The sequence below is a fragment of the Candidatus Clostridium helianthi genome (assembly GCF_045310795.1).
Taxonomy (GTDB): Bacteria; Bacillota; Clostridia; order Clostridiales; family Clostridiaceae; genus Clostridium; species Clostridium helianthi.
On the sequence record NZ_JBJIAB010000003.1, the window covers coordinates 115,343 to 173,013 of the forward strand.

Sequence of the window (57,671 nt, forward strand, 5' to 3'; positions counted from 1 at the left end):
AATCAATCGCTCCTACACTTTGTATTTCATTACACATCCTAACACAGTCTCCACATAAAATGCATTTATTAGGATCTCTAATAATTGCTTTAGATGATGTATCTAAAGCTTTTTTTCCTTGAATGCTTTTGAATCTAATATCTGTCAAACCAAAGCGTGATGCTAATTTTTGCAACTTACACTTTCCATTCTTTTCACATATAGTGCAATCTCTACAATGTGTTGCAAGCAACAATTCTAAAATTACCTTACGATACTTTTGAAGCTTTGGTGTATTAGTTCTAATTGACATCGCATCTTTTGGTGGCGTAGAACAAGATGTTAAAATGCTGCCTCTTTCATCCTCAACTACACACATTCTGCACGCCCCATAAACTGATAAATCCGTATAGTAACAAAGAGTAGGTAAATCAATTCCCGCTTTTCTAACTAAGTCCAAGATATTTTTTTCTTTATCAAATTCTATCCTATTGCCATCAATGACCATATATTTTGACATAGTTTCTTACCATCCTTTCTGTAATTCATAAATTTCATATAATAAATAATGAAAAGAAAATAATATTATCGAAGAAATATTCAAATTACTCTAATCGCCTTGAATACACAGCTTTCAATGCAATTACCACATTTAATACATTTTGATTTATCAATGACATAAGTTTTCCTTATTTCTCCTGTAATAGCTTCTACGGGACATCCCTTAGAACACTTTGAGCAACCTCTGCATTTCTCTTTATCAATCTCGTATGAAATTAATGACTTGCATACGCCTCCTGAACACTTTTTATCTACAACATGTTCTATATACTCATCTCTAAAATATCTTAACGTGCTTCTAACCGGGAATGCTGCACTCTTTCCAAGTCCACAAAGCGCCGTATCAGAAATAGTCTCTGCTAATTCTTCTAATGTATCAATATCCTCCAATGTCCCTTTACCCTCTACTATGTCATTAAGTATTTCTAACATTCTTCTAGTACCTTCTCTACATGGTATACATTTACCGCAGGATTCATTTTGAGTGAAATTCATAAAGAAACGTGCCATTTCAACCATACAATTTTTATCATTCATAACTACTAGGCCTCCACTCCCAATCATGGCACCTACTTTCTTTAATGAATCAAAATCCAAAGTTAAATCAAGATGATTTTCACGAAGGCATAGACAACCACCAGACGGTCCACCAATTTGGACTGCCTTAAATTCTCCACCTTTTACTCCTCCTCCAATGTCAAATATGATCTTTCTCAATGTTGTCCCCATAGGAACTTCTATTAATCCTGTATTATTGACATTTCCCGTAAGAGCAAATGCTTTAGTTCCATAATTATTTTCGGTTCCCATAGTTTTATACCAATGTACCCCTTTGTTAATTATTGGAGATACATTACAAAATGTTTCTACATTATTTAGTACTGTTGGTTTACCAAACAAGCCTTGTTCTACAGTTCTTGGAGGCTTAACTCTAGGCATACCACGATTTCCCTCAATTGAAGCTGTTAGAGCACTGCCTTCTCCACATACAAATGCTCCTGCTCCCTGATTAATCTGAATATGAAAATCAAAACCTGAATTTAATATATTATCACCCAAGAGTCCTTTTTCCATAGCTTGTTCAATAGCTATGCGCAATCTTTTTACTGCAAGAGGATATTCTGCACGAACATATATATATCCATTGTGTGCTTTTGTAGCAATTCCTGCAATAACCATACCCTCAATAACACCGTGAGGATTTCCTTCCATCATGCTTCTATCCATAAATGCTCCCGGATCACCTTCATCACCATTACATACAATGTATTTTTCTGATTCTGTCTGCTTTAATACCTGAGCCCATTTCTTTCCTGTGGGAAATCCTCCACCTCCACGCCCTCTTAAATGTGCCTCAGACATTTCATTTATAATTTCTTCAGAAGTCATGTCAAAAAGAGCTTTCGCAGTAGCACTATAGCCACCTTCTGCTAAATATTCTTCAATAGACTCCGCATTAATATGACCACAATTATTTAAGGCTACACGGGTTTGCTTTTTATAAAACGGAATATCGTCTTGCTTACTATAAAGCTTATCTCCATCCTTATAACTTAAACCAGTAACTACTTCATTCCCAATAATACTTTTTTCAATAATTTCTTCGCAATCATCTATACTTACCTTTATATATAGCCATCCCTCTGGTTCAATTCGTATTAAAGGTCCCATTTCACAAAATCCATGACATCCACTCTTTTTCAAACCTATAGTATTATCATGTGGTTCTTCCTTTAATTCTAATGTAACCTCTAATCCCTTTTCTTTTATTATCTCCTTAAATCTTCTATAAATGTTTAGGGATCCACCTGCTACACATCCAGTACCTGCACATACTAATATTTGCTTACGTTGTCTAACTAAAGCAGCCTTATATTTTGAGCTTATGTCTTTTAGCTCTTCTCTTGTATTAATTCTCATTTGACAACTCCTCCTTTAACTGCTTCACTAGCTTTCTTGCTTTCTCTGGTGTCATTGACGGATGCACTACATCGTTTACAGTGCAGACCGGAGCTAATCCACATGCTCCTAGACACGATACTGTTTCTACTGTAAAATGCATATCATCGGTTGTAAGTTTTTTACCCGAAAGCCCTAATTCACTCCTAAACTCACTAAGAATAGGATCTGATTTCCTTACGTGACAAGCAGTTCCATCACAAATTCTAATCACGTATTTTCCTTTCGGTTCTAAAGAGAAATTTTCATAAAATGTTGCTACTCCATATACTTTAGCTTCACTAATCTTAAGTTCTTTTGCTATATAGCACAACGCCTCTTCTGGCAGGTACCGGTATTCCTTCTGAATTTCCTGCATAATAGTAATAATTTGTGTCTTGTCATAATTATTAGAAATTAAAATATCATCTAGTTTTTTTATTTCCTTTTGATTTACCATGATCATCCACCCTCCTATTATATATAATTAAGTACCTTTTATATCAAGACCACTATGAGTCGAGATTTCTCTTATTAATATCTATTATTCTACATGTAATCATTTTCTCCTTTGTTTTAACATTGATTACACAAATAACTTACTATGTAAAATAATGTATGTTAATTTTCAATTATTTATCCATATATTTTTTTGCGAAAAGAACATGGAAAGTATTAAAAATTCCTAATTAAACAGGTAGAAAATAGTATAAAAACCACTGTATATATAAATTCTAACATTAGTGGTTCTTTTTTTATTTCTATATATTAACTAAAATATATTTTGTAAGAATACTTAAATTAGTTTATAATCAATAACGGTTAAGATACTAAACATAGTTTTAATATAAATAATAATTGTGAGGTGTAGGCAAATGCAAAAGATACTTAGACCTGTATATGCAGAAATAGATTTAGATGCAATAGCTTATAATATGAAAAATATAAAAAACTTAGCTAAAGATAAAGAGGTAATCGCGGTCGTTAAAGCAGATTGTTATGGTCATGGAGCTTTAGATGTGGTTCCAACTTTACTTGAAAATGGTGCATCAAGGCTTGCCGTAGCAGTTCTAACAGAAGGAATTGAACTCAGAAATGATAATATAAATGCCCCTATTATGATACTCGGATATACCCCTTCGTATCTAAACGAAGAATTAATAAAATATGATCTTGAACAAACTGTATATGACTTAGATTATGCAAAAGAATTATCAAAAACAGCATTAAGCCTTAATAAGAAAGCTAAGATTCACATAGCTATTGATACAGGAATGGGAAGAATAGGATTTCTACCAACTGAAAAAGCAATAGATGATATTTGTAAAATCTGTTCTTTGGAAGGACTAGAAGTAATCGGAATATTTACTCATTTTTCTACTTCTGATGAGAAAGATAAAGAATATACTAATGAACAATTTGAAAAATTTAAGGATTTGCTAAAGAAACTTTCAAATCTTAATATAGAAATTCCTATAAAACACGTCTCTAATAGCGGTGCAATCATGGACATGCCAGAAACTTACCTAGATGCTGTTCGTGCTGGGATCATACTTTACGGATATTATCCATCAAATGAAGTAAAAAAAGAAAACCTTTCTTTAAAACCAGCATTGACATTAAAAGCAACTATAACACGTGTTCAAGAAATGGATGCAGGTATGTCTATAAGTTATGGAAGAACTTTTAAGACTAAGCGAAGAAGTTTAATCGCTACTATACCAATAGGATATGCAGATGGTTATTCTAGATTACTAGCTAAAAATGCTAAAGTCATTATAAATGGACAATTTGCTCCTATTGTCGGAAGAATATGTATGGATCAATGTATGATAGATATTACAGATATTAATAGTGATATAAAAGTTGGCGATGAAGTTATAATTCTCGGAGAACAAGATGGGCTCAGATTTAATGCAGATAATTTCGCAGAAATAATGGGAACAATCAATTACGAGATACTTTGTATGCTTAAATATAGAATCCCGAGGGTTTATGTTAAAAAAGGAAAAATATTTAATGTAAGAAATTATCTCTAGATCCAATCTAGCTTACTTATAAAAATAAACTTGATATTTAGTTTTTTTATTAGTTCATAAGTTAGAAATAAGATACTTCTATATAAGCGCAAATAACGATGTATATGCAAATGTGCATATACATCGTTATTTATATTTATTAATAAAATCTTATATAGATACCCACAACGGAAATTTTATTTATGCTGAATAAATAAAATTTCCGTTGTGGGTATCTATATCTCCTTGCTGTCATTGTTGTGTGCAGACTCAATTATAGCATGGATTTATCATAAATGTTTTTTGATTTATTCACTTGTAAAATTATTTAAGCGTTTTTGCACTATTATAGTATTAAATATAGTTTTTCTTAAATTTACTAATTTCAACGTATGAAATTAGTAAGAACTCTAGGCTCTATTTCCGGTAATGAAATTCCGGCATTTTTTCCAGCTTCTATAGATTTTAAAAGCCAAGCCATATTTTTGCCCAGTGTTCTCATTGTCTGCATTCCTTCTAGATCTTGTTCTATTTCTTCAGGAGTGTTTCCATGAACCATATTCCAATATTGAGAAGATACAACAGGCATATTTCTATCAGTAAAGTATTTATTTAATTGATCGAAAGCAGAAGTAGCTCCTCCACGGCGACAGCTTACAATTGCTGCACCAGGCTTATATGCAAAACAATTTCCTGCGTAGAAAAATCTATCCAAGAAAGATGTAATTAAGCCCGATGGCGCTCCATAATGCACAGGAGAGCCAAAAATGAAACCATCAGCTTCATTGGCTTTTTCTAATGCAATATTTACAGTGTCATCATTAAACACACATTTACCTTTAGTTTTAGAACATCCTCCACAAGCTACGCAACCTCGGATTGGTTTGTTTCCAACGTGGAAGATTTCAATTTCAATGTTTTCCTTTTCTAATTCCTTAGCAATTTCAATTAAAGCCGTATAAGTACAGCCTTTAACTTTAGGACTACCATTAATAAGTAATACTTTCATTTTTACACCTCGTTTTAATTGTATGTATATTATTAAGTTGATATAATTAATATATAACATAATGATAAAAAAAGATAGAACGCACTTAAAAGTGAGATACTATCCAAAAGGAGAATTATACAATGAAAGATATATCAAAAACAAGCAATCATTTAGGAACACCATTTGGTTATACAATATCCGTTATTGGTGGAAAATGGAAACTGCTAATTTTATATGAACTTAAAGTCAATTCTGTTATGAGATATTCTGAATTAAAAAAGGGTTTAATAGGAATTACTCATAAAATGCTTAGTCAACAGCTAAAAGAATTAGAAGCCGATAAATTAATCATTAGAAAAGAATATCCTCAAGTACCTCCGAAGGTAGAATATTCATTATCAGAAAAAGGGTGGTCTCTTTCAAAAGTAATGAGGGAGATTTGTGATTGGGGACGTATTAATTGTGGTAATTAATTCACTATAAAAAGTTTGAAGTTTTATAAAATAAGTTTGAAATTTTTTGGTTTTAGATTTATAATTGAGAAAATTTCATGACATGTATTTACAGTTATAAAAATTTATAAAAAATAAAGACAAACTTTACGTTCTGTTGTATAAATTAATTTATGAAAAAACTAAGCCCTCATCAAAGGCTAAGAATATCATTGAAAAATATTCGTTTCATAGTTCTCATCTAAAAGTCACTAGAAGCTATTTTTAAGACATTAAAAATAGCTTAGTTCCTCTTTTGTTTATTTATCTGTAAAATTATTCAAGTGAAAATGCACTATTATAGTTAAATATTCTTATTTGCTTAAATCTGTCATTACTTTGTAATATTTATAAGCAGGCATTTATATAATAAAAATTCTATTTCCTTTTTTAATCTAACTAATTCTTCAGAACTTATATTTTTTAATTCATCTTTTGTATTGGTGAATTCCTCACTTAATTCATCAAATAGAACTAATACTTCTTCTTTACTTATTTCTTTCAGTTCATCTAAGTATTTTCTTAAAGACCCTTCAATATTATTCGCCCAATTATCTATAGCAGTTACAGATATTTCATTTATCTTTTTCTGCCATGTTAAAGAATCATATAAAAAGAATATAGAATCGGTAAAAACATTTAAAGATTCAGTAATTCCCTTTAAAGATGTAGCCCTTATTGTTTTTAATAAGTGATTTAAATTATTATTAACTTCTCCAACAGATGATTTTTCAAATGTATTAGAAAGCTTCTTTAAATTTTTACTAATAGCATAATCCTTTTCTGAATTATTGAATTTACCTTTATATACTGTCCTAAACATTTCTCCTGTAGCTCGTTCAATAGAATCCCCTCTATGCTTTTCTATGATATCTTCTACAACCTTGTTATATGAAGGTGTACTTCTTTTAACATTCTCCTTTAGCTTAATAATTTCTGTGTTTAGAATGTTCTCAACTTCTCTATCTAAATTAATAACTTCATCTTCAATATAGGTATTTAAGTTTTCAGTTTCCTCGCTTGTTAACTTTGGAACATAGTAGTGCTGCATTAAGGTGAAGGTTTCTTCCTTCATTGACCATTTACTTTCATCGTATATATAGTTCGTAATATTCTCTTTGATTTTCATATCGGATTTTCCTATAAGCCTTACTGCTTTTAATTTTATTTTTACAAATCCGTTTTCTATAACATCTAATATCTCATCTTTTTTATCTAAAAATTCCTTAATTACATTAGCTTTTTCTACTACCTCTTCTTTTTTGCATTCTATTTCCGCAATTCTGGAACTAATTTTTATATCGCATTCACGCAATAAGTAATCCTGATAATTCTTTAAAGTTTCTGAAAGCTCTCCTTCTTTATCTGGGTCATTAACTTTTTTGTATATATAGTTCCAGAGCTTATCTGTGTCAGGATTCTTTTCAATACTGCTTTCAATAAGAAATGTTTCTATATCTTTATGGATACATTCAGAAACGCTATTTCTAATTTCATTGATTCTTTTATTATCCATATCTATATTTTGTGGGCACATATTTACTGCAAGTACAACTTCCACATTATCGTTTATAATTTCGCCAACATATTTTAAGAACTGAAAATCATCTTCTCCAATTCCAGTTTTATATGACACAACATATATTATAAAATCGCTTTCTGGTATAAAGTTCTTTAAAACTTCTTCATGCCTTTCAACAAGTGATCCATATCCAGGAGTATCGAAAATCCTCATTCCAGAATACCTCGAATCTTTGCACGGTCCAATATATCTTAATCTATTTATATTACCATCTGGTTTTACTGTAAGATTCGAAAAACTATCATCATCCAAAACATCTATACTCAAATCATTATTTATAGCAAATAATGTTTCTTCAGAACTCTCATCTATTATAACTTCTGTTACAATTCCAGTTGTTGGTTTAACGCTCTCCACTAGTATTTTCCTTTGAAAAATACTATTTATTAACGCACTTTTTCCTGAGCTAGTCTCGCCTAGCATAACAATATAGTGAGCTGGATTAATTATTCTATCCTTTATTAATAAATTCTTTGCTGTAATTTCATCATTATCAAGAATATTAACTACCTTATCAATCCTGTTTTGTCTATCAACGCAGTTTTTAAAAATATTCATAATATTTATTTCTCCTTATATTCCTCGATTAATTCCCTTAATATTTTTAAATCTTTTTCAAATTCTAAAATATTTTCTTCGTTATAATTAGTTTCATACTGTTTCTCCAAGTCTTCCATATCTTGTTTAAAGATATTTTCTAGATTAGATTTCATTGCCTTTATGGATTCATCTATTTCCTTTTGTTTTGCCATTAGATCTCCGGTTATTTCTTCTTTTAAATATATTTCTAAATCTTCTATCATTGGCTCCAAATCTTTTAAAGTATAATGAGCTCTACTTTCAACTATTTTTTTCCTCATATGATCTCCAATCAAAGAAAAGGCTAAACTTATTCCCATTCCAACCAAAATTCCTACAGGGCCGCCAAGCATTCCCACTGCTCCAACCGTCCCTATTACCCCGGTTGATACCCCAAGTAATGCCGGAATCGACTTTTCATACTTTATTGAACTCTTTTTATTAAAGAATGATATATTCTCATAGGTTCCATTAAAACCTTTTATTCTTATATTTTCAAATCTGCTATTTATATTTTTTATAAATTCACCAATACTGTTCAAAATCTCATCCATTATATCATTTATGGCTTTATCAGATGTTTCTTTATATATTAAGCTAAGCCTATTACCATCAACTATTCCTTTATTTATAATTCTTCTTAATTCTATTCTTAAATTTTCAATGTTCTCTTTTATTATTTTAGATGAATTATCTATAATATTATTCATTTCATCTTCCGCATAAGTTCGAAAATCTCTTAATTTTCTTTTATTCTCCGATAACATTGTTTTTATCTCTTTGATTCTTTCTTCCTTTTTTAAAGTATTTTGATTGTCCTCATTTAATGCTAAAGTTTTATAAGTAGTTATCTTATCATTAATGTTTCTTAAAGCTTCATCAACTCTTTGGCTTAAAACCTTCATTAAATCTTTATTATATTCTTTCGAAATATTTTTAATTTCTTCTATTACTTTAACTATTCCTGAATTATTATAAGCTGCCTCATCTCCAGTGAATTTTCCTTTTACAGCCTCATAAACATTTACTATATCAACTTTTATATCTCTTTCTTCATTATGAGAATAACTTATACTACTTAATACGCCAGAGTTATGTTCTCTTGCCTCATTTGCATCTTCAATACTTTCATCATTCCATTTGTTTTGAACGAAAATAGTATTAGCTAATTTAGGCCACAAAGCATTTATAAAATTTTTCTCTGATCTTGTAATTGGTGGATTTGTCCTGATTAAAAATATTCCTGCCGTTAGCTTGTCTACATATTCTAAAGTAGTCTTCTGATTTTGCGGTGTCAAACTTCCAACACCAGGCAAATCCACAAGTACTATATCATCTTTTAAAACCTCGCTCTTGTTATATAATACTATTTTAGATACTTTAAGATTATTGGCTTCATTATAATCATTATGTACATATCTTTCCAATTCCTTTATACGTATAGATTCTTTTCTGCCATTTAGATAATATACTACAGCTTCATCAGTATTTTCTCCATATCTAACCTCAACTGGTACGCAAGTTGTTTCATCAACATCTGTAGGTAATATATTATCCTCCATTAGTATGGCATTTAAAAAGCTACTCTTTCCTGCACCTTGAATGCCTAAAACTGGAACTATTATTTCTTTCTTATTCAAATTCTCAATAAAATGTTCAAAGTATCTGTTATAATCTATACCTTGCTTCTCATTGTTAAGATATTTTTCTAATAACCTATAAAACCTTTCATCTTCTATTAAATTTATATATGTCATCGCCTATTATCTCCTTCTTCCAAAAAGCTTAGAAAAGAATGATTTATTTCCCCACTCTACCTCTTCCTGTATATAATCAATCTTATTATTAAGCTCATCCTCTAATTTACTTATTAATTCTATTATACTATCTTTATCTTCAATTTTACTGTCAATATCCTTAATTTTTCCTAAAATTGAATTTTTATTATCAATTAGATTATATTCCATAGATTTTTCTAAAGATTCAACTTTATTTTCAATAGATTTTTCAACCAAGTCTACTTTTTCTTCTATCTTATCTAAGTTAATATTATCTAATTTATCTAAAATCGCTTCTTTATTACTTGCTGCATCTTTTACTACTTTTAATCCTAATATTGCCAATCTTTCTTCTATAGATTCAAATAACACCTTACTTTGTTCTTCTACACTCTTTTGTATTACTGATTCTAATTTCGTTTCTGTCATTTCTCTTATTTTTAATATGCTTTTATTTAAATCTTCAAGTTTTTCTTCGAATTCTTCTTCATGAAACTCTTGAAAATTTTCTCGCAAGTCATTTATTTTTCTCTCAACTGGCTTTAATTTCTCAGTTAGCTCTTCTGTCATATTTCTAGATGCCCTTGAAAGTAAACTTAACATATCATCCTGTATTTCACCCATTATATTTTTTGTAACTTCATCACTTTGAATTAAAATTGATCTTTCTTCCATATATTCATTCATACTCCTTCCTCTTTAGAGGTATTCAAAAAATAGCTTAAAATCTTTTCAATAGTTTCTTGTTCTTCTACTCCTCTTGATAAAGGATTTTCAAGCAGTTTTTCTTTTATAACTTTATAATCACTTATCAAAAATTCATGAATTTCTTGTGATTCTATTAATGCCATATTATATATTGGATTTTTAGAATTAATTAATATATATTCAGGTCTTATACTACTGAACCTACTAATAACTTTATCTTTTAGGTTTTTAACTTCTATGAGAAGCTCCTCTATATTATTCGCATTTATAAATTCTCTGCATGAATCTATTACTAAATTCACTGATAAATTACTATTCTCCTTAAAGAAATAGTTTAAATTTCTGCTTTCTAAAATCTGCTTCTTAGAATTTCCAATTTGTATTCCATTAAAAATAATAAACATACTATAAGTCATATCTTTTATCTGTCTAAGTTTTTCATAAAATTTAAGCGTACCTTTTCCAGATTCATAGATAATAGCTATATCTTCAAAACTATATAAACCTTCTCTCTTTATTAATTCACATACTTCAAAATCTAGATCAATTCCATACATTCTAGAAATGAAATCTCTGCAAGAATCTATGTCCCATGTCCAAAAAAGCTTTAGCCCCATATTGTTAGACTTTTCCTTACACTTTTTATTTATATATTTTCCAACTAATAGGTAGTTCTTTTCTAAAACTTTATTACTCAGCATATAAAAATTATAATGTAGCTTTGGAATACTATATGAAATATTTTTTTCATAATTATCACTTGTTATTGCTACCTCATTTTTCACATCCACTCTTAAATTAGAAAGCTTGTTTTTAATACCTATTAGATCCTTAGTTACTTCTCCTATATCATAAAGTTCTATATTTTGCTCTTTTTTTTCTTCAAATTCTTCTGTTCTTCTTGCTACTTCCTCATAGAAAGTATCTATTGCTTTTGTATATTGATTACTCCATTCCTTTAATATACTTATATATTTATTCTTATTTTCACTACATATTTTTTGGGCCCTCTTAATAGTCTCATCTTTATCAATTATTCTCTCGTCATATCCAACTTCTTTATATCCCCAGTCCTTGTCAAATATATTAGACAATAATCTTTTTCCCTTATTTAGAACCCCTTCTTTTTTAAATAACACAGTTCTTTCTTCATATTTATGCTTAATCTCAATATTTTTACTTTCGATACTTGGCAAAACATAAGAAGATCTTATATCTAAATTAAGACTATCATATATTCTTCTTTTATCTTTTTCACACTTCTTAACAGTGCTTAAAATATCACTTTCAATATATAAATTTTTATTGTTAATTCTATCCACTATATCTAGATAATCTTCTATATTTTCAGATGGAACCGATGATATTTCCTTTATTATATTTGAAGTAATGTTTTCAATTTCTTTAATCTTTTCAGCTATTTCATTCTGAGCAGTCTCAAATTTATTTGTAAGATTATCAATCTCTTTATTACTTACTTTTATTAATTCTTCTATTTCACCTAAATTATTTCCCTTTATAATTTCTTGATCAGTTGAAATTATACTATTAATTTTTTCTATTAGACTTTCAGCTCTCTGTCCATTAAGCTTTGGAGTAGTATTTTCCGCACAATTTTCTATAGCATTAACAAACATTTCAAAATTAGAACTATCATATCTTTCCTTGTCTTTATCCACAATTCCCATCAGCCCATTAAGTGCTGATATTTGAATAACTTCCGATATTTCTTTATCATCTGTAATTTCCATTAAGAGCCTCTCTGCTCTCTTTTTATACTTTTTTAATATAGTAACTTTATCTTCTTCAACTATTCCATTCCTACCAATTTTCTCCTCAATTGAATCTATCATATTTTGTACTAGGATTATCTGCTTGTCTTTCTCACTTACTATCTTAATTTTTTCAGCATTCGTTGCATCACTATTAGCCTTGACTGTAGTCACAAATATGCATATATCTATAGTTGGAAGTAATATCTCCAATGTCAATTTTTCATGATTTTCTAAGTTCCATGCATCTAATCCTGGGCTATCGATTATATGTATTTTCTCATCTAACATAAAATAAGGTGTTTTTATATCAATCTGAGTAACATTAAGCGTATTTCCAGGATTCCTGCTCTCATCCGCATATTCTGCTATAGCATCTTCATTTAGATTTTCTGACTCTAATACTTTAGGCTCACTATTCTTAAAATAAATAACAGCTTGTCTCTTTAATCCTTTTGATGCCGTAATTATAATACTTGAACTAGGTCTTATAGCCATGGGTAAAATCTTTTCACCAAGAAGTGCATTTACTAAAGTAGATTTTCCACTACTAGTTATTCCCATAATAGCAATTCGTATTATATTATCATCATAAATACTTTTTCGTTCTTCAAACCATGCTATATCCCTATTGTATCTGTTCTCTCTATAATTATTTTTACTTAAAACTCCTCTTATCTCATCAATTATATTCAATATGTAATTATCTTTTCTCATAAAACTCTCCATAACAACTATACTAATTCATACTATATCTTCCTTATGTATTTTCATAGTTCTGATAAGGCATATGAAATAAAATAACAAATCCAAAATGCCATGATTATTTTTAATTAGGCAAAAAATGGACTCATAGCAAGTCTATTAGTGCAATCTGCTGATAAGCAGATAAGTAAAAGTCCAAATCTATGATTTGGTTTCTTGAACTTAGTTAACTCATTTATGAGTTAATCTCCTATAAAAATGATTTGGTGCGAATCGCTTGCTCAATGAGCGTAGCGAGTCGAGTTTCCTCTATAATGTGAAATAGACTTGACAGATGAACTTATTGTTTTTTTGATTATGCCTAAATATATCTTATCATAATTAAGCATACTTATCTAAGCAAATACTTACTGAATAATAAAAATTTCACAATTTTATTTCCATCTTCTACACAATAATATGTTTTATTGCTAAAAACTCTCCATTATATATTTTAACTTGTCAGACTTATTATTAATTAAGAATCACTTATATTAATTTGCCAAATAAAAAACTTGAAAGAAATATCTAAGTATTCTTTCAAGTTTTTTATAAATATATATTGCAAAAATAATTTTTCATCATAATTCTAAAAATGTTGCAAGAATTTTAGCCGTGATTGTGAATTGCAATATATCAAAATTTTTATAAAGCTAAATTTATGCTTTATTTTAATTATAAGTATTATTCTAACTCCTCAAATTTTCATTAAATATATGTCTAAACTTTTCACTATTATATTTAGTTTCATTAATCTGTTTTATAGACATTGCCCCCATTATGCTATTTGTTATAATTACCTCTTCCGAATGTGTTAGATCATCTATAGTGATACTTTTTTCGGTTACCTTAAATTTTTTCATAATCTTATCTCTTATTATACCTTTTAATAATCCCTCTTCACCATTTGGAGTAAAAATTTCATTATTTTTTATCATAAATATATTGGCACAGCTCGTTTCTGTAACATTGCCTTTTTCATTTAAAAATATCACATCATCGTAGCCTAATTTCTTAGCATTTTCTTTTTCAATTATGTTTTCTATATAGCATGTAGATTTGATAGAGGATAATCGTGAAGTACTGTTACGTCTTACCTTTGAAATTGTTAACGACATTCCTTTTTTATAATCGTCATCCTTATATGCAATTTCTCTTTCGGTTATTATAATGTTTAAAGGTGTAACAGTTATTTTTAATACTTTGTTTTTTATCTCCAACTTATTTAAATGATCTCTTAAAAATTTTTCTTCCACTAATGGCTGTAAATTTAATTCCATCATATCTTTTTTTAATCTCTGTAAATGCTCTTCTAAATATATAGGTTTCTCCTTACAAAGAATTGTTTCAAATATTCCTCTTCCAAAAAATACTCCATCGTCAAGCATTACTTTATCATAATCATGAACTATCCTTCTCACTATAATACCTCCATCAACGCTTTAGCTTTGTCTATTGTCTCTAACCACTCCTCTTCTTCAATAGATTCCCATGTTATTCCTCCGCCAACTCCTAAGTAAGCTTTATCCCCTTTTTTTATAATAGTTCTAATAACTATGTTAAAATCGCTATTTCCTCTTAAATCAAAGTACCCTATAGAGCCTGTATAGATATTTCTTTTCAGCTTCTCAAGCTCTTCTATTATTTCCATTGCTCGTATTTTAGGCGCTCCTGTAATTGATCCCCCAGGAAAACACTCCCTTATGCACTTTACTGAAGACACATTTTCTCTTAATCTTCCTTCTATTGTTGCCACAAGATGAAATACATTCTCATACTCCTCTAATTTAAAAAGCTCTGTAACTTTTACTGATTTAGGTTTACAAACTTTACTCAGATCATTCCTTTCTAAATCGACAATCATTAAAAGCTCTGATTTATCTTTTTCCGAAGCCATTAACTCATTTCTATTTCTCTCATCTTCCTCATAATCTTTTCCTCTAGGTCTAGTTCCTTTAATAGGTCTTGTTTGAATCTTACCATCTATAATTGATAAAAATCTTTCAGGTGAAGAACTTATTATTTGAAAATCCTTAAAATTCATATATGCTGAAAATGGTGCTTTATTTGTATTTCTCAATTTTCTATATATTTCATATGGCTTTTCATTATTATTACACCATATCCTTCTAGTCATATTAGCTATATATACATCTCCACTTCTTATATATTCTTTAAGAGATACTACAGCTTTTTTATAATCTTCTTTATCAAAATTTGAAAAGAATTCATTATTTGTTTTTTCTAAATTTACTGGAAGCCCCTCAATATAATTCTCTAGGCACTTTTCTATACTTAGTATGCTATTTTTAGATTGTTCAAGTTGCCCAACTGAAGTTATATAAGTTTTTTTATTTTGTAAATCAAAGATTATTAGATTGTCAAAGAAAATAAAAATACTATCAGGTATACTAAAATCTTCCTTTGATTCATCTGGCAGATCCTCTAACACTCTTCCTATATCATAAGAAAAATAACCAATAGCACCGCTCACAAAAGGAATATTGCTATTAATACTGATCTTATAACTCTCAATAATTTCGTCTAATTTTTCAAATGGATCTACATCATTATATTCTTCATTATCAATAGTTACTTTTCTCCCTCTAGAGATAAATTTTTTATATGGATTCAATCCAATAAAGGAATACTTTGATAATAATTTATCTTCTTTCGAACTATCTAAAAATATAGAATCTTCACTATCTTTAAAAAGATCATATGTATAAAAAGGATCATAATATGTATTTAACTCTTTAATCTTAAAATCTATCATTTCTAAACCTCTTGCACTCTAAAATAAAATTCTCTAAGATTTTATGGCCTTCTTCCGTAAGTTCTGCTTCTGGATGGAATTGAACTCCATATATAGGTAGCTCATTATGTCTAATCCCCATAATTACCCCATCTGACGTTTCTGCCGTAACCACTAATTCTTTTGGGAGTTTCTTATTATCAATAATTAGAGAATGATATCTTGTTACCTTTAATGGATTCTTAACATTATAGAATATCCCACTATTATTATGTATTACTTCACTTATTTTACCATGCATAGGCCTGTCACCTTTAATTATTTCTCCGCCAAAATAATGCCCTATACACTGATGTCCAAGACATATACCAAATATAGGAGTTTCATTTTTAAATTTATCAATAATATCTAGGCACAAGCCTGCTTGCTTGGGATTTTTAGGTCCTGGTGAAATAACTATACCATAATATTTATTCTTTCTTATGCTCTCCATATTAATTTTATCATTTCTAACTACATCTACAATTTCCCCGATTTCTTCAAAATATCTGACCAGATTATATACAAACGAATCATAATTATCTATCATTAGTATCACTTTAATCATTCCTTTTTAACTTTAGTTATTATAAATATATATGTTATTATTAAGTTTCCACATTTCTATCTTAATTGAACTCTTGGCCTTAGCCTACTATAATTTTAAATATAAGTTTACTATTTCAACATATATGCTATTAGTTACATACTTATTTTAACATTAAATAAAACACTGTTCCATTGATTGTATTTTCTCGTTCATAATTTTAAATTATATCTAGTCGTTCTTACGCTTCTTAATAAATTATATTGTTATCTCGTATTACCACCTAATAATTACCTATATGTATAATATATAATTTTTATTTATTATACATATATTCTCTTGTCATAGGAAGATCATCATTTATTCCTTTAGAAATTAGTAATTGATGAATATCTATTATTCCATTATTAAACATTGCCGCACATGAACAAAGATAAAGTTCCCACATTCTTATAAATTCTTCATCAAACATTTTAGAAACTTCACTTAGATTGTTATTAAAATTCTCTCTCCAATATAGTAAAGTCTTAACATAATGCCTTCTAAGATTTTCAACATCGATAGTATGGAAATTATAATTACTACAAATGTCTATAATTTCTCTAAAACTTGGAATAACTGCTTCTTTAAGAATATACTTTTTAATCCATGGATCTACAGAATATTCTTTTAACGAATTAATATAATCCAATAAACATAGACCTTTTGGTTTTAAGACAGAATCAATATTTTTTATAAATAGTTCATAATTCTCTCTTCCTATATGCTCAATCATACCAACACTTACAACTCTATCAAATGATAATCCACTTTCAGCTAAATTTCGGTAATCCATAAGTCTAACTTCTAGTAATTTTTCAAGCTTTCTTTCTTTTATTCTTTCATTAAATTTTTTATATTGCTCTTGGCTTAATGTAATTCCAATACCATGAACACTATATTTTTCTGCTGCTTCAATAAGTAAAGATCCCCACCCACATCCTACATCCAAGACGCTCATGCCTTCTTTTATGTTTAACTTTGCTAGTATATGATTAATTTTATTAATTTGCGCGTCATGCAAACTATCATTATTTGATTTAAAATATCCACATGAATATGTCATAGTATCATCAAGCCATAAGCTATAGAAATTATTTCCTATATCATAATGCTCTTGAATCTCACCTTTTTGTTTTTTTGAAGAATTGGATTGAAAAATCGTATTTTTTACTTGCTTACTACCTGATGAGAATTTATCAATCTGACTAATAAATATATTTATAACTTCAAATAAATCTCCTTTTATCTCTATATTCCCTTTCATATAAGCTTCACCAATCGCAAGGAACGTACTTCTAATTAAGTCTTTTTTACTTATTTCCCCCTTAATATTTATTTCGAATTGAGGTGTACCCTTCCCTATAATAAATTCTTTATTATTTTGAAACTTAATCCTATATGGTATATCATCGAACCTTGATAAATATTTAACATAAAGGCTATTTATTAGATTCATATAGAATTCCTTTCTATAATTTAAATACTGATTAATTTATACTATTATATAATTTCAAATATGCTATACATTAAATTCTATATTCAATAGAAATAATTAAAGAGACAGTAGAGAACGCGCAATAATTGTATGATTCTCTAACTATCTCTTAACTAACTTTTCTACTCATTTCATTTTTGTATAATTATTTTTTTCCTCATTTTATTTATTAATTTTTTCTGTTACTTTCTTTAGTACATTCTTACAATCACAACTTTTAAATAATTTCCCTCAGGAAATTTATCTGTAACTGCAAAATCTTCTGGAAGAGTATGTTCTTCTAGAATTTCATAATTTCTATGTGATTCTTTAAAAGCTTCATCTATAAACTTTTTAAATTTGCCCATATTAAAAGTGGCACAGTTTGTTGAAGCTACAATTACACCTTCATCCTCTGTTATATCTATAGCTGATTTAACCAATTCTTTATAGTCTTTTGCTGCACTGAATCTATTATCTTTTGATGTTGCAAAACTTGGTGGATCAAGAATAACCACGTCAAATTTTAATTCTTCCTTTTTTGCACGTTTAAAATATAGGAAAATATCTTCAACAATTATTTCATGTTTTGTAAAATCAATATTATTTATAGTAAAGTTTTCAGTTGTTTTTTCTAGACTTCGGCTTGCTAAATCAACACTTGTAGTAATAGCACCACCTTTTGCAGCTGCCATTGAAAATGCTCCTGTATATGAAAAAGTATTTAAAACTCTTTTATTATTGGAGTATTTATCTTTGATAGACTTTCTTACTTCCTTTTGGTCCAAAAATACCCCAACCATGGCACCATCATTTAAATAAATTGAGAAATTAACTTTATTTTCTTTAACTATAAGAGGTTCAGGTGCTTTTCTTCCGCAAACATAGCTATCTTCATCTACAACCATGCCATTTTCTTCAAATCTCTTTTTTTCATATATGCCGTCAAAAGAAACTAAGCTTTTTATAGCTTTAATTATATTGTCTTTAAATGTATATATACCTCTGCTATACCAAGTGATGAGATAATATTCATCGAAATAGTCAATCGTAAGACCTCCTATTCCATCACCTTCACCATTAAATACTCTAAATGCAGTCGTGTCTTTTGAATGATAAAACTTCATTCTTTTGGAAAATGCATTTCTAATCTTATCATAGAAAAATTTATAATCCAAATTACTATTTTTACTATTACTTAAAATCCAGCCACAGCCTTTATTTTGTTTTCCATAATACCCCTTTCCTAAGAAAGTCTTTTTTTCATCTATAAGGGTTATGATTTGACCTTCCTCTTTTAAATCTTTTATATTATCAAAAGCTTCTCCAAGAATTAAAGGATATCCATTTTTATATTTCTTAACAAATTCTTTTTTTACTGTAAGTATTGCTTCTTTCATATATGTATTTACCTTCCCGAAAACTATTGTATTAAATTCTAAATAATTATACCATAAATCTAAACTTGTTAATTACTAATTTAAAATTGCATATTTTATCGTGTACACTATATATTATTGTTTTTTTGCTCCAGATTAGATACTGATTAATTTATACCATATATAATTTCAAATATGCTATAGATTAAATGCTATATCCAACAGAAATAATTAAAGAGATAGTCGAGAACCCACAATAATTGTATGATTCAACTATCTCTTAAATAACTTCTCTATTCATTTCATTTTACTAATATTTGATACATCAAATTCCATATGATATATTTTGTTTAATCTATAAACTATTGAATTAAAATTCTACTATCATCTCTTATAGCTTCGTTTAATTTAGGTAATATAATTTGTAATTCCCCATTTTGAAATTTTGCAGAAATTCTCGATCTATCAACATTCTCAACATGAAAAGCCCTTGATATTTTTCCATAAGTTCTTTCTCTTCTAATATAATTATCTTTTTCTTCATTTATTTCTTCATTTCTAAGAGCAGAAATAATCAAAGTATTGTCTCTATATTCAAGATTTATATCTTCTTTCTTAACACCTGGTAATTCTGCACTAACTAAATATTCATTTTGAGTTTCTCTTATATCAGCATTAAATTTTTGGTTATTTCCAAAACCCAAACTCATTGGCGAAAAGAAATCATCATTGAAAAATCCATTGAAAAAATCTTCAATTGAGCCTCCCTTCTTATCTAATCCGTTAGTTCTAAAAGGTATCAATCCAAACATACTAAGACCTCCTTAAGATATTTATTATTTGTTTTTACAAGTAAATTATAGCTCAAAGGTCAAAGAAGGTCAAAATCAGTTTTTGTCCTTTATTTTTTTTCTCTTACTATATATTTCTATACTATTAAATTATCTTTTACTTAATAGTATTTGCTTTTATTTTCTCTAATTTTTTATTGCTTATATATCTTTTCATGATCCCTATTCTTTCACTTTGATTTTAAATCATATTTAGACATCTTTTCAGCTATATTTTGGGCTTGAAGTGATAATTCTTCAGTTGATGCCGCAGTTTCTTGTGCCTTAGCTGTGTTAATCTGTATAACTTCAGAGATTTGGTTAACTCTCGTTGTCATTTTCATTATCTCATTTGTTTGATCTTGTGATGCTAGTGATATTTCGTTGACCAATTTAGCACTATTATCTACATTAACCACTATATTTTGTAATGAATTCGAGGCCTCTTTTGCTAAATCTTCACCTTTTTTAACTGCAAATAAAGAATTTCCTATTAACATATTAGTATTTTTAACTGCATTTGAGCACTGTTCGGCTAAGCTCTTAACTTCATTAGCTACCACCGCAAATCCTTTTCCAGTTTCTCCAGCTCTCGCAGCCTCAATAGCTGCATTCAGCGCCAAAAGGTTTGTTTGTGATGCTATATTTTCTATAGAGCTTGTAATCTTTGAAATCTGATCGGAAGATTCAGCAATCTCCTCTATAGATTTCATTAACTCTTCCATTTTGTGATTTCCTTCAGATACAATATTCTTGGTACTTTCCGATACTTTGTTAGCTTCCTCTGCATTTTGGGCGTTTATAGTAACTTTGGTTAATATTTTATTAAAATTGTCTAAAAGTTTTTCTATTATACTTGCTTGATTTGTAGCTCCATCTGATAGTTCTTTTGTAATTAGTGATATTTGTTCTGATCTATTTGATGTTAACTCTACCGCCCTGCATATACCATAGAAATCACTATTTAATGTGTTTATAATACTCTCAAGCGACTCTTGTATAGGAATAAAATCGCATTTATATTGCACATTTTTCTCTAACTCTATATCCAAATTTCCAACTGATATTTTTTCTAAAATTGTTGTAATATCATCTACATATGAGTCTATCATCTCTATAGCGCTAATCAGATTACTTGCCATCTCCCCCATTTCATCTGTAGATTCATAGCTACTTTCAACTTTGAGATTTCCATATAATAATTCTTCAGATATTTCTTTTATATTATTAATTCCTTTAATAAATATATCTGTCAACACACCGCTTATTGTTGACGTTATTATTAATGTACTGATCATTATGATTATTATAAATCCTAATATTATATTGTTAATTATATCTACCTTATGTAAAAAATTAGATGTTTGTTTTTGAGACTGTTTATATACTTCTATAACTTTATCTGCTATGCCATCTATTTGATAAGAATATGTATTTTCCATTATTGCTAAGGCTGATATCTTCTCTTTCTTATTTATCAATTCCACTATATCACTTCTACTTTTTGCGGCTAATTCTACAGATGAATTAATCTCATCAATTAGTTCATAATCAGGTAGTGTTTCTTTTAAAATTTTAGAATTACTATCGAATTCTTCTACTTCTTCATTTACTAATTCTAAATATTTTTGCTCTTTCTCCACATCTTCCTCAGCTATTGCTTTATAAAGATTTTTATCTATTTTTTGTAGACTAATTCTCATATTTGATATATTATCTGAAAGTGCATATGATTTCCTATATGACAAATTAGTTTTATAAGAAAACATATATAAAATACTTACTATTATAATCATGCTTATTATTGTAAACATATTGATTATTAAGAATGATTTTTTTATTTTCTTATTTATTGGATCTCCTGATATAAGTTCATGTAATCTTTGGTACATAACTGTTTCCCCCCGAATAATAAAATATATTTTTCCTTTTGATAATCATGATTGATTTATCTTTCTGGCTAATTAATCACCGAAATTAATGATGGTATGGATTTTAATTGCATTAATTTTTCTTTTCACTATTTAATTGATAATGAATTTCATTTACTATTATATCAATTTATGTACCAAATTCAAGACATATATGAAAAAATATGAAATTTAAGTAATTCTATAATTTTTTATAACACAAAAAACCTCACTATAAATTTGATATCTATAGAGAGGTTTCCCTTTTACTAATAATTGGACATTTCTATTATTTTATATAGGCTGACAACATTTCATGTGCTTATCCAAACACATCTATGAATCTTTAAAACATAACAATTACTTTTACACAAATATTTTCCCTCAACACCTAGTCTTATATATAGAATAAATTTTCATAAATTATACTCTTGTATTTAATTCACTCAATACTCTTTTATGTTCTTTTTCATCTAAGTTATAGAAGAATATTGCAACAAGTTCAATGATTACAAATATTACTGGAATTGCAGTCATTGTGATTAAAATACCATGTAATGCTGTAGCAGTTTGAGCATGATTTGCAACGTAACCGAATTTCGCTAAAATTAATCCTGGAACAATTCCTCCAATTGCCATACCAAACTTAAAGAAAAATCCAACTAACGCGTAAATAACACCACTTGCACGTTTGCCTGTCTTATATTGTCCATAATCAATAGTTTCAGGAATTAGCGCCCATGTGAAGGCACCTGCAGTAATAGTTCCTAATGCTGCGATTAGTCGTCCTGCAAATACAAGTGGAACCATTGTTGCAGGAATAACAAATAAAGCTATTAACCCAATTGTTTTTAAAGATAAAGCAGTAAATAGTAATTTTTTCTTTCCCATCCATTTATACATTGATGGCATTAACGGCATAAGTATTAATGCTGGGAGAGTTCCCATTAGACCATACCATTTTACTAAATCTGGCCTTGCAACATTATAAGTGACGTAATAAATTCCAACAGAATTAACGATTGAGTTAACGCCAAAATTAAGAATGAAAAAAAGACATATAATAACTAGTGGACGATTTGACTTTAATTGAATAAAAATATCTTTAACATTAATTTTTGCATCTTCGGAATGATCAATTCGGACACGCTCTTGAGTATTCAAGAAGCAATATATTAGTAGAAGTGCACCTAAAATCCCCATTATTGACATGGTAATTTGCCATCCTGTGCTTGTTTTTCCAGTCATATTTGTAAATATTCCAGCTAAAAGAGGTACACCAAAAGAAACAATTAATCCCCCGGTATTTGAAAATAACATTCTAATAGATGTCAAGCTAACAACTTCCTTGTTATCTTGAGTGATCGCTGAAGTAAGTGCTGCATAAGGAATGTTAACTACTGAATAAGTTACTGATAATAGTATATAAGTAACATAAGCATATACTAATTTTATAGGATCTGAAAATGCTGGAGTGGTAAAACAAAGGATAGCTACTCCTGCAAAGGGAAAAGCACCATATAAGATATATGGACGAAACCTTCCGTATTTTGTATTCGTTTTATCCACTACTGTCCCAATTAGTGGATCCATTACAGCATCAAACAGTCTTACTATCAGAAACATGAATCCAGCTGCTGCAGCGGAAATTCCAAAAACGTCTGTATAGAAGAATAGTAAATAACTACTTACTGTTTGATAAATAAAGTTACAAGCTAAATCTCCTGTGGCATAACCCACCTTTTCTTTCATAGTAATTTTTTCAGAAATCTTAGATGTTACTTGACTGATATTCATTTAAAATCCATCCTCCATTTTTAATTTATAAGATTTTTGTTCATACACTTTTATAAAATTTTGTATTCTCTAAATAGCTATCCTCCTTATAATTTAGTATTTATATAGTCGGTTGCGGAATTCCGCAACCTTTGACTAGTTCAATATTTTGAAAATCATATATTTATAACTCATTTTGATAAAAACACAAAATAAATCGTTTACCTTTATCTGTTTAGTAAGTGATTCATATTTTAATAAAGCTATATTAGATTCTCTTTATACATAAAATAATGAAAATCAGCCGATTTATTATTTCCGCTAACATCCTGACAGTGCATCCCTACAAATGCTCCTGTAAAGCACGCGCCTCCACCTACATAGTCATCTGATAATTTTTTAGATTCAAAACTTATAGGTATCTCCTTCCATTCCACCCCATCAAATGAATAAAAGAACTTATATTCTTCAACTCTAACTTCTACTTTAAAGTGTACATATTCAACATTTTCTGGCACTGGAATCATATTTTGAGCTAACGGTTGTGAAAATTCAAAGTTATCGCAAGAAACAATATCAATTACTCTTCCTTTTTCTTCATTCCAAGTTACATCAATTGTTGTCCAATTTTCTGTATTGTAATAACATACAAGCCCAGCCGATTGCTGAAAAGTATCTGGATTGAATGACACACTTGTTGCCGCATCAAAGCTAAAAGATTGCCACCTTCTAGCAACTAAAGCCTGTGTAAATTTAGATATTAATGATTCTTTTCCGTATAATCTCATATTTCCTGGCTTTTCTGTTAAGGACATTATATCTTCAGTCAATGGAATACGTAGTGATTGAAAATTAATGTTCAATTTATCATTGTCAAAATGATCTAATTCCTTAAAGCTAGGTTCCCATTTTACTTCTTTCATATTAGGAGCATCAATTTCTATTGAACCTTCTTTTCCGCCTACTACATATGGCCACCCATCAATCCACTCAAGCTTTTGAATAGCTGTCTCTCTTCCAAGTGGACAATACCCTCTTGGTGCTGTATGTGGAAGTGGTTTTCCTGTTTCTTTATCATATCCTCTCACTTCAGTGCCAGGAACTTCATCTGATGGAAGTGGCCTTCCGGTTAAATGAACTAAATACCATTCATCAGTATGAGTGTGTACAATAGATGCATGCCCACATTTTTGTAATTCATTTCTAGGCTTGTCCCATGCGGTAAGAATAGGATTATCCGGATGTACTTCATAAGGTCCTTCTATATTTTTAGAACGTGCTATTGTTGCAGCATGCTCATATTTAGTTCCCCCTTCAGCCGTTAAAAGATAGTAATAATCACCAATCTGATATAAGTGAGGCCCTTCTGTTAATTTAAGATCTGTACCCTTAAAAATTAGTTTAGATTCTCCAATTAATTTTTCTTCTTCTGGGGAATATTCTTGCATTACAATACCTGCAAATCTATGATTGTATACCCTATTATCAAACAGCATATTCAATAAATACTTTTTCCCATTTTTATCATAGAATAAAGAAGGATCAAAACCTGAACCGTTTAACTTAACTGGTTCACTCCAATCTCCATCGATAGTTTCACAAGTAACCAAATAATTGTAGCAATCTTTCCAAATTCCTTTTGTAACTTTTACATCTGTATAGATTAGCCAAAATTTATTGTCACTATAGCTTAAACAAGGAGCCCATATACCGCCCGAATCAGCATTTCCTTTCATATCAAGTTGTGAGATTCTATTTAGAGGACGAGCGACTAAATTCCAATTAATTAAATCTTTAGAATGATAAATTTGTACTCCAGGAAACCATTCAAAAGTGGATACTGCAATATAATAGTCCTCGCCTACCCTACAAATACTTGGGTCTGGATTAAATCCTCTTAATATTGGATTTTTAATTTTCATTATTAACTTCTCTCCTTTAACTAATTAAATATTTATTTATATTTTTTATCTAAATCATAAAAATTAATAAGCTCCTGATATAATTCCATTTGTCATAGGTGTTCCTACCTGTAAATAGACTTTGATTTTTAACTTTCCCCTATGAAGTTCAGATATTTTATGCTAAATTAATCTATTATCAACAATCGTTTACAAAATACTTATTATTGTATAATTACTCTAAATAAGCACCCTTCATTGCTGATACAGCTCCCCTTGTATAACGTCCAAATATCCCTTTTCTTGGTTCTGTTTTAGGAATACTCCAATTTGCTTTTCTTTCTTCTAATATTTTATCTATCTCTTCCAATTGATATAATTTTCCCTTGACTCCCACGATATTTAACTTTCGTCCCTTTATATCAAGTTCAATTAAATCCCCATCTTTCACTAACGCAATTGGCCCTCCTGTTGCCGCCTCAGGCGATATATGTCCAACACATGGTCCTCTTGTAGCTCCTGAAAATCGCCCATCCGTTAATAAAACTGTTGATCCATTTAATCTGCTATCACATACTATAGCCTCTGTTGTCATAAGCATCTCTGGCATTCCAGATCCCCTTGGACCCTCATATCGTATAATCAAGACTTCTCCTGGATTAATCTTGTCTTCAATTACAGCATTATGACAATCTTCTTCACAATCGAATACTCTTGCAGCTCCCACATGATACATCATATTTTCTGATACTGCTGCATATTTTATAACGGCACCCTCTGGAGCTAAATTTCCTTTCAAAACTGCAATAGATCCCATTTCCTTTGTTGTCTCAACTGGTTTTATTAATTGCTCACGATTCAATCCATAATTATGAAGATATCCTTCTATTCTGTCAAAGAAACCATCATTTTTTATATCCTCAAGATTTTCTTTTAGGGTCTTACCTGTTACTGTTAGTACATCTAAATTTAAATAATCCTTTAACAACCACTGCACCATAGGAATACCACCAGCAAACCAAAAGGCTTCAGTTGGATACTCTCCACTAGGATATATGTTTCCTATATGTGGAATCTTATGATTGATCTCATCGAATAGTTCTGGCTTTAATTCTATGTCGAGCTCATGAGCTATAGCTGGAAGGTGCAACATTGCATTAGTTGATCCACCTATAGCTGCATGGACAACAATTGCATTATAAAATGCTTCTGGCGTAAGTATATCCTTTGTAGTAATATTAGCTTTAACTAAATTCATAATTTGCTTACCAGCTTTTCTAGCCATAGCTGTTATATCTCGCATTGTTGCAGGTGCAAGTGCACTTCCTGGTAAAGCTAAACCCAATGCTTCAGCCATACACTGCATAGTGCTTGCAGTTCCAAGAAATTGGCAGGCTCCTACAGACGGACAGCCAGTCAACTTAAAATCACGAACTTCTTGAGCAGTTATAGCATCTTTTTTCTTTTCTCTTAATGAAATATCTCCAGCTTTAATGGATGTAGACATATATGGTGCGGGTCTCATACTACCCCCTGGAACAAATATAGCTGGCATATCCATACGTGCGGCTGCTTTAAGGTGAGCTGGAATTGATTTATCGCATGAAGAAATTAAGACCATTCCATCCCATGAAACAAATGATCCATGGATTTCCACCATATCTGCAATAACCTCCCTTGAAGCTAATACAAAATTCATTCCATTGTGCCCTTGAGCACACCCATCACAAACATCAGTAACGTGAAATTGTCCTGGACGCCCTCCTTTTTCATACACACCAATACTTACTTGATGTGTTAATCCCATAAGATGAGAACTTCCTGGATGGCTATCCCCAAATACATCATCAATAAGTATTTGAGGTTTTTTTATGTCTTCCTCATCCCAATCCATTCCCATTTGAAGTGAATCAAATTGTGACCAAAGCTTACGCTCTGGAATACTTTTTGGTATTATAGAATTCTCTAACATTAGAAATCTCCTTTCAAAAATTAATTACTTTAAATATTTAGTATAATCTAGACATAATCATCTATTTATTTCTCAATAATTTCTTTTATTTTCTTTTTTATATCATCATTTATTTTAATATTATAATTTCTGATAGATGTATTCATATCTAACTTTAAAGATATATTAACTGCTTCTTTTAGTCCCACTATAAATGGATTTGTCAAATCATATAATTCAGTCAATCTATTTATTTTATCTTGGAGTATAAATAATTTTTCAAAGTCTTTATCTAAAACGGCTTTATACGTATCTATAAATAATTTCGCATTTACATTGGTTAATCCACCTATAATGCCGTCTCCTCCAGATAATAAATTAGGTATTAAGTATTCATCAAACCCAGAAATTACGCAGAAATCTTTACGAACTTTCTTAACTTTTTGGACGAACCTTCTAATATTGCTAATAGAATCTGTAGTATCTTTAATTCCAACAATATTATTAAATTCATTTGCTAATCTTAACACTAATTCATATGATACGTTTACAGATGTCCTAGCAGGAAAATTATAAATTATAATTGGTAATTCTGTATTCTTAGCTATTATTGAGTAATATTCGTATATATAATTTTCATCTAAACCAAAAAAATATGGAGTTATAATTAAAGCAGCATCTGCTTTTACATCACTTGCACATTTATTTAATTCAATAACTTCTTCTATATTGTTATCTCCAGTCCCAACTATTAATTTTGTTCTTCCATTTATAACTTTAGATACAAACTTAATATAATCTTTTTTTTCTTCTAAAGAAGAAAAATTAAAAAATTCTCCAATTGATCCTAATATGACAATTCCATTTACTTCGTCTTTTATTAATTTCTCAATCAAAATCTCTAAACTTTTCTTATCAATCTTCCCTTCTTCATTGAAAATAGTCACTATTGGTGTATAAATTCCTTTAAACATAAAGCCTCCTTGCGTTTCATATTTGAAACACCATTCTATATATTGATTATTTTTTTGAGATGATTGCTAAAATCATCTCAAAAATTAAAATAAACTTTCTTTTTTATATCCTAATTTTTTTGAAATATCCAGTGCAACTTTAGTTATAAGTTCTGCACACACTCCAATACGCTCATCATTAATTTTCATCTTTAACGTAGAAATGGATACTGCTGCTATTGCTTGACCCATCCTATTATATATAGGCACAGCTACACAAAATAGTCCTTCCTCATTTTCCTCATCAGAAATAGAGTATCCTCTTTCTCTAATTAAATCTAAATTTTCCATTAAGCATTCTTTATTAGTTATTGTACTTTTAGTTTTAGGAATAAATGTAATCTGTTCAAAGTAATTATTTAATTGCACACTATTATAAGTTGCTAAAATAGCCTTACCTAAACTTGTTGAATACATTGATGTTCTAGATCCCAAATTACCAGTTGTTCTTAAAGTACCTTTTGACTCATGCTTATCTAAATATACAAGTTCATTATCATTTACTACTGCTAAAAATACTGTTTCTCCAATATCATTAGACAACTTTTCCAAAAAAGTACTAGATATCTTAGTTAATTCCATCTTATTTAAATATAAGCTTCCAAGTTCAAAGACTCCTACCCCTAATTCATAACTCTTCAGTTTCATGTTTTCTATTGATAGAAACTTTTCACTTACCAATGCATTAACTATATTAAATACACTGGTCTTAGGTATATTAAGATATTTACTTATTTCAGCAATTGTTACAGGTTCATCACTTTGCCCAACAAACCTTAAAATTTCTATTCCTCTTAGAATTGCAGTGTTCAAAAAACTCACCCCACTGTTCCATATATAAAACGCCATTCCATTTATCGTATTCATTATATATTGTGCTATTCTTTCTGTCAATCTCATAATTGAATAAAATTAATATATTATCCATTAATTCTTTTCTAATACATTCTCTACTTTGAAATCTAAATATTCTTATTTCACTGCTTTAAACATACATGTTTTAGTTGTTATTGATATATCTCCATTTTTCTTAATATATTCTTCTAAATATTTCGTAAATTCTTTTTTCTTTTCACCAACAAGTATTGAACTTCCTTGAATAGTTGAAGCTTTATATGATACTACTGGTTCAGCCTTATCTACTATTATTTTACCATCTAAAATTTCAACATCTACTTTATGAAAATATTTTTCAAGAATTCCTCTTCCGTGCTCTAGGTCAAATCTTTCTGAATACCCATTGTTATCTAACCCAGAATTAGGCGCAAAATTTTCTGAAAGTCTATTTAATTCCTTCATAGAATTACAAGAATTAGCTGTCACATAAAATACACCATTAGACTTTAGTACTCTTTGTATCTCAGCTAAAGCCTTTTCTATATCTGGAACAAAGTAAATCATATGTTGAGCGATGATTATATCAAAAGTTTCATCATTATAAGGTATTTCTTCAGCATTAATTTCTTCATAATTAAAATCATGATATACATCTTTTAATCTATTTCTTGCGATTCTAATCATACTTCTAGAAAAATCGGATATTGTAATATTTAAAGTATTCTCTATATAATCTTTATTCTTAAACCAAAGCTTTCCTGTTCCACATCCAAGTTCCAATACATTTGCGTTTGGTGAGAAACTTATCTGATTAAAACACCATTTGTCAAAATCTATTTTATTTACATTATAGCTATGAAGATTACTTCTAATATTTAAGTTCTTATCTGTTTTATATTGTTCCCTAACCCTACTTTCCATATTAGTTACTTTTATGATATCAATCAGATTACTCGCATCTAGAAAACCATTTTTCTTTGCCGTATTTTGTGCTTTATTAAAAACATCAATTACGGCCTCAATATGTTTCTTCTTTTCTTCCAAAGCTTTCTTTTGAATGCTTATCATATTCTCTAGGTTTTCTCCACTTTCATGTAATATATGACTTATTTCATTTAGCGACAACCCAATGAATTTTAAGGTTGTAATCTGCTGAAGCTTTAATAAGTCTTCTTCACAGTAAATTCTATATCCAGAATCAGTTTTTTCACTAGGCTTAAGTAATCCAATTTTGTCATAATGAAGTAATGTTTTCACTGTTACTCCTGATTTTTTAGCAAATTCACCAATTTTCAATTCATTTCCCTCCATAACATTATTCTAATCCATTACCTTAGGATATAGTCAACCCTAATTTTAAAGAGATACTATCTTTCATAACCTTTCCTATAAATTTTAATTAATATTATTAACTGTTTTATATGTTATGCCCTTATCTTTTCCCATATAATTCCGATAAAATAATTGAAGGAGGAAAAGTTGACAATGAGCAGTATAACTATAAATTCAAATCGAAACAACTTATTCAGAAATCTTAATATTAATTCAACCAATGACAAAAATAAAAATGTTGTTAATGGTAATTCTAGTATTGCTAATAAACAAGATACAAAAGAAAGCGGTTTGATGCAAAATCTTCTAAAGCAAAAACAAGAACTTAAAGAAGAAAAACAAGCATTGATGGCTAAAGAAATGGATGCAAAAGAGAAAAAAGCTAAAATGGATGAATTAAATCAAAAAATAAAAGATGTTGATTCTCAGATTCAACAACTAAAGATTCAAGAAAAGCAAGAAGAACTTCAAAAGAAACAAGATGAAATTTCAAAGAAAAAAGCTAAAGAAGAAACGTCTAACAAAGATGATAATAAAACCAAAGGCGACGTAATAATTTCTGCTAGCTTAGGTGAACTTATTAAGATTAGTGGCTCACAAAAAACTATACATTTATTAAAGGATAGTAAAAACAGGCAAAAAGTAGAAGCTGAATATATACAACCAAATAATATCGAAAACAGCTACGATAACAATCGTTTATCGCAAATAGGCGCAAGCATAGCCAATATAAACATGACCATTTCTAAAAAGATTGGAGACATAAATAAAAGTGCTGAACGCATTCAAGCTAAAACAGAATTAGCTCTTAAACAAATCAAAGATAAAGATGACAATAAGTTAAATGAAGAAACAAAAGACATAGATAACAATACTAATAAATTAGATAAAAGTTCAAAAGATAAAACTAATAGTAAATTGGATACAGAACCTAATAATAATCCATATAATAAAACTACCGAGACTATAGCTTAACTTCTAAAAAACATATTAAGATATTGCATCAGATTCAAAAAAATATAAGACAGCCCGCCTCATTGTATGGGCTGTTTTATATTCATAAAAATAATTATAATAATTCTTTTACTACTTTTATAACTTCTTTTGCTATATATTCAGCATCTTCTAACGATAATGTAGTATACACTGGAAGTGTAATTTCATTTTCATATTGTGCATAAGCATTTGGATAATCTTTAATATCATACCCAAGGTTTTTATATAGAGTTAACATAGGAAGCGGTTTGTAATGAACGTTTGTTGCTATTCCTATATCTGCTAACTTTTGAATAGCTTCGTTTCTCTTTTTCTCATTAAATCCTTTAACTCTATAAAGATATAAGTGATATGATGTCTCAGTTCCATTTTCATCTTTTGTAAATGGAATTATTGAAAATTCTTCTTTTAATAAAATATCACTGTATATCTTAAATATTTGTCTTCTCTTTTCCAACATTTTCTCGTATCTTTTTAATTGAACTAAACCTATGGCTGCCCCTATATCTGTCAAATTACACTTAAGTCCATCATTTATAATGTCATATTCCCATGCACCCGCTTTTAGCTTACTTAGAGCATCCTTTGATTGTCCATGCATGGCAGTAAATCTCATATATTTGAGTAAATCCTCATGATCACCAAAGTGATTGTCATTAAATGTAACGGCTCCACCTTCTCCTGTGGTTAGATTTTTAACTGCATGAAACGAGAATGAGTGAAAATCACATTGAGATCCAACTGGTTTACCTTTGTATTTAGCACCAAAAGAGTGTGCTGAATCGCAAAGTATTATAATATCTTCTCTGTTTTTATCCTTCAAAACTTTCTTTAAAGCATCATAATCAAACGGTACTCCTGCAATATCCACTGGCATAATTACTCTTGTTTTATCTGTAATCTTATCAGCAATTTTATCTATATCCATTTCAAAAGTATCTTTTTTAACATCAACATATATAGGTTTAATCCCTCTATGAATACCAACGCTTGAAGTAGCAGTATATGTATATGGAGTGGAAATAATTTCATCCCCCTCTTTTATATCAAATACTTTAAGCACTAGTTCCATTGCAGCAGTCGCACTATTTAATGCTAATGCTTTATTAACATTTAGATAATTTTGTATTCCTTCCTCAAATTCTGCAAGTTTTGGTCCAGAAGTAATCCAACCTGATCTTAATACATTACCTACTGCTTCTATTTCTTCTTCAGTTATATCTGGTGGTGAAAATGGTATCTTTTTCATACAATTCATCCTCTCTAATTTAAGCACAAAATTTTAATATATATGTTGCAATCCATAATGCACATTTCACAATTTACAATTACGGCTAAAATTCTTTCAATATTTTTATAATTATGATGAAGAATTATTTTGTAACATATATATAATAGACTCTCTAAAAGTAATTTATAGGAAATAACTTTTATATTAGACTCTCTTTTATATTATTATAAACTCCACCCTTAGGTAAGAGTCAAGTTAAAAATATTTATCTTAGAATAATAAATAAACCACCATTTTCAGCTAGTCTATTTATAAACTAGTTTTTTCTAAAAATAGGTGGTTGTTTAATTAAGAAGCCTTTCTATATGCAATAATAACTTTTAACTATTTATTATCTCTGTTTTTTATGAAACTACCTAATTATAATTCAACAATTACTGGTAATATCATTGGCTTTCTCTTCATCTTTGTATAAACAAAATTATCAACTTCTCTTCTTATTCCATTCTTTATTTCTGCCCATTGAGTTATATTTCTATCTAGGCATTTTTCTACAACGTTAGTAACTATGTTTCTAACTTCGTCTATTAATTCCTCAGAGTTTCTTACATATACGAAACCTCTTGATACTATATCTGGACCAGATATTATGATTTTATTTCTTATGTCTATAGCTATAACTACTGTAATTATACCATTTTCTGCCAGATTTTTCCTATCTCTAAGAACCATACTTCCTATATCACCAACACCCATACCATCTACAAGAACTCTTCCAAATGGCACTTTTCCTGATACCTTTCCAGCAGCTCTAGTTAATTCAAAAACATCACCATTTTCTAAAATAAATGTCCTAGATTTGTCTACTCCCATACTTTCTGCTATTTTAGCATGAGTAATTAAATGCTTATACTCACCATGAACTGGTATAAAAAATTTAGGTTTTAATAAAGCTTGAATTAGCCTTAATTCTTGTTCACAAGCATGCCCTGAAACATGTATATCTTCTATTGATTTATATATTACATTGGCACCCTTCTTTATTAGATCATTTATTAAATTAGATACCGCCTTCTCATTACCAGGTATAGGACTTGCAGATATAATAACCATATCGCCTTCTATTATTTGTATATGCCTATGTGTTGATGCAGCTATTCTCGACAATCCTGCCATGGACTCTCCCTGACTTCCAGTTGTAACAATGGTTAGCTTATCATCTGGGTAATTCTTTATTTCATCTAGACTTATTATCATATCTTCTGGTATAAATAAATATCCAAGTTCCATAGCAACTTCAGATATATTTTCCATGCTTCTACCACTAAAAGCTATTTTTCTGTTATATTTTATTGAACAATCACTAATTTGTTGTAATCTATGAACATTTGATGCAAATGTAGATACTATAATTCTACCAGTAGCCCTACTGAAAAGATTTTCTAGTGTTTCTCCAACTGTTTTTTCAGACATAGTATAGCCTTTATGAAGGGCGTTAGTGCTATCTGCCATTAAGAGAAGTACACCTTTCTTGCCCAACTGAGCATACCTTTGTAAGTCCATAACCTTCCCATCTATTGGCGTAAAATCCACTTTAAAATCACCACTATGAACAATAACTCCTATTGGGGTATGCAACGCAATAGAACAGCTATCAGGTATACTGTGGTTATTCCTTATATATTCAATTTTTATTTGCTCTAAATATATTCAATTTTTATTTGCTCTAATTTCACTAGTTCCCCCGGTTCAACAACATTTAATGTACAATCACTAAGCATAGTATGCTCTTTTAATTTACCTTCTATTAGTCCAAGCGTTAACCTAGTACCATATATAGGAACATTAATTTGTTTTAGCACATATGGTAATCCTCCAATGTGATCCTCATGCCCATGTGTAATAAAGATACCTTTAACTTTATCCTTATTTTTAATTAAATATGCTACATCTGGAATTACTATATCAATTCCATATAAATCTTCATCTGGGAATGCTAATCCACAATCTATAACTATTATTTCATTATCGTATTCAAAAGCAGTCATATTTTTTCCTATTTCACCAAGTCCACCTAATGGGATTATCTTCAGTGGAATTTGTTTAGATTTTGTTTTTTTATTAATTTTAGTTTCACTAATTCCAATTTCATTATTCTCCATATCATCACACCTCAAAAGTTTTTATTCTATGCTTTAATTATTTGCAATTAACTTTAAATATATAAGTGAACTTTAAAATTTATTTTAACCTAAAAAGTAGCATTATAATTTCAAAATTATAATGCTACTTTTTATAGTTATATTCGTCTTTAAATATCATCAAATTATTTCAATATTAAGCCCATAAATTATATCAATATATTGAATATGCATGGAATAATATCTTAATATTTTTACTGAAAATACATTGCTTTTAATTTATCAGCTATTTCATTTTCACAACTTGATATTTGTCTGATTCCATATCCAAGAAGCAATGGTGAGCTGCTGAATCTTGGCATGACCTTACATAAAATTTTATTTTTTATATGATAGAAAAATATATTAAAACTATCGCACTTCACGAAATAATTATTTAATAGGTAATGAACTACCTTTCTAAGATTATATGCCAACTCATTTAACGCATATAAATCATCACTTATAATTATATTAAATTCAGTAAATCCATTAAATGGTTTATGTGATAGATTAACTAAACAATTATCACTTTTATGAATTTCTATTCCTTCAAAATAATCATCTTTTATATTTAATTTATAATCAATATCATCAAGACCTACTATCTGCATATGAGGATGTTTTAGGCTTCCACCAGAATTGGGGCCATGGTTTTTATAAAATATTACTGATTTATATTCTCCGCTTGCCTCTATTCTTAACCAATGTTTAACACTAAATCTTATTAAATCCTCCATATACTCTGCAGAATACTGTCCCATATCAGTATTACAATTATACGTTTCTATAATAACTAATTGATAAGTATCTTTTATAGTCGGATACTTATTTTTTAGTAATACAAATGGCCCGTCTTCATCAATAACATCTGTAAGTGTTTCTCTATTACAAAACGGACATTCCTTTATATTTATTTTTTTAAATTCATTTGGTTTATCCTTATTAATTTCATTTAAAAATACTAAATACTTATCGTTTCCCATTTATATCACCAAAAACCTTCCATCAAAATCATTTTTTAATTAATACATGTGCACACTTTGAAGGAACAGTTATACTATTACCCTCTATAGCGTAAATTTCATCTACTCCAGCTCTTTCCTTATTAACAAGGACGCTCCATCCACATTCTTTTAAATCTATAAATGCTTCCTCATCATTTGGATTAAATATTACAACTATAGTATTACACAAATTTTTCTCACTATTATCTTCAATCTTATATGCAACAACATTTTCTTTGTAGAAATCCTCTCCATACTCTAAAAATGTTAAATTCCTTCTAATTTCTTCGCTTAAATTCATTCTGAACGCTTTATATTTTTTTCTTAATTTAATCAGACCTTTATAGTAATTTACAATTTCTTTATATTCAAAAACTCTATCCCACTCTAAATTATTTACGCTATCAGGAGCATTATAACTATCATGACTAAAGCTTCCATCGTCATTTTTCTTAGTCCTTAAAAATTCTTCTCCCGCTTGAAAGAAAGGTATACCTTGAGACGTTAAAACTATAGCCGCTGCTAACTTGTTCATATTCTTACGTTTTTCTAGCGAAGATTCACTGTTAGTTAAATATAGTTTATCCCATAATGTATAATTATCATGAGCTGAAATGTAATTTATACATTGATAAGGCTCATTTGCCCATGCAAAGCGTGAGTATATGATTTTATCATAGTTAATACCTTGTTTACCAATAGCTCCTACAATACAGAATTTAATACTTTCTTCAAGCCCTGTTCTACCATTTACATATCCTTTTTCATTTATATTAAACACATGACCTTTAACAGAATCTCTAGTATCATCACTGAATGCTGCAATCTGCATTTTATCAAATTTTACTATATTTTGCTTTACTGATGACTCTTCACTACTTAATGGAGTCCATCCTCCAGTCCAACCTTCACCATACATAAGTATAGATTCATCAATCTTATCCAACTCAGCTCTAATTTGTCTCATAGTTTCAATATCATGTAAGCCCATTAAATCGAATCTAAATCCATCTATATGATATTCCTTAGCCCAATAAATTACTGAATCAACAATAAGTTTTCTTACCATATATCGTTCTGAAGCTAATTCATTGCCACAACCCGATCCATTTGAGAAATTTCCACTTTGATCCTGTCTATAATAATATCCTGGTACTGCCAGATTAAGATTAGATTCATGACTTTTATAGGTATGATTATAAACCATATCCATAACAACTCGAAGTCCAGCTTCATGAATGCTTTTAACCATTTCCTTAAATTCTCTAATTCTCTTTTCTCCGCTAAAAGGATTTGTTGAATACGATCCTTCTGGAGCAAAATAATTTTTTGGATCATATCCCCAATTATATTGTGGCATATCTGGTTTACTTTCGTCAACAGTTTCATAATCAAATGCTGGAAGTAAATGAACATGAGTTATTCCCAATTCCATCAAATAATCTATTCCTGTCTTTGTATATTTTCCTGGAATTGTAGTCCCATGCTCACAAAACGCGGTATACTTTCCTTTTTTGCTTGAGCTTATTCCTGAATTCTCATTTATTGAAAAATCTCTTACATGAACCTCGTATATTACAGCTGACGTTGCAGAGTTTAGCTCTGGTTTTCTATCTTTATCAAAATCTATCGGATCTGTTTTTTTAAGATCTATTACCATTCCCCTGTTTCCATTAACCCCAAGGGATTTTGCATATGGATCTACAACTTCTCTTTCATTTCCACTATTAATTATTAAGTAATTGTAAAATTCACCTTCAAGATCTCTTTTGACCTCTATGTTCCAAGTTCCTTGTACTCCTCGATTCATGTCTAATATTTCTTCTGGTGCATTTGTATAATTCTTTTCATCCTTTCCAAACAACGCCAATCGAACATTATTTGCATTTGGTGCCCAAACTATAAATTTTGTACTATCTTTAGAATATTCTGCACCAAGATTCCCATCATAGTTATTGTAATCATTATCTAATAAATTCATTATATTATTACCCCTTTTACTAGTTTTATTAAATGTTTTGCAGGCAAATAATATTTACCCTATCTGTATATTCTTAAATTCTAGTAGATTATCTCCATGTTACTTTCTTAATTCTGTTATTATTTTACCTGAAAATGCTGGGACCACTATGCTCGTTCCATTAGCATTAATCACTATTTTATTTTCATCTAGTAAATCAATACCTTTTTCAAAGGGTAATCTAAATTCCAGAACACTTTCTTTATCAGATAAATTTAATATTACACAAACTCTATCATTATCAGTATTTCTAGAAAATATGAATTGTTCATTCTTAACAACAACTTGTTCATAATCCCCATATTTTAAAGCTTCACTATTAATTCTAATATTACCTAACTTTTTAATTAATTCAAATAACTTATCATCTTGCTCATCTATTTTTCCAAATTCTAATTCTGGTCTTAAAGGTAAGTCTGTACCATTTCCTTTAACTCCCTTAAGACCATATTCACTCCCATAATATACACTTGGCACACCAGGCATTGTATAAAGCAATATATATGAATTATATATATATTCTGGTTTTTTTAGTGTACTTGCTAGTCTGTTAACATCATGATTATCAACGAAGTTATATAGACATAAATTTTTATAAATTCCACCTGGGCCAAATAATCTATTTAATGAATATGCAATTTCAAAATAGTTCTTATCATTATGACTTGAATAAATTCCCTTATAGCATTCATAATTTGTCACAGAATCTAGACTTTCTGTATTTGCCCATCTGTTATAATCTCCATGAATAACTTCACCCATTAGCCAAAAATCCTTTTTCTTTCCTTCTACGAATCTCTTTAAAACTTTAAAAAACTCAAAATCAATGCTATCAGCTGCGTCTAATCTTAACCCATCTATATCAAATTCATCTATCCATGTACTTACAGCCTGTAGCAAATGATTTATAACTTCTTCATTTTTCAAATTAAGTTTGACTAAATCATAGCAGCCATTCCAGCTTTGATAATTAAATTCATCCCCCATTGGACTTTTGCTATTGAAATTTAAATCTGCAAACCAGCTACAATACTTAGAATTTACTCCGTTTATCTGAACATCTTTAAATGCCCAAAACTCTCTTCCCACATGATTAAATACCCCATCTAAGATTATTCTTATATCATTTTTGTGTAACTGCTCACATACTTCTTTAAAATCCTCATTAGTTCCAAGTCTTTCATCAACTTTGTAGTAATCCTTGGTGTCATAACCATGATAACTCGACTGAAAAATTGGTGAAAAATAAACAGCATTAATTCTCATTTCCTTTAAATGAGGTATCCATTTTTCAATTTTATTTAACCTATTTTTTTTGTCATATATTTTACCTGGTTCTAAAACACCACAAAATCCAAGTGTATAGAATTGATAAAATATACTTTCTCTAATCCATAAATTCATAATCTCATCCCCTTTAGTTTATATACATTATACCACTTTGACGCCATTTTTTTACATCACCTGTTTATAAATTAATAAACCTGATTTTTAGGAGTCCCTATATTTATATCCTTCCTAATTATATAAAAACTCTCCATATTTAGAAATACATATTGGAAGTTTATATATTTTATTTCTATAATAAGAAAATTTATATAAATATTATTATTATTTTTATCACATACTACATATTGAAATTAAATATCTACGGAGGTATAAAAATGAATACAAAAGCTATAAAATACATAACAACTTTCTTATTGGCAATAAATTGCCTAACATTTCTTCCTAAACCAACAGTTGCAAGTGCAGCTTCTTATTCACTTGGCGGCTTAAAGATTTCAACTTACTATGCTCATAAAGATAAATCTAATGGTTTTAATGTGTTTGGAGAGGAAAATTACAAATATCTTTCTGCTAAACAAAAAAAAGAATTACTTGAATTAAAGAAATGTAAAGATAAAGGTCAGGATCTTTCAGAAGAGCAACAGAAAACTTTACATTCACTTATAGATTCTATCATCAAAGGAAAACTTGGAGATAAGGACTATACAGATTTTAAAAGTTTAGTTGAAAAAAAACGTTCTAATGAGAATTTAACCGATGAAGAAAATGCACGATTAAAAGATTATACAGATATTATTAACGGTAACAAACTTTCAACGAAAGATATACTTAGTCAATTTCTAAGATAATGTATATCTTATGCTTATAAAAGAACAAACTCTAATTGATAGAATTTGTTCTTTTAACGTTTATTATTATTAGATGCTATTTTCGTAGAATGACAACACCCTATAAAAAAAAGAAAAAGCTATTTCATCTCTTTCAAAATACGATTCATGCTTAGAGCCTTTCATACGAACCACCTTACAATCTTTAGCATAATGCGCAAATATATTCTGTGCTTTGGGAATAACATGTGTATCATATTCAGCTTGAAATAATAGTATTGGTACCATTATTTTTGAGATATTCTTCCTTCTAATTAATTCTTTAGTTGCTTTTAAACTTTCGATATACCATAAAGCTGATGATCCACCAATATGATAATTATCATTCTTTTTAATCTTTTCCAAAAGATATTGATATCGCTCCTTACAACTAGTCGATCTACTGTAAAAATCCTTCTTTTCAACATATGGCTTCTGGCCTGGAAGATATGAATTTCCTTTTCCACAAACCTTCATTGCTTTAGAAATAATATTTGCTAAAATCTTAGGTGCTTTCCCAGTATTAATTTCATGCATTGGTGAACTTAATACTGCCGCACTAAAATAATTATTGTATTTCTCTAAAAAAACAGTACCTATACATCCTCCCATAGAATGTACGAATAATAACAACTTCTTATTACTACTATCAGGAATAACAATTTCATCTATAAACTTTTTGAAATCTTCTACATAATAATCAAAGTTTTCAACGTTAATCTGATAATTATCCATCCCGAGTCTTTGTGATCTACCATGTCCCCTATGTTCAAGAATAAAAACAGAGTAATTTTCCTTTATAAAATAATAAATTAGTTCATTGTATTTTTCAGTAAATTCTCCAAATCCATGGCAAATAACTATATTAGCTTTTGGCTTCTTTACAATGAATTTTTCGTAATAAAGCTTTAAATCATTTGCTCCTAGAATATAGCCGCTTTCTAGATTCTTCTTTAGATAAGGTTCAACTATATTTACCATTTTTTCCTTATAATTATCTTGTGAAATATATATTTCAAGATACTTATCCTTAAAATTTGAGTATGAAGATGCTGTTAGCACTAAGTTATCTTCATTCATAATCTTCCCCTCCCCAACTACAAAATTTTGGAATCAAAATTTATCTTAACTATTAATATAAATCACTTCTTTTAAATCTATTATAATTTCAAGTTAAAATATAGATTAATTTATAAATTTACATACAAAAATAAGGTAACTATTTTAAATAAAATTTACTTATTAGAAATTTTTTAAAACAACTACCTTATTATATACTATTTATCACATTTTTATTTCAAATTTATTTATTTCTAGTTAACTTGTATTAATTTCTAACCATATTTTAATAATAGTACAAAATCTATAAACTTTCTATTTTACAATAATATCTCTTTAATATATAATTTTTTTTCTTTTTCTAAATCTATAAACTCTTCGCCCTTCAAAATCAAAGGCTTTTCCAAATTATTTACATTCATCTGTATTATCTTGCATTTTTCATTAGTATTTAATAATACCTCTTCACCTGTGTAATAATCTATAACATGCTCTAAAAATATCTTTACATACTCGTAATCCAGTTTTCCTAAACTTTCGTTTTTAACTATTTGCAATGCTTCAAATGGAAGCCTTTTCTTCTTATATCCTCTATCAGAATTAATTGCATCAAATACATCAGCTATGGCAATTATTTTTGCAAAAGGATGTATAGCCTCACCCTTTAACCCAAGTGGGTAACCAGATCCATCTAATCTTTCATGATGCATCAGTACCCCATAGCTCACAGCCTTGTCCAAAAATGAAAGTTCTTTTATTACCATATATCCTTTCTGAGCGTGGGTTTTTATTGTATTAAATTCATTTTGTGTTAATCCTACTTCTTTCATTAGTAATTCTCTTGCTATTTTTGTTTTTCCAAAATCATGAAGAATTGCTGAATATACTAATAAATTTAATTTTGCCTTTTCTAATCCTGTCCATTTTCCTATAAGCGCACTTAGTGCTGCTACATTTACTCCATGTCTATATATTGAATCTGTTCCACTTCCATAAAGAACTATATTCTTTATAACTAAACTACCTGGCTGTATCTCATTTTGAATTTTTCTAGAAAATTCCCTCACTTCGTTTAGAGCTTCTTCATTGTTATTGATAAGTTGTCTAAAAGTTTTTCTTAATGCTAAAGAAATTTCATTAAATTCATTTTCAATCTTTTTATATTGTGTCTCTTTCTTTAATTCTATTTCACTGCTTTTTGCAGCTGTATTTTCACAATATATCTCTACATTTCCGATAACATATAACTTTTTTATTTTTTCTATAATTTGTTGAGTTACTGAAATATCTTTTTTAAGTAGTATACTTCCATTTTGCTCTACATTTTTTGCTATTACCATTCCTTCTTTTAACTGGTTAAAGCCTATTACTTTTGTATTCTTCTCCATAATACTCACACCCATCATATAACAAATTTTATGCTTCTAAGTATAGACAGAATATATATCTATCTCCATAACCTAAAAATTAAAAATCCCCTAATTAAATATATAAGAACCATAATAATATATAAGTAAGATTATATTAGACTTATAAAACAATATTCGAGTAAAAATTTATTTATTATTTATATTATTCTATATCTTTTATATTTTGTCAAAATAAGTTTTAATTTATTTTGAATTCTAGCATTTCCATAACAAGGAGAAAATATAAACATATAATATAAGGATGAAATTTGACTTCCATCCTTACATTATGTCTCTTCTAACAAGACTCTGTTTATACAAACATTATTCTATAGGAGATGCTTTCTTATTCCCAGTCTTAGCTTTTCCTTGTATCTCTATTGGAACATCTTTAACATCATTTTTTTTGGGTTTATTTCTTGGTTCTGGTCTAATCATTCCTTCTTTTGCCATAACTACTCATATCCTTTCTAAAATAATCTCAATTTTAGTATTCTAAAAAAATTCTATAGTATACATGACATCAAATAGAAACTGTTGTTATAGTAGCATAATTTTCAAAAACTATTTTAGTTATTTTCTATCCATCTATTCCATTCTTCTGCTTTATATCCAACTGTTGCTTCCTTACCATTTCTTACTACAGGAGTATTTACAACTTTTTGATTTTTTAATAATAATTCCGCCTTAATCTCTGAACTTCGTATATTATTAAAGTTTAATTTTACGTATTCCTTTGCCTTCGTATTTATTAATTCATTAATGCTCACTGCTTTAATTATGCTATTAAATTCACCTTTGCTCATAGGTTTTTCATTTAAATCGATAAACTGAAATTTTATATTTCTTTCTTTAAAAAATCTTTCTGCTTTTTTAGTATCAAAGCATTTTTTAGTTCCAAATATTTGTATATTCATAAATTCATTTCACCTATTTTCATTTTAATTTTCTTTAAGTCGCCTTACACAATACTCCAATCTATTGCAACTATACTTTGACTTTATATTGTGTATTAACAATTTAAAATTCCCATTATAACAAAAGAAAATCCTTACTCTTAATTATACACTAATTACTAGCATATCATTATCTCTAACCTCAAGTAAGGATCTTCTCTTTCAAATTACTATTTTAACTCTTTGATATTAATTCTCTATTTTTGCTATAGTATCTAGAGCAACTTCCATCATATTTGTAAATGTCAATTGTCTTTCTTCTGCGCTTGTAACTTCTCCAGTTACAAAGTGATCACTTACTGTAAGTAAAGCTAATGCATTAACTCCAAATTTAGCTGCAATTGTATATAACGCTGCTGCTTCCATCTCTACTCCTAAGCAACCAAACTTAGCCCACTTCTTCCAATCTTCATCATCATCACCATAAAATACATCAGAGCTATATATACTACCAACTTTAGGATCAAAACCTTTCTCAACTGCTATATCGTATGCTGGTTTCAATAATTCAAAACTTGCTGTTGGTGCAAATGTTCTACCTTGAAATCTTACTAAATTAAGATTTGAATCTGTTGATGCAGACATAGCTATTATAAGATCTCTAACCTTAACTTTTTCGCTATATCCACCGCATGTTCCAACTCTTATAAGATTTTTAACCCCATAACTTTGTATCAATTCATTTGCATATATTGAAATCGAAGGTATTCCCATTCCTGTTCCCTGAACTGAAATTTTCTTACCTTTATATGTTCCTGTAAATCCATACATACCTCTAACTTCATTATAGCAAACTACATCTTCTAAAAAGTTTTCTGCTATAAACTTTGCTCTTAAAGGATCTCCTGGTAATAATACGCTTTCTGCAATAGCACCTTCAGGTGCATTAATATGAACACTCATTTTTTACCTCCATAATTTTAACCAAATCATTTCAATTAATGATCAATATATTTAAACTATTTCATAATAATAATTTATTTGCTTTCACTAACTATAGATATACTAGCACTAGCACCAATTCTGCTTGCTCCAGCATTTATCATCTCCATAGCAGCTTTAAAGTCTCTAACTCCACCTGATGCTTTCACACCTAAATCTGGTCCAACAGTCTTTCTCATTAAAGCAATATCTTCCTTAGTTGCTCCACCACTAGAAAATCCTGTTGATGTTTTAACAAAATCAGCTTTAGCTTCTTTAGCTATTTCGCAAGCTTTAACTTTTTCTTCATCAGTTAATAAACATGTTTCAATAATAACTTTAACTAACGCTTTTCCTTGAGCTGCATTTACAACTGCTTCTATATCTTCTTTAAGTAAGCTATAATTTTTATCTTTTAATGCGCCAACATTTATTACCATATCTATTTCAGTAGCTCCATTTTCAATGGCCTGATTTGTTTCAAAAGCTTTAGCTTCCTTTGTCATTGCACCTAATGGAAAACCAACAACTACACATGTCTTCACATCAGTCCCCATAAGTTCAGTACTTACTAATTTTGCATAACATCCATTTACGCAAACTGAAGCAAAATTGTATTCTTTAGCTTCCTTACATAATTTTTTTACATCCTCTACTGTTGCTTCTGGTTTTAATATTGTATGATCTATATATTTAGCTATATTCATATTTCATTACTCCTTAAATTTATTTTATAACTATATATGTTACAATTCACAATGCACATTTCACAATTACGGCTAAAATTCTTTCAATGTTTCTAGAATTATGATGTAGAATTATTCTGCAACATATATATAACTATAATTTGAATTAACACTCAGCACTTTCAGCGAAATTTTCGCAGTCCTGTGAAATAACAATGTTTCTTCTTTCTATTAACGAGTACCTTTTTCGTATGGAACTCCATCAGCTTTTGGTGCAACTGATTTTCCTACAAAAAGAATCAATACTACAATTGTTAGAATGTATGGTAGCATTGCAAGTATTTGCGAAGGAATAGCAAAGTTTCCGCCACCTAATACAACTGTTAATGCCTGAGCAAATCCAAATAATAAGCAAGCTCCATATGCACCATGTGGAGTCCATTTACCAAAAATAACTGCTGCTAATGCAATAAAGCCTTGACCGCTGATTGCTGTTGGAGTAAATTGTGCTATTATTGCAAGAGTCATTGATGCTCCGCCAAACCCTGCAAGTATTCCAGAAATCATAACACACACGTAACGAGTTGCAGTTACACTTATTCCAAGAGTATCTGCAGCTGCTGGATGCTCTCCCACAGCACGAATACGTAGTCCCCATTTAGTTTTATATAAAATAAACCAAATAACTACTGTAATTAAAAGTGCTATAAAAACTGTAATATCTACTCCAAATACTTTAGGTAATTTAGTAACTACTGGTTTAGTCATAGTAGCTCCTTCAAATAATAACCTACATGTAAATAAAGAGAAGCCTGCACCCAATAAATTTATAGCAATACCTGATATTGTCTGATCCGCATTAAATGTTATAGATGCAACTGCATGTAATAAAGCCATTATTCCCCCTGCAATTCCTGCAGCTAAAAATCCAAGCCATGCATTTCCAGAATAATATCCTACTGCCGCACCAGTAAATGCACCTATAGTCATCATACCTTCAATTCCGATATTTACAACTCCAGAACGCTCAGAAACAACTCCACCTAATGCTCCAAATATTAACGGTGCTGAATACATTAGTGTAATACCTATTAATAGTGCAATACTATTTAACATTCTTTTCACCTCTCTTTAAAAGTCTATCAGCTAAAGCAGGTACAATTTTAGTTAATGCTACGAAAAATACAATAGTACCTATCATTATATTTATTATTTCCGATGGTGCACCTATAGCAGATTGTACAGATTGACCTCCATATAGTAATCCACCATATAACAATCCTCCAAATATACAACCAATAGGTGAACTTCCTGCAATTAATGCAACTGATAATCCGTTAAATCCGTTATTTTCAAAAGCAGCCATAGTTGATAGCTTATGAGGTGCTGTGCCTGTAATAGCTAGTGCTCCAGCAAGACCTGATAATGCACCTGCAATTACCATTGATTGAATTATATTACGATTAACATTTATTCCAGCAAATTCTGCCGCATCTTTATTTAAACCAACTGCACGTAATTCATATCCTTTTGCTGATTTATATAATAAAATCGATATAACTACAGCCATTATAATAGCAACAATAATTCCAATATTAACATCTGTCTTTAACAAAACTTCTGATAACCATTTGTGATGAGAAAGAAATTCCATTCCGGCATCAGATGTCTTCCAATTGCCAAGTATAGTAGTAAATCCAGATTCATTGATCATATAGGTACTTGTTGAATCTGGTTGGTGAAATACATCTGTTGATACAACGAAATTAGATAAATATAATGCAATCCAATTCAGCATTATACTGGTTATAACTTCATGTATTCCAAATTTCGCCTTAAGAATTCCGACAATACCACCAAATACTGCTCCAGCAGCTACACCAGCTAAAATTACTAAAGGAATTTCTAATACTGCTGGCAAATTTAATTTTATCCCAACTATAGTTGATGCAATTGTGCCTATTATATATTGACCCTCTGCTCCAATATTAAATAATCCTGTTTTAAAGGCAAATGCAACACTTAAACCAGTTAAAATAATAGGCGTAGCCTTAATAATTGTATTAGATATATATTTAGGTTTGGAAAAAATTCCATTAAAAAGTGCGCTAAAAGCATCTATTGAGTTATATCCTGCAATACCAAGAACTATTGCAGAAACTACAAAACCAAAAAATATTGCAATGAATGTTGAAGTAACTGGTTTTTTAAGAATCTTTGCCACTGTTTTCATTTCTTTTACCTCCTGCCATTAATAAACCTATTGTATTTTCATCAACTTCTCCCTGCTTAAATGTATCTACAATAGTCCCTGCATAAATTACAGCTATAGTATCAGAAACATTCATAACTTCATCAAGTTCAAATGAAACTAAAAGAACAGCTTTGCCTTTATCTCTTTCCCTTATTAATGTTTTATGAACATATTCAATTGCTCCTACATCAAGTCCACGAGTTGGCTGCACTGCAATTAATAAGTCTGGATCATTAGCTACTTCTCTTGCAATTATAACTTTTTGCTGATTTCCTCCTGATAAACCTCTAACAGGAATTAATTCACAATTGTCAGGTCTTATATCATATTGTTTTATCATATCTTTAGTATGAGATATAATTTCGTCTTTATTTAGGAAACCATTTTTGCAATATGGTTCGCTTTTATATTTTTCTATAACTACATTATCAGCAACACTGAAATCTAATACAAGTCCTCGCTTTTGTCTATCTTCATGTATTGTTGATACTTTATTCTTAATAACATTTTCTGTTGTAGTATTTTGTATCTCTACTCCATTTATTTTAATGGTACCGCTTTCACATTTTGTTAGGCATGTAATCGCTTCAATCAATTCCTTTTGTCCATTGCCATCAATTCCAGCAATACCAACAATTTCACCTTTATGTACTTTAAGTGATAAGTTTTTAACTGCATCTAACTTTCTTTCATCTTTTACAGTTAAATTATCTATTTCAAAGACAACTTCATCTGGCTTTGCAGGCTCTTTATCAACAACTAACTTAACTGCATGACCAACCATCATAGTGGCAAGCTCTGATCCTGTTACCTCTTTAACATTAACAGTATCGATATATTTCCCTCTACGTATTATTGTACAGACATCAGAAGATTCCTTTATTTCTTTTAATTTATGTGTAATTATAATTATTGTTTTTCCATCTGCTACAAGATTATTCATAATCTTTATTAAATCTTGAATTTCCTGAGGAGTAAGTACTGCTGTCGGTTCATCTAATATTAATAAATCAGCTCCACGATATAATGCTTTTAATATTTCAATACGCTGTTGCATACCTACTGAGATATCTTCAATTTTTGCATCTGGATCTACTTCTAATCCATACTTTTTAACAATATTTAATATTTCCGCGCGGGCTTTTTTCATGTCCAATATGCCAAATTTACTTGTAATTTCACTACCTAATACTATATTTTGTGTTACTGTAAAATTTTCAACTAACATAAAATGTTGGTGAACCATTCCTATTCCATTTTCAATGGCTATATTAGGGTTTTTAATATTTATCTTTTCACCATTAAGATATATTTCTCCTCGGTCAGCTTGATATAATCCGTAAAGTATATTCATCAGTGTACTCTTACCTGCTCCATTTTCTCCTAATAGTGCATGAATTGTACCTCTTTTAATATCTATATTGATATCATCTAAGGCACAGAATGAACCAAACATTTTTGTAATTCCACGCATTTGCACTGCATATTGTTTGCTAATTTCCATACCAAGTCCTCCCTTAATTAATAATATGCTTTGCTAACAGTGAATCACTAGCTAGCAAAGCCATCCCTATTTCATATCTGCCATATATATTACAATTCATTTTTTACATTTTAGCCTTAAGCCATTGCACATAGCTTTCTAGAACCTTAAATGTAAATTTATCATTGCCACACATATATATTATTTAATTATCCTTATTTACCGAAGCTTTTAAATGTATCTTCATTATAAGGTGGAACTATTTCACCGTTCTTAATTTTGTCTTGAACTGCCATAGCTGCCTTATAAACTTCTGGATCCATGTTCTTATTTTCTGTTGGAATTCCTACAGCATTTTCTTTTAATCCATAAGTATAAGTTTTACCACCAATTTTATTTCCACTCATAGCTTCTTTTGAAAGATTTTCAACTGCAACATTTGCAAGTTTTAATGCTGATGTTAATACATTGTCAGGAGCTAAATATGCTTGGTCACGGTCAACACCTATTGCAAACTTATTTGCTTCCTTAGCTGCTTCAATTACACCTACACCAACTCCACCTGCTGCGTGGAATACAATATCACATCCTGAAGAGAACATCTTATTTGCAATTGCTTTACCCTTTGATGCATCAGAAAAACTTTCAGCATATTGAACATCTACAGTAATATCCTTACCTAATTCTTTTGCTGCATATTGTACACCTGCTTGATATCCATATTGGAATTGATCTATAATCCCACTTTTTATACCTCCAACAAATCCAACTTTACCTGTTTTTGTTGTTTTAGCTGCTATATATCCAACTATAAATGAAGGTTCTTGTGCTTTAAACATAACTCCTGTAACATTAGCTGGAGTTTTATCTTCACCAGTTGTTGGATCTACATATGAGTTATCAACTATGGCATAGTTAACATCTGGATTTGATTTTGCCGCTTTAGCTATTGCATCTGCCATTGCAAAACCAATACCCCAAACTAATTTATTGCCGCTATCTACAACTTTATCTAGATTAGTAGCATAATCAGATTCTTGCTTAGATTCTAAGTAACTAACTTTTGCACCCTTATTGTTTTTTTCGAAGTTTTGTAGGCCTTCCCATGAAGATTGATTAAACGATTGGTCATTTACCCCACCTGTATCAGTTACCATAGCAACTTGATATTCTTTTGCATTGCTGCTTCCTTTGTCAGCTGTACTAGTACCGCTTCCACTTGATCCACATCCAGCGAATAGCGTTACTGTTATTGCTGAAACTGCTAATAATGATAATAATCTCTTTTTCATTAACCTTCCTCCTAAAATATAAGAATTAATATTTAAACTCATGGATAATATCCACGATTTAAATTTAATAAAACAATTATTATAAATATTCTTCTAATTAATTATATTTATAATATGTTGACTTTAATATTACGAATATGTATTTACTTGTGCCTATGTATATATGTTGTAATTCACAATGCACAATTACCACTAAAATTCTTGCAATCTTTTTTTAAATTATGATGAAGAATTACTTTTGCAGCGTATATATAAATTTATATCTTTTTCTCTGAACCTTTAACTACAATTTGTGGTGCAATGATTCTTCTTCTTACACTATCATCCTCATTGCTGCTAATAATATCAAACAGCATATCCATGGAGGACCTGCCCAGCTCAATTGGGCAATCTTCCATATATGTAATATTTAATCCTACCATATCTAAAAAGTCAATTTTATCAAATCCCACTATAGCCAAGTCCCTAGGAATATCCTTATTCTCTTCTTTTAGAGCTTTTATAACTCCCATCGTCATCATGTTACTACAAACAACTAATGCTGTAGGACGGTCTTTTTCTTTAAGTAATTTTTTAGTTAATTCATATGCCTTATCTAATTTAAAATCTCCATATAAAACATATTTACTGCAAAAATCAATATCATTTTCTTTTAGCGCTCTTTTATAGCCCTCTAATCTATCCATTACTGGTTCTGAACTCAATAATCCTGTCATTATTCCAATCTTAGTATGACCTTCTTTAATTAGCAGGTTTGTTGCCTCAAATCCACCTTTTATATTATCTACAAAAACTCCATTTAACTTTGTAAATTTAACATCAGCCGAAACTAATATTATAGGAATATTTAAAGTATTTATTGTTTTAATATAATTTTCATTGAACTTTTCTTCACCAAATCCTGGGGTCATTATAATTCCTTTAATTCTTTGTTCTTTAAGCAATTTAAGAGCACGCACTTCCTTCTCTAAATAATTATCTGTATTAAACAAAATTATATTCAGATTATTTCTTTCCGCCCTCTCACTTACTCCTTTTATAATTTCTCCAAAATATGCATTAGTTATATCTGGAACGATAACTCCTATAGTATTAGTCTCGCATTTCGACAAACTTCTTGCAATTGCACTCGGTGTATAATTCATTTCTTTTATTGCGACTAATATTCTTTGCCTAGTTTCTTCTTTTACATAACCTGAATTATTAAGAACTCTTGAAACTGTTGCCGAGGATACTTTAGCCCTTTTTGCAATATCATTTATAGTAACTGACATAACACCCCACCTCGTCAAATTTTTTTCATAATTCATCCAAATTTATTACATTATTAAAACTAAATCGTGAAATACTATTATTATAACCTAGATTAATTTATAACTTGAATTCTTAATTTCTAAGGCTTTAAGCCAAGTTATTTTTAAGTCGAACTATTTATGGTATCGCTTCCACACTTATAATAATATATTAGGAATATGATGTCAATATTCATAGTTTTATTGATTTCACTATAATATTTATCAATACTACATGCCATTTATCTTCAGTTTAAGCCATTCTATGTCTATACTAGTATAAATTATGATATGTATATTTACAAACTTTTTTTATTAATATAATTTTATTTCATTCTTCTCTAGGTATATATTAAAGGAGTGATTTAAAGTATTTTTATACTTTAACCACTCCATTTTTATTATTTCTCTCTCAATTTATCAAGAAATCTCTTTGTTCTTTTCAATGCTTCCATAATATCTTCCATAGATGACGCATAACAAACTCTTATAAATCCCTCTCCACAATCACCAAAAGCATTTCCCGGAATAACTAATACTTTTTCATTTATAAGCAGTTGTTCACAGAATTCATCCGATGTTATACCTGTAGATTTAATACTTGGAAATAAATAAAATGCTCCAAGAGGCTCAAAACACTCTAATCCCATCTTCCTAAATCCATCCAATAGAACTCTTCTTCTTCTATTATATTCCTTACACATTTCTTCTACACTTCTATCACCACTTTTTAAAGCTTCAATCGCTGCATACTGAGCAGTTGTTGGTGAACACATAAGAGCATATTGATGAATTTTCTTCATTGCTTCTATTAGAATCGGATGTCCGCATATATATCCAAGTCTCCATCCTGTCATAGCATATGATTTAGAAAATCCATTTATAACTAAAGTCTTATCTCTCATTTCTGGAAAAGATGCTATTGAAACATGTTTCTCTCCATAGCAGAGTTCTGAGTATATTTCATCTGAAATCGCAATAATATTTTTATCTTTAAGAACTTCTACTATTCCTGCTAGTTCATCTCTAGTCATTATTGCACCTGTTGGGTTATTAGGAAACGGTATTATAACTACCTTTGTTCTAGGTGTAATTGCTTTCTCTAAATCCTCAGGAGTAAGTTTAAATTCATCTTCTGCTTTAAGGTTCAAAACCTTAGCTGTTGCTCCAGTAAATGCAGTACATCCCTTATATGCAACAAAACTTGGCTCTGGAACTATAACCTCATCTCCAGGCCCAACTAATGCCCTAAGTGCTATATCAATTCCTTCACTTCCACCAACAGTAACTATTATTTCATCTTCTGGATTATAGTTAAGATTAAATCTTCTATGAAGATACTTTGATATCTCATTACGAAGCTCAATAAATCCTGCATTTGAAGAATAATGAGTATGTCCTTGCTCTAAAGAATAAAGTCCAGCTTCTCTTACATTCCATGGAGTTACAAAATCTGGTTCTCCTACACCTAGAGAAATAACGTCATCCATTTCATTTATTATATCGAAATATTTTCTTATTCCTGACGGAGGCATATTTTTTACGTTGTCTAAAATCATATCTTCTAATATCATATAAATATTGCCTCCCTATCTTCTAGCTTCTTTTCTTTGAATATCTTTCCATGATCTTTATATTTCTTTAATACAAAATGAGTACCTGTACTTAAAACATATTCTTGCACTGCTAGTTTTTCTGATACAAAAAGTGCAACTTCCTTCATAGTCTTTCCTTCAACAATAACCGTTAAATCAAAGCCTCCAGACATTAAGTAGCATGCTTTAACTTCTGAAAATTTATATATTCTTTCTGCAACTTTATCAAATCCAACGCCTCTTTGAGGTGTTATCTTAACTTCTATTAACGCTGTTACTGTTTCACTACCTGTATTTTCCCAATTTATAAGCGTTGTATAACCTGCTATAATGCTTTTTTCCTCATAGTCTCTTATTGCTTCTCTAACCTCTTCAACAGTTTTACCTGTCATAACTGCTATTTGTTCATCACTGTATCTACTATTTTTTTCTAATATCTCAAGTATTTCCTCCATAGAAATAACCCCCTTATTTTAATATAATTAAATAAAAAAATTCCTCCATCCCACACAAGGGACGAAAGAACTACTTCGCGGTACCACCCTAATAAACAACTTAAAAATTGTTCACTCAGCTAGAGTACATATTATACTCCACCCCTATAACGTGAGGAGCACGTTATAGCCTAATTAAAAATCCTTATTTTCTAAAAATTTTTATTTCTCAGCTATAAAATTCAAAGGCTGCTTCTATAAAGGATACTTACCAGATTTCACCGACCTCTAGCTCTCTTAAAAGTTTACCATTTATATACTCTTCCTTATCACTATCTTTAAAACTTTATTTTTAAAATTACTATCCAATATGACTATAAGATTTCAAATAAAAAAGATAACATGAAAAATTCTTATCACTTTTCACTTAAGTCTTTCTTTATATTATACTAGCAAAAGTACAAAAAATTCAATATATTTTTTATATTTTTTTATTTAAATGCATAATATTCTATTGAATTAACTAAAATTAACCCTAAAAAATATATTTATATCATATAGATATAAAAAGGAGCATAAGATTTAATAACTCTTATGCTTCTTACTCAATCAATAGAAAATTTATTACTTTCTATCTTCTATTGTTTTGTTGCTTTCTAGCTCTCCTGCAGTCAGGACATCTTACTGGTTCATTTTCAAAACCTTTTTCCTTATAAAATTCTTGTTCTCCTACAGTGAAAACGAACTCTCTTCCACAATCTTTGCATATTAATGTTTTATCTTCCATTCTAATGTTCCATTGCTCAAGTTAAAATAACTTTGCAATAGTTCACCTCCTCTTTTTGCTTAAAAATTTCTTTTGTCATTTAATATTATGTCTGTCTTCATAATTTTTATTCAAAAACATATTATTATATAGTTTATATTTAATTATCATGTAATCTCTCCATATGATATTGCATAGGACTCTTTTACATTTATTTTTGCATATATAATAATTGAATCACATTACTTTAAGTAGATTTAATTGATCTTTAACTCAAATTTTTCATTTACAAAATCAATTACACACTTTCCACCTTCGCTTAGCTTTCCAAATAAAATTTCATCAACAAGTAATGGTTTTATATTAGAAGCTATAACCCTTGCTATTTCTCTTGCCCCAAATTCCCCTGATGTGCCTATTTTAGCAATGTGATTTACACATTCTTCACTAAATTCTATTTCAACATTTTTAGAATTCAATTTATCTTTAAAGTTATTTAATTGCTTTTTAGCAACATTTGCTGCCATAATATCAGTCATTCCATTAAATACTATTATTTTATCCAGTCTATTTCTAAATTCAGGTGTGAAGAACTTTTTAACTTCTTCCATTATAGCTTCACCTTTGACTTCCCTATCTCCGAAACCGATAAGTTTTTTGCCTATATTCCTTGCCCCGGCATTAGAAGTCATTATTATTATTGAGTTTCTAAAGTCAGCTTTCCTGCCTTTATTATCAGTAAGTGTAGCATAATCCATAACCTGAAGCAGTACACTCAAAATATCAGGGTGCGCCTTTTCTATCTCATCCAGCAATAATACACAATGTGGCGTTTTTCTTATTGAATCAGTTAAAAGTCCACCTTCTTCATAACCTACATATCCTGGAGGTGACCCTATGAGTTTTGCAGCTGAATGTTTTTCAGTATATTCACTCATGTCAAATCTAATCAAATCTATTCCTAGAGTTTTAGATAAACATCTAGCAATCTCTGTTTTTCCAACTCCTGTAGGCCCAACAAAAAGCATAGATGCTACTGGCTTATCCTCATCGTTTAATCCAGATCTAGACATCTTTATACATCTTACAACTTCTTCAATCGCTTTATCCTGTGAAAATATATTTTCCTTTAAGTCCTTTTCCAAGTGCTTTAAAGAACTTATCTCGCTACTTTCCACAGTTTGCTTTGGAATGTTACAAATTTTTGATATTATTTCCTCAATAGTTTTTCTGTCAACTATAATCTTCTCATTCATATCTTCATTATGCATACGAACATAAGCTCCAGCTTCATCTATAATATCTACAGCTTTATCTGGAAGATATCTGTCATTAATATACTTATCACTTAGAGTTACTGCATCTCCAATTGCTTCATCTGTATAACTTACATTATGATATTCTTCATAATTCTTTTTAAGTCCATCTAATATTTGTATAGCTTCTTTTATAGATGGTTCTTTAACATCTATTCTTTGAAATCTTCTACTTAATGCTTTATCTTTTTCAAAAAACTTTTTATATTCATCAAAAGTAGTAGCTCCAATAAATCTAATTTTTCCTTCTGTAAGATAAGGTTTTAACAAATTGGACGCATCTAATGCGCCACCATTTAGCGCTCCAGCACCTACAATATTATGAATTTCATCTATATATACAATTGGCTTATCTTGTTTGCTAATCAAATCTAAAACTCTTTTTATTCTTTCTTCAAAATCTCCTCTATACTTAGTTCCTGCTATCACAGATCCAATATCTAAAGAAAACATAGAACTTCCTTTTAATTTTTCTGGCACCTTGTCTTCACTTATTAACTTTGCAAGTCCTAAAGTTATAGCAGTCTTACCAACTCCAGACTCACCCACATGTATAGGATTATTTTTTATCCTTCTACAAAGTATTTGTATACTTCTTTCTAAAATATCTTTTCGTCCTATCAATGGATCATTTTCTTCTTCTCTAACCTTCTTAATAAGGTCTATTGTAAACTTATTAAGAAATGCATCTTCTTTTTTCTTCTCCACTTTTTCTTTACTTTCATTCTCAGTAAATTCAGTTTCATCTTCTTTAAAATTTTCTTGCATTTCATCATCATAAGAATTTCGAGTATCTTCATCTATGCTATGGCACAAAGAATATAGTAAATCTCTTCTTGTAACGCCTTCTTGCTCTAAGTAGTATCGTGCATAACTATCTTCTAGATTAAAAATTGCAGAAAGTATATGATCTACATCAATTGCATCTTTTCCGCTATACTTAATTTGTTCATTTGCTGTTAAAATAACTCTTTGAAACTCTATACTCTCTTGTGGTTCTCCTTGACCAATTTTATTTATATATGTTTTCACGTAAGTTGCCAAATTATATCTTAAATTTTCTAAACTTCCACCACATTCTTTAATAGCATACTCTACATTTTTATCAAAAGTTGCAGCATACAGTAAATGCTCTGGTGTAATATATTCGCTGCTTTTTTCTTTTGCTTCTTGGTATGCTTTAAGTAATATCAAATTAACTTCATTCGTAATTTTCATATTTTACGCCTCCTCTACAGTAAGCTTAAACGGAAAGCCCTTTTCTTTAGCCATTGACATTGCAGTTGAAACCTTAGTGACCGCAATATCATAACTATATATTCCTGCTACTCCCTTACCCCTTTCATGCACATCTAACATTATCTTCTCAGCATCTATTAACTTTTTATTAAATACAACTACCAGTATATTAATAACGAATTCCATTGTTGTATAATCATCATTATACATAACAACTTTATAATTCTTAGGCTTTTTCACATCAACTTTATTCTTTGGTTTGGTTACAATATTTGTTTCCATATATAATTGTCTATCCCTCCCCGCATATTATCATCATATATATTATTCTAAATAGATATATTTTAACACAATATTTAAGCTTATACCAATAGGATTATAGTAAATTATAAATTCATCATTTATATTAATTTATATCTAAAATCCGAATTTTATTATTATTTACTCCAATT

At 29.5% G+C, this 57,671-nt stretch carries 46 protein-coding genes, 1 pseudogene and 1 other annotated feature (2 of these 48 running past the window's edge); of the genes and pseudogenes, 4 read left to right on the top strand and 43 right to left on the bottom strand.

What is annotated here, in order from left to right:
- The 3 genes from ACJDTP_RS03615 to ACJDTP_RS03625 form a co-directional block, all read right to left on the bottom strand.
- Positions 1-499: the 5' portion of a [FeFe] hydrogenase, group A gene (locus ACJDTP_RS03615; protein ID WP_406760523.1), read on the bottom strand. 1,205 nt of this gene lie to the left of the window's left edge; only the first 499 of its 1,704 coding nucleotides appear in the window; it begins with the start codon at positions 497-499; its stop codon lies beyond the left edge, outside the window.
- 80 nt (positions 500-579) lie between these two features.
- The gene (gene nuoF, locus ACJDTP_RS03620; RefSeq protein WP_406760524.1) at positions 580-2,460 is read right to left on the bottom strand and encodes an NADH-quinone oxidoreductase subunit NuoF; all 1,881 of its coding nucleotides are present in this window, start codon (positions 2,458-2,460) and stop codon (positions 580-582) included.
- The gene (locus tag ACJDTP_RS03625; RefSeq protein ID WP_406760525.1) at positions 2,450-2,938 is read right to left on the bottom strand and encodes an NADH-quinone oxidoreductase subunit NuoE family protein; all 489 of its coding nucleotides are present in this window, start codon (positions 2,936-2,938) and stop codon (positions 2,450-2,452) included. Before ACJDTP_RS03625 ends, nuoF begins: the two co-directional genes overlap by 11 nt.
- Positions 2,939-3,353: 415 nt before the next feature.
- Between ACJDTP_RS03625 and alr the strand changes: the two genes are divergently transcribed.
- Positions 3,354-4,517 (top strand): alanine racemase, encoded by a 1,164-nt coding sequence (gene alr, locus ACJDTP_RS03630; RefSeq protein WP_406760526.1) that lies wholly within the window; start codon positions 3,354-3,356, stop codon positions 4,515-4,517.
- A 364-nt stretch (positions 4,518-4,881) separates the two neighbouring features.
- Here the strand turns inward: alr and ACJDTP_RS03635 are convergent, their stop codons facing one another.
- Positions 4,882-5,505 carry a flavodoxin family protein gene (locus ACJDTP_RS03635; RefSeq protein WP_078114660.1) on the bottom strand — a complete coding sequence of 208 codons (624 nt, stop codon included), beginning with the start codon at positions 5,503-5,505 and terminating at the stop codon, positions 4,882-4,884.
- Positions 5,506-5,627: 122 nt separating this feature from the next.
- Between ACJDTP_RS03635 and ACJDTP_RS03640 the strand changes: the two genes are divergently transcribed.
- Positions 5,628-5,960 (top strand): winged helix-turn-helix transcriptional regulator, encoded by a 333-nt coding sequence (locus tag ACJDTP_RS03640; protein ID WP_406760527.1) that lies wholly within the window; start codon positions 5,628-5,630, stop codon positions 5,958-5,960.
- Positions 5,961-6,312: 352 nt separating this feature from the next.
- Here ACJDTP_RS03640 and ACJDTP_RS03645 read toward each other — a convergent pair whose 3' ends face one another.
- The 17 genes from ACJDTP_RS03645 to ACJDTP_RS03725 all read right to left on the bottom strand — a co-directional run bounded on the left by ACJDTP_RS03645 (position 6,313) and on the right by ACJDTP_RS03725 (position 30,891).
- Positions 6,313-8,118, bottom strand: a complete 1,806-nt coding sequence (locus tag ACJDTP_RS03645) for a dynamin family protein (RefSeq protein ID WP_077837390.1) — start codon at positions 8,116-8,118, stop codon at positions 6,313-6,315.
- Positions 8,119-8,123: 5 nt separating this feature from the next.
- Positions 8,124-9,896: a dynamin family protein gene (locus ACJDTP_RS03650; protein WP_078114658.1), complete on the bottom strand. Its 1,773-nt coding sequence runs from the start codon at positions 9,894-9,896 to the stop codon at positions 8,124-8,126.
- A gap of 6 nt (positions 9,897-9,902) precedes the next feature.
- Entirely contained in the window at positions 9,903-10,604 is a 702-nt protein-coding gene (locus ACJDTP_RS03655; protein WP_406760528.1) for a PDDEXK family nuclease, read from the bottom strand.
- Entirely contained in the window at positions 10,601-13,114 is a 2,514-nt protein-coding gene (locus ACJDTP_RS03660; RefSeq protein WP_103698958.1) for a dynamin family protein, read from the bottom strand. The genes ACJDTP_RS03655 and ACJDTP_RS03660 overlap by 4 nt, the downstream gene beginning before the upstream one ends.
- 716 nt (positions 13,115-13,830) lie before the next feature.
- Positions 13,831-14,562: an aminotransferase class IV gene (locus ACJDTP_RS03665; protein ID WP_406760529.1), complete on the bottom strand. Its 732-nt coding sequence runs from the start codon at positions 14,560-14,562 to the stop codon at positions 13,831-13,833.
- The gene (gene pabB, locus ACJDTP_RS03670; RefSeq protein ID WP_406760530.1) at positions 14,562-15,917 is read right to left on the bottom strand and encodes an aminodeoxychorismate synthase component I; all 1,356 of its coding nucleotides are present in this window, start codon (positions 15,915-15,917) and stop codon (positions 14,562-14,564) included. The genes ACJDTP_RS03665 and pabB overlap by 1 nt, the downstream gene beginning before the upstream one ends.
- A complete protein-coding gene (locus ACJDTP_RS03675) occupies positions 15,904-16,494 on the bottom strand; it encodes an anthranilate synthase component II (protein WP_406760531.1) in 591 nt (196 codons plus the stop codon). Before ACJDTP_RS03675 ends, pabB begins: the two co-directional genes overlap by 14 nt.
- A gap of 304 nt (positions 16,495-16,798) precedes the next feature.
- Positions 16,799-17,980 (bottom strand): class I SAM-dependent methyltransferase, encoded by a 1,182-nt coding sequence (locus ACJDTP_RS03680; protein WP_406760532.1) that lies wholly within the window; start codon positions 17,978-17,980, stop codon positions 16,799-16,801.
- A 230-nt stretch (positions 17,981-18,210) separates the two neighbouring features.
- The gene (locus ACJDTP_RS03685; RefSeq protein ID WP_406760533.1) at positions 18,211-19,398 is read right to left on the bottom strand and encodes a class I SAM-dependent rRNA methyltransferase; all 1,188 of its coding nucleotides are present in this window, start codon (positions 19,396-19,398) and stop codon (positions 18,211-18,213) included.
- 341 nt (positions 19,399-19,739) lie between these two features.
- The gene (locus ACJDTP_RS03690) at positions 19,740-20,189 is read right to left on the bottom strand and encodes an Hsp20/alpha crystallin family protein (protein WP_406760534.1); all 450 of its coding nucleotides are present in this window, start codon (positions 20,187-20,189) and stop codon (positions 19,740-19,742) included.
- A gap of 209 nt (positions 20,190-20,398) precedes the next feature.
- Complete coding sequence (locus tag ACJDTP_RS03695) at positions 20,399-22,099, bottom strand: methyl-accepting chemotaxis protein (protein WP_406760535.1); 1,701 nt, start codon at positions 22,097-22,099, stop codon at positions 20,399-20,401.
- A gap of 441 nt (positions 22,100-22,540) precedes the next feature.
- Complete coding sequence (locus ACJDTP_RS03700) at positions 22,541-23,914, bottom strand: glycoside-pentoside-hexuronide (GPH):cation symporter (protein ID WP_406760536.1); 1,374 nt, start codon at positions 23,912-23,914, stop codon at positions 22,541-22,543.
- A 242-nt stretch (positions 23,915-24,156) separates the two neighbouring features.
- On the bottom strand, positions 24,157-25,818 hold the full coding sequence (locus tag ACJDTP_RS03705; RefSeq protein ID WP_406760598.1) for a glycoside hydrolase family 43 protein: 1,662 nt from the start codon (positions 25,816-25,818) through the stop codon (positions 24,157-24,159).
- A gap of 211 nt (positions 25,819-26,029) precedes the next feature.
- Positions 26,030-27,766: a dihydroxy-acid dehydratase gene (gene ilvD, locus ACJDTP_RS03710; RefSeq protein WP_406760537.1), complete on the bottom strand. Its 1,737-nt coding sequence runs from the start codon at positions 27,764-27,766 to the stop codon at positions 26,030-26,032.
- A gap of 65 nt (positions 27,767-27,831) precedes the next feature.
- A complete protein-coding gene (locus tag ACJDTP_RS03715; protein WP_406760538.1) occupies positions 27,832-28,719 on the bottom strand; it encodes a dihydrodipicolinate synthase family protein in 888 nt (295 codons plus the stop codon).
- 84 nt (positions 28,720-28,803) lie between these two features.
- Positions 28,804-29,571 carry an IclR family transcriptional regulator gene (locus ACJDTP_RS03720; protein WP_406760539.1) on the bottom strand — a complete coding sequence of 256 codons (768 nt, stop codon included), beginning with the start codon at positions 29,569-29,571 and terminating at the stop codon, positions 28,804-28,806.
- Between the two features lie 159 nt (positions 29,572-29,730).
- Complete coding sequence (locus ACJDTP_RS03725) at positions 29,731-30,891, bottom strand: MerR family transcriptional regulator (RefSeq protein ID WP_406760540.1); 1,161 nt, start codon at positions 30,889-30,891, stop codon at positions 29,731-29,733.
- Between the two features lie 189 nt (positions 30,892-31,080).
- On the opposite strand from ACJDTP_RS03725, the gene ACJDTP_RS03730 reads away from it, so the two are divergent.
- Positions 31,081-31,902 carry a hypothetical protein gene (locus ACJDTP_RS03730; protein WP_406760541.1) on the top strand — a complete coding sequence of 274 codons (822 nt, stop codon included), beginning with the start codon at positions 31,081-31,083 and terminating at the stop codon, positions 31,900-31,902.
- Positions 31,903-31,996: 94 nt separating this feature from the next.
- Here ACJDTP_RS03730 and ACJDTP_RS03735 read toward each other — a convergent pair whose 3' ends face one another.
- From ACJDTP_RS03735 to ACJDTP_RS03755, 5 genes and pseudogenes are all read right to left on the bottom strand, one after another.
- Positions 31,997-33,172 (bottom strand): DegT/DnrJ/EryC1/StrS family aminotransferase, encoded by a 1,176-nt coding sequence (locus ACJDTP_RS03735; RefSeq protein WP_406760542.1) that lies wholly within the window; start codon positions 33,170-33,172, stop codon positions 31,997-31,999.
- Positions 33,173-33,574: 402 nt separating this feature from the next.
- A pseudogene (locus ACJDTP_RS03740) lies at positions 33,575-35,316 on the bottom strand (ribonuclease J).
- Positions 35,317-35,549: 233 nt separating this feature from the next.
- On the bottom strand, positions 35,550-36,320 hold the full coding sequence (locus tag ACJDTP_RS03745) for a DUF4931 domain-containing protein (protein ID WP_012060291.1): 771 nt from the start codon (positions 36,318-36,320) through the stop codon (positions 35,550-35,552).
- A gap of 28 nt (positions 36,321-36,348) precedes the next feature.
- Positions 36,349-38,322 (bottom strand): type I pullulanase, encoded by a 1,974-nt coding sequence (gene pulA, locus ACJDTP_RS03750; RefSeq protein ID WP_406760543.1) that lies wholly within the window; start codon positions 38,320-38,322, stop codon positions 36,349-36,351.
- 99 nt (positions 38,323-38,421) lie between these two features.
- Entirely contained in the window at positions 38,422-39,765 is a 1,344-nt protein-coding gene (locus tag ACJDTP_RS03755; protein ID WP_406760544.1) for an alpha-amylase family glycosyl hydrolase, read from the bottom strand.
- A gap of 260 nt (positions 39,766-40,025) precedes the next feature.
- Here ACJDTP_RS03755 and ACJDTP_RS03760 point away from each other — a divergent pair, with 260 nt between their 5' ends.
- Positions 40,026-40,499: a hypothetical protein gene (locus tag ACJDTP_RS03760; RefSeq protein WP_406760545.1), complete on the top strand. Its 474-nt coding sequence runs from the start codon at positions 40,026-40,028 to the stop codon at positions 40,497-40,499.
- A 69-nt stretch (positions 40,500-40,568) separates the two neighbouring features.
- Here ACJDTP_RS03760 and ACJDTP_RS03765 read toward each other — a convergent pair whose 3' ends face one another.
- From ACJDTP_RS03765 to ACJDTP_RS03845, 17 genes are all read right to left on the bottom strand, one after another.
- Positions 40,569-41,597, bottom strand: coding sequence for an alpha/beta fold hydrolase (locus tag ACJDTP_RS03765; RefSeq protein ID WP_406760546.1), 1,029 nt, complete (start codon positions 41,595-41,597; stop codon positions 40,569-40,571).
- A gap of 299 nt (positions 41,598-41,896) precedes the next feature.
- Positions 41,897-42,964 (bottom strand): HD-GYP domain-containing protein, encoded by a 1,068-nt coding sequence (locus tag ACJDTP_RS03770; protein ID WP_406760547.1) that lies wholly within the window; start codon positions 42,962-42,964, stop codon positions 41,897-41,899.
- 345 nt (positions 42,965-43,309) lie between these two features.
- On the bottom strand, positions 43,310-43,438 hold the full coding sequence (locus tag ACJDTP_RS03775) for a hypothetical protein (RefSeq protein ID WP_264646316.1): 129 nt from the start codon (positions 43,436-43,438) through the stop codon (positions 43,310-43,312).
- A 116-nt stretch (positions 43,439-43,554) separates the two neighbouring features.
- Entirely contained in the window at positions 43,555-43,902 is a 348-nt protein-coding gene (locus ACJDTP_RS03780) for an arsenate reductase family protein (RefSeq protein ID WP_406760548.1), read from the bottom strand.
- A 228-nt stretch (positions 43,903-44,130) separates the two neighbouring features.
- Complete coding sequence (deoD, locus tag ACJDTP_RS03785; RefSeq protein WP_012060299.1) at positions 44,131-44,844, bottom strand: purine-nucleoside phosphorylase; 714 nt, start codon at positions 44,842-44,844, stop codon at positions 44,131-44,133.
- Positions 44,845-44,918: 74 nt separating this feature from the next.
- Entirely contained in the window at positions 44,919-45,569 is a 651-nt protein-coding gene (gene deoC, locus ACJDTP_RS03790) for a deoxyribose-phosphate aldolase (RefSeq protein ID WP_406760549.1), read from the bottom strand.
- A 210-nt stretch (positions 45,570-45,779) separates the two neighbouring features.
- Positions 45,780-46,664: an ABC transporter permease gene (locus tag ACJDTP_RS03795; RefSeq protein ID WP_077869562.1), complete on the bottom strand. Its 885-nt coding sequence runs from the start codon at positions 46,662-46,664 to the stop codon at positions 45,780-45,782.
- Positions 46,654-47,781 carry an ABC transporter permease gene (locus tag ACJDTP_RS03800; RefSeq protein WP_078114632.1) on the bottom strand — a complete coding sequence of 376 codons (1,128 nt, stop codon included), beginning with the start codon at positions 47,779-47,781 and terminating at the stop codon, positions 46,654-46,656. The genes ACJDTP_RS03795 and ACJDTP_RS03800 overlap by 11 nt, the downstream gene beginning before the upstream one ends.
- Positions 47,756-49,306: an ABC transporter ATP-binding protein gene (locus tag ACJDTP_RS03805; RefSeq protein ID WP_017210101.1), complete on the bottom strand. Its 1,551-nt coding sequence runs from the start codon at positions 49,304-49,306 to the stop codon at positions 47,756-47,758. The genes ACJDTP_RS03800 and ACJDTP_RS03805 overlap by 26 nt, the downstream gene beginning before the upstream one ends.
- Positions 49,307-49,500: 194 nt before the next feature.
- Entirely contained in the window at positions 49,501-50,577 is a 1,077-nt protein-coding gene (locus ACJDTP_RS03810; RefSeq protein ID WP_406760550.1) for a BMP family lipoprotein, read from the bottom strand.
- Between the two features lie 257 nt (positions 50,578-50,834).
- Positions 50,835-51,851, bottom strand: a complete 1,017-nt coding sequence (locus tag ACJDTP_RS03815) for a LacI family DNA-binding transcriptional regulator (protein WP_017210104.1) — start codon at positions 51,849-51,851, stop codon at positions 50,835-50,837.
- 419 nt (positions 51,852-52,270) lie between these two features.
- Entirely contained in the window at positions 52,271-53,443 is a 1,173-nt protein-coding gene (locus ACJDTP_RS03820) for an aminotransferase class I/II-fold pyridoxal phosphate-dependent enzyme (RefSeq protein ID WP_406760551.1), read from the bottom strand.
- Entirely contained in the window at positions 53,440-53,919 is a 480-nt protein-coding gene (locus ACJDTP_RS03825) for an Lrp/AsnC family transcriptional regulator (protein ID WP_406760552.1), read from the bottom strand. Before ACJDTP_RS03825 ends, ACJDTP_RS03820 begins: the two co-directional genes overlap by 4 nt.
- Positions 53,920-53,973: 54 nt before the next feature.
- Positions 53,974-54,240: a binding site (T-box leader), on the bottom strand.
- Between the two features lie 289 nt (positions 54,241-54,529).
- Positions 54,530-54,685 (bottom strand): zinc-ribbon domain-containing protein, encoded by a 156-nt coding sequence (locus ACJDTP_RS03830; protein WP_012060308.1) that lies wholly within the window; start codon positions 54,683-54,685, stop codon positions 54,530-54,532.
- A gap of 236 nt (positions 54,686-54,921) precedes the next feature.
- Complete coding sequence (gene clpA / locus ACJDTP_RS03835) at positions 54,922-57,198, bottom strand: ATP-dependent Clp protease ATP-binding subunit ClpA (protein WP_406760553.1); 2,277 nt, start codon at positions 57,196-57,198, stop codon at positions 54,922-54,924.
- A 3-nt stretch (positions 57,199-57,201) separates the two neighbouring features.
- Entirely contained in the window at positions 57,202-57,501 is a 300-nt protein-coding gene (locus tag ACJDTP_RS03840) for an ATP-dependent Clp protease adaptor ClpS (RefSeq protein WP_173708823.1), read from the bottom strand.
- Positions 57,502-57,625: 124 nt separating this feature from the next.
- Positions 57,626-57,671 carry the 3' portion of an aminotransferase class I/II-fold pyridoxal phosphate-dependent enzyme gene (locus tag ACJDTP_RS03845; RefSeq protein WP_406760554.1) on the bottom strand. It continues 1,382 nt past the right edge of the window, so the window shows 46 of its 1,428 coding nt (coding positions 1,383-1,428); its start codon lies beyond the right edge, outside the window; it ends in the stop codon at positions 57,626-57,628.

Bases quoted from the DNA above. Each gene is read 5' to 3' on its own strand.
- ACJDTP_RS03810 (WP_406760550.1), bottom strand. From the start codon at position 50,577: ATGAAAAAGAGATTATTATCATTATTAGCAGTTTCAGCAATAACAGTA.
- ACJDTP_RS03680 (WP_406760532.1), bottom strand. From the start codon at position 17,980: ATGAATCTAATAAATAGCCTTTATGTTAAATATTTATCAAGGTTCGAT.
- ilvD (WP_406760537.1), bottom strand. From the start codon at position 27,766: ATGTTAGAGAATTCTATAATACCAAAAAGTATTCCAGAGCGTAAGCTT.
- ACJDTP_RS03735 (WP_406760542.1), bottom strand. From the start codon at position 33,172: ATGAAAAAGATACCATTTTCACCACCAGATATAACTGAAGAAGAAATA.
- ACJDTP_RS03765 (WP_406760546.1), bottom strand. From the start codon at position 41,597: ATGAATGAAGATAACTTAGTGCTAACAGCATCTTCATACTCAAATTTT.
- ACJDTP_RS03635 (WP_078114660.1), bottom strand. From the start codon at position 5,505: ATGAAAGTATTACTTATTAATGGTAGTCCTAAAGTTAAAGGCTGTACT.
- ACJDTP_RS03695 (WP_406760535.1), bottom strand. From the start codon at position 22,099: ATGTACCAAAGATTACATGAACTTATATCAGGAGATCCAATAAATAAG.
- ACJDTP_RS03815 (WP_017210104.1), bottom strand. From the start codon at position 51,851: ATGTCAGTTACTATAAATGATATTGCAAAAAGGGCTAAAGTATCCTCG.
- ACJDTP_RS03805 (WP_017210101.1), bottom strand. From the start codon at position 49,306: ATGGAAATTAGCAAACAATATGCAGTGCAAATGCGTGGAATTACAAAA.
- ACJDTP_RS03795 (WP_077869562.1), bottom strand. From the start codon at position 46,664: ATGTTAAATAGTATTGCACTATTAATAGGTATTACACTAATGTATTCA.
- clpA (WP_406760553.1), bottom strand. From the start codon at position 57,198: ATGAAAATTACGAATGAAGTTAATTTGATATTACTTAAAGCATACCAA.
- alr (WP_406760526.1), top strand. From the start codon at position 3,354: ATGCAAAAGATACTTAGACCTGTATATGCAGAAATAGATTTAGATGCA.
- pulA (WP_406760543.1), bottom strand. From the start codon at position 38,322: ATGAATTTATTAGATAATGATTACAATAACTATGATGGGAATCTTGGT.
- ACJDTP_RS03800 (WP_078114632.1), bottom strand. From the start codon at position 47,781: ATGAAAACAGTGGCAAAGATTCTTAAAAAACCAGTTACTTCAACATTC.
- ACJDTP_RS03690 (WP_406760534.1), bottom strand. From the start codon at position 20,189: ATGTTTGGATTGATACCTTTTAGAACTAACGGATTAGATAAGAAGGGA.
- ACJDTP_RS03840 (WP_173708823.1), bottom strand. From the start codon at position 57,501: ATGGAAACAAATATTGTAACCAAACCAAAGAATAAAGTTGATGTGAAA.
- ACJDTP_RS03645 (WP_077837390.1), bottom strand. From the start codon at position 8,118: ATGAATATTTTTAAAAACTGCGTTGATAGACAAAACAGGATTGATAAG.
- ACJDTP_RS03715 (WP_406760538.1), bottom strand. From the start codon at position 28,719: ATGTTTAAAGGAATTTATACACCAATAGTGACTATTTTCAATGAAGAA.
- ACJDTP_RS03825 (WP_406760552.1), bottom strand. From the start codon at position 53,919: ATGGAGGAAATACTTGAGATATTAGAAAAAAATAGTAGATACAGTGAT.
- ACJDTP_RS03755 (WP_406760544.1), bottom strand. From the start codon at position 39,765: ATGAATTTATGGATTAGAGAAAGTATATTTTATCAATTCTATACACTT.
- ACJDTP_RS03745 (WP_012060291.1), bottom strand. From the start codon at position 36,320: ATGGGAAACGATAAGTATTTAGTATTTTTAAATGAAATTAATAAGGAT.
- deoC (WP_406760549.1), bottom strand. From the start codon at position 45,569: ATGAATATAGCTAAATATATAGATCATACAATATTAAAACCAGAAGCA.
- ACJDTP_RS03700 (WP_406760536.1), bottom strand. From the start codon at position 23,914: ATGAATATCAGTCAAGTAACATCTAAGATTTCTGAAAAAATTACTATG.
- ACJDTP_RS03685 (WP_406760533.1), bottom strand. From the start codon at position 19,398: ATGAAAGAAGCAATACTTACAGTAAAAAAAGAATTTGTTAAGAAATAT.
- ACJDTP_RS03625 (WP_406760525.1), bottom strand. From the start codon at position 2,938: ATGGTAAATCAAAAGGAAATAAAAAAACTAGATGATATTTTAATTTCT.
- ACJDTP_RS03830 (WP_012060308.1), bottom strand. From the start codon at position 54,685: ATGGAAGATAAAACATTAATATGCAAAGATTGTGGAAGAGAGTTCGTT.
- ACJDTP_RS03760 (WP_406760545.1), top strand. From the start codon at position 40,026: ATGAATACAAAAGCTATAAAATACATAACAACTTTCTTATTGGCAATA.
- deoD (WP_012060299.1), bottom strand. From the start codon at position 44,844: ATGAGTGTTCATATTAATGCACCTGAAGGTGCTATTGCAGAAAGCGTA.
- ACJDTP_RS03640 (WP_406760527.1), top strand. From the start codon at position 5,628: ATGAAAGATATATCAAAAACAAGCAATCATTTAGGAACACCATTTGGT.
- ACJDTP_RS03780 (WP_406760548.1), bottom strand. From the start codon at position 43,902: ATGAATATACAAATATTTGGAACTAAAAAATGCTTTGATACTAAAAAA.
- ACJDTP_RS03650 (WP_078114658.1), bottom strand. From the start codon at position 9,896: ATGACATATATAAATTTAATAGAAGATGAAAGGTTTTATAGGTTATTA.
- ACJDTP_RS03730 (WP_406760541.1), top strand. From the start codon at position 31,081: ATGAGCAGTATAACTATAAATTCAAATCGAAACAACTTATTCAGAAAT.
- ACJDTP_RS03770 (WP_406760547.1), bottom strand. From the start codon at position 42,964: ATGGAGAAGAATACAAAAGTAATAGGCTTTAACCAGTTAAAAGAAGGA.
- ACJDTP_RS03655 (WP_406760528.1), bottom strand. From the start codon at position 10,604: ATGAATGAATATATGGAAGAAAGATCAATTTTAATTCAAAGTGATGAA.
- ACJDTP_RS03775 (WP_264646316.1), bottom strand. From the start codon at position 43,438: ATGGCAAAAGAAGGAATGATTAGACCAGAACCAAGAAATAAACCCAAA.
- ACJDTP_RS03820 (WP_406760551.1), bottom strand. From the start codon at position 53,443: ATGATATTAGAAGATATGATTTTAGACAACGTAAAAAATATGCCTCCG.
- ACJDTP_RS03660 (WP_103698958.1), bottom strand. From the start codon at position 13,114: ATGAGAAAAGATAATTACATATTGAATATAATTGATGAGATAAGAGGA.
- pabB (WP_406760530.1), bottom strand. From the start codon at position 15,917: ATGATAGATTTTAAGATTAAAGAGTTAAATACATATTATGATCCTTTT.
- nuoF (WP_406760524.1), bottom strand. From the start codon at position 2,460: ATGAGAATTAATACAAGAGAAGAGCTAAAAGACATAAGCTCAAAATAT.